The 57,671-nt window shown below is 39.0% G+C and carries 52 protein-coding genes (2 of these 52 cut by a window edge); 51 read left to right on the top strand and 1 reads right to left on the bottom strand.

What is annotated here, in order from left to right; all coding sequences use genetic code 11:
* The 13 genes from AAAT26_RS08340 to ftsH form a co-directional block, all read left to right on the top strand.
* On the top strand, positions 1-1,041 hold the 3' portion of the coding sequence (locus tag AAAT26_RS08340; protein WP_349209089.1) for an ABC-F family ATP-binding cassette domain-containing protein. Its footprint begins 516 nt before the window's first position; the window shows 1,041 of its 1,557 coding nt (coding positions 517-1,557); the start codon falls outside the window, past its left edge; the stop codon is at positions 1,039-1,041.
* Between the two features lie 8 nt (positions 1,042-1,049).
* Complete coding sequence (gene folE, locus AAAT26_RS08335) at positions 1,050-1,619, top strand: GTP cyclohydrolase I (protein ID WP_004695394.1); 570 nt, start codon at positions 1,050-1,052, stop codon at positions 1,617-1,619.
* Positions 1,612-2,445 carry a dihydropteroate synthase gene (folP, locus tag AAAT26_RS08330; protein WP_349209088.1) on the top strand — a complete coding sequence of 278 codons (834 nt, stop codon included), beginning with the start codon at positions 1,612-1,614 and terminating at the stop codon, positions 2,443-2,445. The genes folE and folP overlap by 8 nt, the downstream gene beginning before the upstream one ends.
* Positions 2,445-2,807, top strand: a complete 363-nt coding sequence (gene folB, locus AAAT26_RS08325; RefSeq protein ID WP_004698484.1) for a dihydroneopterin aldolase — start codon at positions 2,445-2,447, stop codon at positions 2,805-2,807. The genes folP and folB overlap by 1 nt, the downstream gene beginning before the upstream one ends.
* Complete coding sequence (folK, locus tag AAAT26_RS08320) at positions 2,807-3,277, top strand: 2-amino-4-hydroxy-6-hydroxymethyldihydropteridine diphosphokinase (protein WP_004698513.1); 471 nt, start codon at positions 2,807-2,809, stop codon at positions 3,275-3,277. Before folB ends, folK begins: the two co-directional genes overlap by 1 nt.
* Positions 3,278-3,378: 101 nt before the next feature.
* Complete coding sequence (locus tag AAAT26_RS08315; protein ID WP_278472536.1) at positions 3,379-4,194, top strand: hypothetical protein; 816 nt, start codon at positions 3,379-3,381, stop codon at positions 4,192-4,194.
* Between the two features lie 94 nt (positions 4,195-4,288).
* On the top strand, positions 4,289-5,236 hold the full coding sequence (locus AAAT26_RS08310; protein WP_118091601.1) for an L-lactate dehydrogenase: 948 nt from the start codon (positions 4,289-4,291) through the stop codon (positions 5,234-5,236).
* A gap of 177 nt (positions 5,237-5,413) precedes the next feature.
* Positions 5,414-5,746 carry an FtsB family cell division protein gene (locus AAAT26_RS08305; protein ID WP_278472532.1) on the top strand — a complete coding sequence of 111 codons (333 nt, stop codon included), beginning with the start codon at positions 5,414-5,416 and terminating at the stop codon, positions 5,744-5,746.
* Positions 5,747-5,815: 69 nt separating this feature from the next.
* Positions 5,816-6,217, top strand: a complete 402-nt coding sequence (locus tag AAAT26_RS08300) for a S1 RNA-binding domain-containing protein (RefSeq protein WP_004695410.1) — start codon at positions 5,816-5,818, stop codon at positions 6,215-6,217.
* A gap of 97 nt (positions 6,218-6,314) precedes the next feature.
* Positions 6,315-7,211 (top strand): Ppx/GppA phosphatase family protein, encoded by an 897-nt coding sequence (locus tag AAAT26_RS08295; RefSeq protein WP_123138493.1) that lies wholly within the window; start codon positions 6,315-6,317, stop codon positions 7,209-7,211.
* Positions 7,180-8,178, top strand: coding sequence for a tRNA lysidine(34) synthetase TilS (gene tilS / locus AAAT26_RS08290; protein ID WP_123138494.1), 999 nt, complete (start codon positions 7,180-7,182; stop codon positions 8,176-8,178). The genes AAAT26_RS08295 and tilS overlap by 32 nt, the downstream gene beginning before the upstream one ends.
* Positions 8,179-8,201: 23 nt before the next feature.
* Positions 8,202-8,747, top strand: a complete 546-nt coding sequence (gene hpt / locus AAAT26_RS08285; protein ID WP_004698467.1) for a hypoxanthine phosphoribosyltransferase — start codon at positions 8,202-8,204, stop codon at positions 8,745-8,747.
* Positions 8,748-8,835: 88 nt separating this feature from the next.
* Positions 8,836-10,764 (top strand): ATP-dependent zinc metalloprotease FtsH, encoded by a 1,929-nt coding sequence (gene ftsH / locus AAAT26_RS08280; protein ID WP_349209087.1) that lies wholly within the window; start codon positions 8,836-8,838, stop codon positions 10,762-10,764.
* A gap of 53 nt (positions 10,765-10,817) precedes the next feature.
* Here ftsH and AAAT26_RS08275 read toward each other — a convergent pair whose 3' ends face one another.
* A complete protein-coding gene (locus AAAT26_RS08275; RefSeq protein ID WP_004695419.1) occupies positions 10,818-12,161 on the bottom strand; it encodes a threonine/serine exporter family protein in 1,344 nt (447 codons plus the stop codon).
* 171 nt (positions 12,162-12,332) lie between these two features.
* Between AAAT26_RS08275 and AAAT26_RS08270 the strand changes: the two genes are divergently transcribed.
* From AAAT26_RS08270 to AAAT26_RS08085, 38 genes are all read left to right on the top strand, one after another.
* Positions 12,333-13,307 (top strand): biotin--[acetyl-CoA-carboxylase] ligase, encoded by a 975-nt coding sequence (locus AAAT26_RS08270; protein WP_123138496.1) that lies wholly within the window; start codon positions 12,333-12,335, stop codon positions 13,305-13,307.
* 9 nt (positions 13,308-13,316) lie between these two features.
* Complete coding sequence (locus tag AAAT26_RS08265) at positions 13,317-14,084, top strand: type III pantothenate kinase (protein ID WP_123138497.1); 768 nt, start codon at positions 13,317-13,319, stop codon at positions 14,082-14,084.
* A gap of 94 nt (positions 14,085-14,178) precedes the next feature.
* Complete coding sequence (gene dusB / locus AAAT26_RS08260; RefSeq protein WP_123138498.1) at positions 14,179-15,174, top strand: tRNA dihydrouridine synthase DusB; 996 nt, start codon at positions 14,179-14,181, stop codon at positions 15,172-15,174.
* Positions 15,175-15,288: 114 nt separating this feature from the next.
* Complete coding sequence (gene greA, locus AAAT26_RS08255) at positions 15,289-15,762, top strand: transcription elongation factor GreA (RefSeq protein ID WP_004695428.1); 474 nt, start codon at positions 15,289-15,291, stop codon at positions 15,760-15,762.
* Positions 15,763-15,791: 29 nt separating this feature from the next.
* Positions 15,792-17,309, top strand: coding sequence for a lysine--tRNA ligase (gene lysS, locus AAAT26_RS08250; protein ID WP_123138499.1), 1,518 nt, complete (start codon positions 15,792-15,794; stop codon positions 17,307-17,309).
* 591 nt (positions 17,310-17,900) lie between these two features.
* On the top strand, positions 17,901-19,244 hold the full coding sequence (locus tag AAAT26_RS08245; protein ID WP_004695433.1) for an NCS2 family permease: 1,344 nt from the start codon (positions 17,901-17,903) through the stop codon (positions 19,242-19,244).
* 100 nt (positions 19,245-19,344) lie between these two features.
* Positions 19,345-20,625, top strand: a complete 1,281-nt coding sequence (guaD, locus tag AAAT26_RS08240; RefSeq protein WP_118091606.1) for a guanine deaminase — start codon at positions 19,345-19,347, stop codon at positions 20,623-20,625.
* A gap of 241 nt (positions 20,626-20,866) precedes the next feature.
* The gene (locus AAAT26_RS08235; protein WP_004695437.1) at positions 20,867-21,820 is read left to right on the top strand and encodes a cation diffusion facilitator family transporter; all 954 of its coding nucleotides are present in this window, start codon (positions 20,867-20,869) and stop codon (positions 21,818-21,820) included.
* 125 nt (positions 21,821-21,945) lie between these two features.
* On the top strand, positions 21,946-23,226 hold the full coding sequence (serS, locus tag AAAT26_RS08230; protein WP_004695438.1) for a serine--tRNA ligase: 1,281 nt from the start codon (positions 21,946-21,948) through the stop codon (positions 23,224-23,226).
* 13 nt (positions 23,227-23,239) lie between these two features.
* Complete coding sequence (gene fsa / locus AAAT26_RS08225) at positions 23,240-23,884, top strand: fructose-6-phosphate aldolase (RefSeq protein ID WP_058948504.1); 645 nt, start codon at positions 23,240-23,242, stop codon at positions 23,882-23,884.
* A 59-nt stretch (positions 23,885-23,943) separates the two neighbouring features.
* Positions 23,944-24,906, top strand: coding sequence for a class II fructose-bisphosphatase (gene glpX, locus AAAT26_RS08220; RefSeq protein WP_004695442.1), 963 nt, complete (start codon positions 23,944-23,946; stop codon positions 24,904-24,906).
* A gap of 201 nt (positions 24,907-25,107) precedes the next feature.
* A complete protein-coding gene (murA, locus tag AAAT26_RS08215) occupies positions 25,108-26,373 on the top strand; it encodes a UDP-N-acetylglucosamine 1-carboxyvinyltransferase (protein ID WP_278472520.1) in 1,266 nt (421 codons plus the stop codon).
* Positions 26,354-27,739, top strand: coding sequence for a rod shape-determining protein (locus AAAT26_RS08210; RefSeq protein ID WP_012864056.1), 1,386 nt, complete (start codon positions 26,354-26,356; stop codon positions 27,737-27,739). Before murA ends, AAAT26_RS08210 begins: the two co-directional genes overlap by 20 nt.
* Before the next feature lie 227 nt (positions 27,740-27,966).
* On the top strand, positions 27,967-29,307 hold the full coding sequence (locus tag AAAT26_RS08205; RefSeq protein WP_278472518.1) for a phosphodiester glycosidase family protein: 1,341 nt from the start codon (positions 27,967-27,969) through the stop codon (positions 29,305-29,307).
* Positions 29,308-29,395: 88 nt separating this feature from the next.
* A complete protein-coding gene (locus AAAT26_RS08200; RefSeq protein ID WP_004695449.1) occupies positions 29,396-29,680 on the top strand; it encodes a biotin/lipoyl-containing protein in 285 nt (94 codons plus the stop codon).
* Positions 29,681-29,692: 12 nt separating this feature from the next.
* On the top strand, positions 29,693-31,675 hold the full coding sequence (locus AAAT26_RS08195; RefSeq protein WP_278472516.1) for a SpoIVB peptidase S55 domain-containing protein: 1,983 nt from the start codon (positions 29,693-29,695) through the stop codon (positions 31,673-31,675).
* 30 nt (positions 31,676-31,705) lie between these two features.
* Positions 31,706-32,467 carry an MlaE family ABC transporter permease gene (locus AAAT26_RS08190; protein ID WP_004695453.1) on the top strand — a complete coding sequence of 254 codons (762 nt, stop codon included), beginning with the start codon at positions 31,706-31,708 and terminating at the stop codon, positions 32,465-32,467.
* A 21-nt stretch (positions 32,468-32,488) separates the two neighbouring features.
* Entirely contained in the window at positions 32,489-33,247 is a 759-nt protein-coding gene (locus AAAT26_RS08185; RefSeq protein ID WP_004695454.1) for an ABC transporter ATP-binding protein, read from the top strand.
* The gene (locus tag AAAT26_RS08180) at positions 33,247-34,506 is read left to right on the top strand and encodes an MlaD family protein (protein ID WP_024061015.1); all 1,260 of its coding nucleotides are present in this window, start codon (positions 33,247-33,249) and stop codon (positions 34,504-34,506) included. Before AAAT26_RS08185 ends, AAAT26_RS08180 begins: the two co-directional genes overlap by 1 nt.
* Positions 34,507-34,548: 42 nt before the next feature.
* Positions 34,549-36,009 carry a TolC family protein gene (locus tag AAAT26_RS08175; RefSeq protein ID WP_004695458.1) on the top strand — a complete coding sequence of 487 codons (1,461 nt, stop codon included), beginning with the start codon at positions 34,549-34,551 and terminating at the stop codon, positions 36,007-36,009.
* A 179-nt stretch (positions 36,010-36,188) separates the two neighbouring features.
* A complete protein-coding gene (locus tag AAAT26_RS08170; protein ID WP_349209086.1) occupies positions 36,189-40,478 on the top strand; it encodes a translocation/assembly module TamB domain-containing protein in 4,290 nt (1,429 codons plus the stop codon).
* Between the two features lie 176 nt (positions 40,479-40,654).
* Positions 40,655-42,823 carry a BamA/OMP85 family outer membrane protein gene (locus AAAT26_RS08165; RefSeq protein ID WP_349209085.1) on the top strand — a complete coding sequence of 723 codons (2,169 nt, stop codon included), beginning with the start codon at positions 40,655-40,657 and terminating at the stop codon, positions 42,821-42,823.
* A gap of 106 nt (positions 42,824-42,929) precedes the next feature.
* Complete coding sequence (locus AAAT26_RS08160) at positions 42,930-43,418, top strand: OmpH/Skp family outer membrane protein (RefSeq protein WP_004695463.1); 489 nt, start codon at positions 42,930-42,932, stop codon at positions 43,416-43,418.
* A 29-nt stretch (positions 43,419-43,447) separates the two neighbouring features.
* Entirely contained in the window at positions 43,448-44,419 is a 972-nt protein-coding gene (locus AAAT26_RS08155) for a coiled-coil domain-containing protein (RefSeq protein ID WP_287507767.1), read from the top strand.
* Positions 44,420-44,430: 11 nt separating this feature from the next.
* On the top strand, positions 44,431-44,958 hold the full coding sequence (locus tag AAAT26_RS08150) for an OmpH/Skp family outer membrane protein (RefSeq protein ID WP_287507765.1): 528 nt from the start codon (positions 44,431-44,433) through the stop codon (positions 44,956-44,958).
* Between the two features lie 30 nt (positions 44,959-44,988).
* A complete protein-coding gene (gene lpxD / locus AAAT26_RS08145) occupies positions 44,989-46,020 on the top strand; it encodes a UDP-3-O-(3-hydroxymyristoyl)glucosamine N-acyltransferase (RefSeq protein ID WP_004695469.1) in 1,032 nt (343 codons plus the stop codon).
* 6 nt (positions 46,021-46,026) lie between these two features.
* Positions 46,027-46,929: a lysophospholipid acyltransferase family protein gene (locus AAAT26_RS08140; RefSeq protein ID WP_039965501.1), complete on the top strand. Its 903-nt coding sequence runs from the start codon at positions 46,027-46,029 to the stop codon at positions 46,927-46,929.
* A gap of 263 nt (positions 46,930-47,192) precedes the next feature.
* A complete protein-coding gene (gene lpxC / locus AAAT26_RS08135; protein WP_215675945.1) occupies positions 47,193-48,032 on the top strand; it encodes a UDP-3-O-acyl-N-acetylglucosamine deacetylase in 840 nt (279 codons plus the stop codon).
* On the top strand, positions 48,029-48,454 hold the full coding sequence (gene fabZ, locus AAAT26_RS08130) for a 3-hydroxyacyl-ACP dehydratase FabZ (RefSeq protein ID WP_004695477.1): 426 nt from the start codon (positions 48,029-48,031) through the stop codon (positions 48,452-48,454). The genes lpxC and fabZ overlap by 4 nt, the downstream gene beginning before the upstream one ends.
* Positions 48,455-48,474: 20 nt before the next feature.
* Positions 48,475-49,287, top strand: a complete 813-nt coding sequence (gene lpxA, locus AAAT26_RS08125) for an acyl-ACP--UDP-N-acetylglucosamine O-acyltransferase (RefSeq protein WP_004698481.1) — start codon at positions 48,475-48,477, stop codon at positions 49,285-49,287.
* A gap of 329 nt (positions 49,288-49,616) precedes the next feature.
* Complete coding sequence (locus AAAT26_RS08120; protein WP_287507761.1) at positions 49,617-50,453, top strand: LpxI family protein; 837 nt, start codon at positions 49,617-49,619, stop codon at positions 50,451-50,453.
* Positions 50,453-51,595 carry a lipid-A-disaccharide synthase gene (gene lpxB / locus AAAT26_RS08115; protein WP_008715788.1) on the top strand — a complete coding sequence of 381 codons (1,143 nt, stop codon included), beginning with the start codon at positions 50,453-50,455 and terminating at the stop codon, positions 51,593-51,595. The genes AAAT26_RS08120 and lpxB overlap by 1 nt, the downstream gene beginning before the upstream one ends.
* Positions 51,588-53,318 (top strand): ABC transporter ATP-binding protein, encoded by a 1,731-nt coding sequence (locus tag AAAT26_RS08110; protein WP_012864071.1) that lies wholly within the window; start codon positions 51,588-51,590, stop codon positions 53,316-53,318. The genes lpxB and AAAT26_RS08110 overlap by 8 nt, the downstream gene beginning before the upstream one ends.
* Positions 53,319-53,320: 2 nt before the next feature.
* Entirely contained in the window at positions 53,321-54,625 is a 1,305-nt protein-coding gene (locus AAAT26_RS08105) for a 3-deoxy-D-manno-octulosonic acid transferase (protein ID WP_012864072.1), read from the top strand.
* Between the two features lie 54 nt (positions 54,626-54,679).
* Positions 54,680-55,792, top strand: a complete 1,113-nt coding sequence (gene lpxK / locus AAAT26_RS08100; RefSeq protein WP_004695492.1) for a tetraacyldisaccharide 4'-kinase — start codon at positions 54,680-54,682, stop codon at positions 55,790-55,792.
* Between the two features lie 44 nt (positions 55,793-55,836).
* The gene (kdsB, locus tag AAAT26_RS08095; RefSeq protein WP_004698512.1) at positions 55,837-56,568 is read left to right on the top strand and encodes a 3-deoxy-manno-octulosonate cytidylyltransferase; all 732 of its coding nucleotides are present in this window, start codon (positions 55,837-55,839) and stop codon (positions 56,566-56,568) included.
* Positions 56,569-57,387: a 3-deoxy-8-phosphooctulonate synthase gene (gene kdsA / locus AAAT26_RS08090; RefSeq protein ID WP_004698452.1), complete on the top strand. Its 819-nt coding sequence runs from the start codon at positions 56,569-56,571 to the stop codon at positions 57,385-57,387. It abuts the gene before it with no gap.
* 11 nt (positions 57,388-57,398) lie between these two features.
* Positions 57,399-57,671, top strand: partial view of a KpsF/GutQ family sugar-phosphate isomerase gene (locus AAAT26_RS08085; protein ID WP_058948513.1) — the 5' portion only. It continues 699 nt past the right edge of the window; the window shows 273 of its 972 coding nt (coding positions 1-273); the start codon lies at positions 57,399-57,401; its stop codon lies beyond the right edge, outside the window.

Raw genomic sequence — 57,671 nt, 5'->3', positions numbered from 1 at the left:
CTCACAAAACTATTACTAGAGAAACCGACTATTTTGCTCTTAGACGAACCGACAAACTATCTTGATGTGGAGCATATTCAGTGGTTGCAAAACTATTTGCAAAATTATGAAAATGCCTTTATCTTGATTTCTCATGATATGGAGTTTTTAAACTCCGTAGTCAATGTTATTTACCATATCGAACAAGCGGTGCTTACGCGTTATACTGGTGATTATCATCAGTTCCAAGCTGCTTACGAGGTGAAAAAAGCGCAAGCAGCTAAGGCGTATGAACGTCAACAGCAAGAGATTGAGCGTATGGAAGACTTTATTCAGCGCAATAAAGCGCGCGTTGCAACACGTGGTATGGCAAATTCTCGAGCAAAGCGCTTAGAAAAGATGGAAATTCTAGAAAAGCCAAAAGAGTATATCAAGCCCACTTTTGGCTTTAAAGAAGGCCGTACGCCAAGTCGCTTTATCGTAGAGGCTTTTGGATTGCAATTAGGTTATGATGAACCATTAACAAGACCAGTAGACTTTCAAATTGAAAGAAACAAAAAAATTGCTATTCGCGGTGTCAATGGTTTAGGTAAAACAACGTTGTTGAAGACTATTTTAGGTCTATTAAAGCCTGTTAGTGGTGAGTTGGTAAAAGGTGAATTCTTACAAGTTGGCTATTTTGCCCAAGAGGATACGCCATCTAATTCTGAAACAGCATTAGATTATATTTGGAATGAATATCCGGCGATGACAAATGCAGAGGTGCGTGCAGCATTAGCTCGTTGTGGCCTTACAAATGAACATATTACGTCTCAAATGCGCGTACTTTCAGGTGGTGAGAATGCGAAGGTTCGCCTATGTAAGCTCATGCAGAATAAGTACAATGTGTTGGTCCTAGACGAACCGACTAACCATTTAGACATATATGCAAAAGAAGAACTGAGCCGTGCACTACGTGATTTTAAAGGTACAATTATATTGGTAAGTCACGAGCCTGAATTCTATCAAGATTGGGTTACGGATATTTGGAATATTGAAGATTGGACGACAAAGATTGTTTAGGAGGACCGATGAATCAACGTGCAAATGACGGGATAAAGCAATTCTTAGAGGCTTTATCTGTTGATACAGAGGCACCAGAGTTAGAAAAGACACCAAGTCGTGTAACAGAATTATATGGTGAGTTATTTAGTGGCGTAGGAGTCGAAACAAAATCGGTATGGGGTGAAACGTTTAGCACTGATTACAAGGGACTTATAGCCGTTACAGGTATTCCCTTTTATTCTATGTGTGAGCACCACTTATTGCCATTCTTTGGGACTGTAGACATTGTGTATCAACCCAAGGATGGATGTGTGGCAGGGCTCAGTAAGTTTCAAGATGTTGTTAATATACTCAGTCGCAGACCGCAATTACAAGAGCGGTTAGCATCTGAATTAGCAGATGCGATAATGAATGATTTATCTGCTCATGGTGTTTTTGTTCGTATTACATCGACTCAATTATGTATGCTTATTAAAGGAACTATGCAGCAAGATTCAAAGGTAATTACATTAGAAAGCCGAGGCGTATTAGCTGAAACAGGTACAGTAAGGGATGAAGCGTTGGCAATGTTAGGCGGAGGACAGGTAAATGTTTAAACGTAGAAATTATACATGGAATGATGGCAAAAACTTATCTTTGTGTGATCGTACCCTTATCATGGGTATACTGAATGGTACACCTGACTCCTTCTCTGATGGGGGAAAATTTAATACACCAGAAACAGCTATTGCTCATGTAAAACAAATGATTGAAGATGGTGCAGATATTATCGATTTAGGCGTTGAATCTACACGCCCTGGTTCTACACCTTTGACCGCAGACGAGGAAATAGAACGCTTATCTCTATTAATAGAGCCTGTCTTACAGGCCTCTACAGTTCCTGTGTCTATCGATACATATCATGCTAAAACCGCAGAATATGCCTTCTCAAAAGGGGCACATATTCTAAATGATGTATGGGGCTTACATTATGATCCTGACATGGCCGCAGTAGTGGCTAAATATAAGGTACCTGTTATCATCATGCATAATAGTAATGATACAAATTATGGTGATATTATTGAAGATATGAAAGCATTCTTCTTCTGTGCTATCGATAAAGCGTTGAAAGAGGGGGTAACGCCACAACAAATCTGGCTTGACCCAGGTATTGGCTTTGGTAAAACTGAAGAACAAAATATTGAAGTTATGCAACGCTTGGGTGAGTTAACGGCTTACGAATATCCTGTTTTACTTGCTCCAAGCCGCAAGCGTTTCATCGGATCTATGTTAGGCGGATTGCCTCCAGAAGATCGCGATGAAGGTACGGTAGCTGCTTGTATTACAGGTGTATTCCAAGGCGTTGACATGGTGCGTGTTCACAATGTGAAAATGCACAAACGCGCCTTAGCTGTAGCAGACGGCTTGTTACGAGGTGAATAATGGATAGAATCGTTTTAAAAAATATGGCATTCTACGGATACCACGGAAATTTGGCATCTGAGCAAGAACAAGGGCAACGATTTTTTGTAGATGTAGAAATAATAACTGATCTTACAAAGGCCGGTCAAAGTGATCAATTAGAGGACTCAATCAATTATGTAGAGGTATATGAAATTGTAGAATCAATTATGACTGGTGAAAAGTACAATCTTTTAGAACGATTAGGGGCGCTTATCGCCGATTCCTTGTACCAACATTATCAAGGTATTGTAGGTCTCTCTGTAACGGTGCGTAAACCATCTGTACCGATTTCAGGCATTTTGGATTATGTTGAGGTTATCACTACAAGAGGACAAATTTGATGTATACCTATTACATCAGTGTAGGCTCGAATATAGGGGACAAGAGTGACTACATCAATTCTGCTTTTCAATCCTTACAACAACATGGGGCAATTTCTAAGCTAGTCACTTCTTCTCTTATTGAAACTGAGCCGTGGGGATATACGGAACAAGATACCTTTGTTAATGGCGTATGGTCTTGTGAAAGCACTCTAGAACCACATCAAATGCTCAGCCTTATTCAGCAATTAGAGCAGGCGGCTGGACGAAAACGATTGATTCATTGGGGCCCTCGCACATTAGATTTGGATATTATTTTAGTGTACGATACAGAGGGGAAAATGATTTCTCTGTGTGATGAAAGTCTTGTGATACCGCATCCTCATTTTTGGAATCGTAATTTTGTACTAGAACCGCTATCTCAGCTGTTACCAACTTTCACATATAAAGGGGTTAAGGTTGCCGACCGATTATCTCAATTGGAGGTATAAGCTAGAATCGTATATAAGCTAATGTTAGATACATTGTAAACATGATACAGATTGTACGCATGCTCTTACGTTTTATGATTGGGGAGTCATGGAGAGTGTAGATGAATATAAAACGTATTGGATTATTTGTACTGGCACTTATTATAATGGGCATATCTTACTGGCTTGCTGTAGGGGCAAATTATGATAGCAAAACAGTACGTATTGATCCAGAAGCGCATACACTGGTTAATTCTAGTGATGCCATTATTTCAAAACGAATATTAGCTATGAAGACCAGTGGATCGCAAGTGTATTTCTTAGGTTATGAAGGACTAGGGATTTATAATTTATCTGATAATACACTTCGCTTGATGCCCATTACCTTTAGAGGGCAACATATAGAACCTCCTAAATCGGGTGATTACCAACGAGGTTTACGGAATATAACAAAGGTAAAAGCATTGTCTGACTTCAGTAATGATGAGCAAGACGAATTTAAAAGTTTGTTGGACTCTACCGATGGAGGGGCCCATTATTATGGTGACTTTTACCATTCTGGTTATGAGTCGTCCCTCATTGATTTGAAGGACCAGTATTTTATTACGAATACAGTACGTGCATTAAAACGTGTTAATCATACATTATATGTGTATGATGGATCAGGTTTTATTATTATAGATTTAGATAATCGTCGTATCCAAGGGTTCTTTAATAACCGCATTAGTGGTGAAGGCTCTAAGGGTGTACCTGATAGCTTACGTGGGCACTATGGTTCTGACTTTACTATGATATATGCATTATCAAAATTGGATCCTACAGATTTGGATATTTTATGGTCCATGCGTAAACAATATTTAGAAAAATCTCCTCAAGCGATGGAAGGAAAAGATTTGTTCCCACTCAATCTGGATGAGATGAATTTAAATGAGTTATGATTCTATTAAGATAAATCATATACAGATATACGTGATTTAAATAATTGGCATTTGAGGATATGCTATCGTTTTATGCTAAGGTATGGAGGCTCTTATGAAGTTACGTAAGGTAGGTATTATTGGCACTGGCCATGTAGGCTCTCATGTGGCATTTTCTTTAGCCTTGCAAGGTGAGGTTGATGAATTATATTTGATGGATATTGACGAGAAAAAAGCTCAGGCGCAAGCTATGGATATTAATGATGCCGTTAGCTATATTCCACATCAAGTAACTGCTACCTCAGGCCCTATTGAAGAATGTGGAGATTGTGATATCCTCGTTTTTAGTGCGGGGCCTTTGCCGAATTTGTATCAGGATCGCCTTGAGAGCCTTGGTGAAACAGTGGCTGTACTAAAAGATGTTATTCCACGTATTAAGCAGTCTTCTTTTCAAGGTTTCATCATTTCAATTTCTAATCCTGCTGATGTGGTAGCTACCTATTTATGTAAACATCTTGAGTGGAATCCTAAGCGTATTATTTCAACGGGAACCGCTCTAGATTCAGCTAGATTGCAAAAAGAATTAGCTCATATCTTTACTATTAGTAATCGCTCTATTACGGCCTACTGTTTAGGTGAACATGGAGGTAGTGCCATGGTGCCGTGGTCCCATGTCTGTGTACAAGGTAAACCACTTTTAGAATTATATCGAGAGCTACCTCATAGATTTCCTAAACTTGACCATACAAAAGTACTAGATGATGTTAAAATTGGTGGCTATCATGTACTAGCTGGTAAAGGTTCTACGGAGTTTGGTATTGCGAGTGCTACCACAGAATTGATTCGCGCCGTATTCCATGATGAAAAGAAGGTATTGCCTTGCTCCTGTTATTTAAATGGACAATATGGAGAAGAAGGAATATTTGCATCTACTCCTGCTGTTATTGGTAAAGATGGCATCGAAGATGTTTTTGAACTGCAACTAACCAATGAAGAGCTAGCCTTATTTAAAGCTTCTTGTGCTGTCATTCGTGAACATGTTGCAAAGGCTGAGACTATGTAAGTGGATATTTACTTTTGTATATAGAAAGTTTACATTGCATATGGAGTTTTAAATTTATACGGATTTATGTTATCGTTCTTAATGAGAAATATCTGTAATTTTCTTTAGTCCCAAGCTCTGTTATGTGGTATAATCTAAAAATGACAGTATACAGATGATGAATATTTGGGGGACATTATGACTCAGGACACTATGGATGTACAACGCCCAAAAAGGCCACGCAAACGGGTTCGTCCTAATCGCAAAGCACAGGATCAGCGTATTATCCTCATGTGGATCAAGCGGATTGGCATAGGGATTATGGTGCTGTTACTGTTAGGGCAGGCTTATCGCTTGGTGGCTGTATATCAAGAAAAACAACATATAGAGCAACAATTGCAAGAGTTACAGCAGCGAAATGAAGAGTTAGAACAGGAAAAGGCTAGGTTACAAGATCCAAAGACCATAGAAGGGCTTGCTCGTGAGGAGTTAGGATTGGTAAAGCCTGGTGAAGTACCATATGTAAAATAGAGTGTATTCTATTATTTTTTCTTTGCATCAGTTTGTAGTTTAAGGTTTCCGCATTAATTAGGAGGTTGCATGGCAATCGAAGTTGGTAACATTATTGATGGTACCGTATCAGGTATTACAAAATTCGGCGTATTTGTTGATTTAGGAGAAAAGCAAACAGGGTTAGTTCATATCTCTGAAGTAGCTCATGGATATATCGAAGATATTAATACCCTTTTAAAAGTTGAGGATCCGGTAAAGGTTAAGGTTTTATCTATTGATGGTAATAAAATAGGACTTTCCATTCGTCAAACACAACCTAAAGAGGGGATGGACGAAGAAAAACGTCCTCATCGTGTTCAATCGAAACAAAGCATAGAGTCTTTCGAAGCGAAGATGAAATCATTCTTGCGCGATAGCAATGAACGATTACACGATTTAAAACGCAATACCGAAGGAAAACGCGGAGGCCGAGGTGGTCGTCGAGATTAATAGTGAGAGATGGCATCTAGCCATCTCTTTACTTATGTATAGAGTATTAACGCTATAATAGTATTAGAAAAATGCTATTTATATGTAAGGAGCAATTATGAAGTTAGCAATTATAGATATTGGCTCTAATTCGGTGCGTTTATTATTGGCTACCTATGAGAATAACGAGTGGCGTTATGAGCCTAAGCAGTTGTGGACTACCCGTTTAGGTCAACGAAATACAGATGGTACCTTGCGAGATGAATCCATGGAAGCATCCTATCAAGCCTTTACGGATATACAAAAAATAGCAAATGAATACGGTGCTGACTATTGCTTTGGTTTTGCGACGAGTGCTGTTCGTGAAGCAGCCAATGGACTTGCATTTATGGAACGTATTAATGAATACTGTCCCATGGAGTGGCGAATTTTATCTGGTGCTGAAGAGGCTATTTATGGTTTTAATGGTGCGTTAGGAGATCAATTAAAGGATGGACGTCATTATACGACCATCGATATTGGTGGAGGTAGTACAGAACTTGCATTAGGTAACAAGGACGGAGTGTACTGGAGTCGTTCTTATCCTGTGGGAGCGGTACGCCTTCAATCTATATCTGACGAAGGGCCTCAACGAGTGTGGGAGGAAACTCGTTTTCTTTGGGATCCGATGATGATTGAAGGTGAATTTGGTGAATTTATCGGTATTGGAGGAACCCTAACAACCTTGGCTGCTATTGATTTAGGTTTAGACCATTATGATGGCACAAAGGTACAAGGTCATAAATTGAGCCGTGAAACGGTGGAAGGCATTATTATGAAATTGCGGTATATGAGTCGTGATGAGAGACTACAAGTAAAAGGTTTACCCGCTGGGCGTGCCGACATTATTGTTGCTGGGGCAGAGATTTTAACGTCCTTTATGGATTCCTATGAGGTCCCTCATGTATTTGTGAGCGACCAAGATGGTATGGAGGCGATGGCCCGTGAATGTGAAAGCACTCATTCGAACCGTTAATCACACTTTAAAATTACATGATATATTTCCTGAGAATTGTCGTATCTTGGTAGCTTGTTCTGGTGGTCCTGATTCGATGGCTTTATTGCATTTATTGCAAGATATTGCTACACATCGCCATACAGTATATGAGCTTGGAGTTGCTATCGTAGATCATTGTATTCGTCCTGAAAGTAAGGATGAGGTCCTATGGTTACGAAATCAAGCGGACGTACTAGGACTGCCATTTTATACGGCTGTCTTTGACGTGCCTAAATTGAGTCAAGCTCAAAAGCTATCAGAGGAAACTATAGGCCGCCAAGTTCGGTATCAATGGCTAACCGGTATAGCACAGTCTGAGGGGTATGACTATATTGCAGTAGCTCATCATAAAGATGACCAAGCAGAATCAATTTTAGCACATCTTATTAGAGGGACTGGACTTAATGGTTTGACAGGCATGGCCGTTGTTAGTAATGATTATACTGTTCCAGTAGTAAGACCTCTGTTAGATGTCACAAAAGAAGAATTACTTCTATATTTAAAAGAGAAAGATATTTCTTACTGTATAGATAGTACAAATGAGGATGTACGATATCAAAGAAATAGAATTCGTCATTGCATTATACCTGAGTTAAAAGCCATTAATCCTATCGTTATCGATGCTATAGTAAGGCTAGGGGCTTCTGTACGCGAAGACATTTCTCTTATTTCTAATTTAACGGATATGGCGTTTGATGAGTTAGTAACTATCTCTGATGAGGGCGCGTTTATATCTCGTAGGGGGTTACGTAAGAAGCCGTTGTCTATCCAACGTCGATTGTGGCAAAGACTGGTGAGCATCTTTGATCCTGAAATCAAGCTTACCACTGCTCATCAAGAGCAATTACTCGATATTGTTAACACTGGGGAAGGGAAAACTTTCAATATTAAAAGTATAAAAGTAAGTGCTCAATGTGATACAATAAAGGTATATTGCAAACATTAATATGAATCGCGGAGGTCATATAGATGCATCAAGATGCAAAAGATATTTTATATACAGAGGAACAATTAAAGGCTCGTGTGGCTGAATTAGGTCGTCAAATCAGTGCTGACTATAAAGGGGAATCCGTAGTTCTCGTAGGTGTATTGAAAGGTGCTATCGTTTTCTTTACAGATTTAGCTCGCTCTATCGATGAGAATGTGGATGTAAGCTTCGATTTTATTTCTTGCTCTAGCTATGGCAGTGGTACAACTAGTACAGGGGTAGTTCGAATTTTAAAAGATTTGGATCGCTCTGTAGAAGGAAAGCATGTACTCGTTGTAGAAGATATTGTAGATACGGGTACAACATTACATTACTTGCTAGAAAATTTACATGCTCGTGGAGCTAAAAGTGTACGCCTTGCAGCGTTGTTGAATAAGCCTGAACGCCGTAAAATGGATGTAGAAGTAGACTATGTAGGTTTTGTCATCCCTGACTACTTTGTTATCGGCTATGGTTTAGACTATGCAGAAAAATATCGTCACTTACCTTATATAGGTATTTTAAAGGAAGAAATGTATCAAGATTAAAAATATGATATAATATATGAGTGCATCTCTCAACGAGATGTACTCAATTCGTTTATGCCACTAAACTATTATTGAAAGGGGTAATATTTTGGGTCGATTTACAAAAAATATCGTCCTTTATTTACTTATCATTGCCGCTTTCGTTATCGCCATTGACGCTTTCTCTGGTCAAAGTGCGAATAAATCTGAACTCAGTTATACAGGATTTATTCAACAAGTACAACAGAAAAAGGTTGAGTCCGTAACGATTACCAATGATCATGGTATTAAAGGTAAACTAAAAAATGGAACAGAATTCAATTCTTATGCGCCAACTGATGAAACGTTAATCAAAACTTTACAAGATAATGGTGTAGAAATTACTGCAGCTCCACCTGAGCAACCAGCTTGGTGGATGAGCTTGTTAGGTTCTGCTATTCCGATTATCATTTTGGTAGTATTATTCTTCTTCATCATGCAACAAACGCAAGGTGGCGGTGGCCGAGTGATGAACTTTGGTAAAAGCCGTGCTAAATTGATGGGTGAAGGCAATGTAAAGGTTAGCTTCAAAGATGTAGCTGGTGCTGAAGAAGCAAAACAAGAATTAGAAGAAGTAGTAGAATTCTTAAAGGATCCAGGCAAATTTACAACTATCGGTGCTAAAATTCCGAAAGGTGTATTATTGGCAGGACCTCCAGGTACAGGCAAAACATTACTTGCTAAAGCTGTTGCTGGTGAAGCAGGGGTACCATTCTTTACGATTTCTGGTTCTGACTTTGTAGAGATGTTCGTTGGTGTTGGTGCTTCTCGTGTGCGTGATCTTTTCACACAAGCGAAAAAGAACGCCCCATGTATCATCTTTATAGACGAAATTGATGCGGTTGGTCGCCAACGTGGTGCCGGCCTTGGTGGTGGTCACGATGAACGTGAACAAACATTGAACCAATTGCTCGTTGAAATGGATGGCTTTGGTGCCAACGAAGGTATTATTACTATCGCTGCAACAAACCGCCCAGATATTCTAGATCCTGCACTCTTGCGTCCAGGTCGTTTTGACCGTCAAGTTATTGTAGGTCGTCCAGATCTACGCGGCCGTGAAGCAATTTTGAAAGTTCATGCTCGTAATAAGCCTTTGGCTGACGATGTAGACTTGAAAATAATTGCGAAGAAAACACCAGGCTTTACTGGTGCAGACTTGAGCAATTTGTTAAATGAAGCAGCTCTTTTGGCGGCTCGTCTTAACAAAAAAGTAATTACTATGGCTGAAGTTGAAGAAGCCAGTGAAAAAGTTAGTATGGGACCTGAACGCCGCAGTCATATTGTGAGCGATAAGGATCGTAAATTGACAGCATACCATGAATCTGGTCATGCTATCGTGGCACATCTATTGCCTCATGCAGATCCTGTTCATAAAGTAACAATTATTCCTCGTGGTGCAGCTGGTGGATACACTATGATGCTTCCTACTGAGGAACAAAACTACAAAACAAAATCTCAATTATTAGCAGATATTCGAGTCGCTCTTGGTGGTCGAATTGCAGAAGCCTTGATTTTAGATGAAATCAGTACAGGCGCTTCAGGTGACTTGCAAAGCGTAACTAATACTGCTCGCGCTATGGTAACGCGTTGGGGGATGAGCGATGAGCTTGGTTCTATCGTGTTTGGTGAACAACAAGAACAAATCTTCTTAGGAAAAAACCTGGGCCATGAGCGCAACTATAGTGAAGAAATCGCTGCGAAAATCGACTCTGAAATTCATCGTATCGTAGAAGAAGCTTATAAAGATGTAACAAAACTTCTTAGCGATAATGAAAAATTCTTACATGACATGGCAAATGCTTTGTTAGAAGAGGAAACAATCGATGCGAAAGCGGTAGATAATCTTTACAAATATGGTACAACAAAAGAACCTGAAGCTGAGGAGCCTAAAGTAGCTTCTGAAGTAGAAGGTAGCGTAGTACCAGATAGTGTTGATGCTAAAGAAACAACTAGTACTGTAGCAGATCTTAGTGAAGCATCATCTAATGAAATTAAATAATGGATTTTGTCCAAATGAAAAAGAGCTAGCCTTCTAAAAAGGCTAGCTCTTTTTTACTGTCCATCGTTTATATGACGTGTGGCAAGAAGTTCTGTCATGCGTTGTTCTTTTAGTTTTTGCAAATATTTTTGTGCCAAAACATTTGGTATAGCTACACCGATTGCTATAGCTATAGTTGTAAATGTGCCAGTTACACCATTTTGTATCATAAGGATTAGACTAGCATCATTTAATGCATTGATGTGTAACATGTCGAAGAGAAATCGGTAGTACAATATACCGGGCATTAATGCGATGGCAGACGGTACGATAATGATAGTGCTAGATGTTTTTAACCAAGTAGAAACTTTTACAAAAATAATACTCATAATGGCAGCACCAATAAAGGTAGCACCTGGTGTAGAAAATCCTAATTCTACGGATAGTATATTGCGAATACATACACATAGTACGCCACCAATACCAATGGATACTAATAGTCTGACAGGAGCATTAAAAAGTACCGCAAAAGCGGCCGCAGCTGTAAAAGAACCGATAACTTGCTCTATGGAAATAACATGAGGTTTAATATCAACAAAATTAAATGCTGGTGCAGGGCTAAAGTAGAGTGCCATAGCCATACCTAAAGTCATGCTACCCACGATGAGTAGTGTTCTTATAGCGCGTGTCATGCCCGATAAAATATGATTATTAATGATATCGATGACACAATTGATCAATGGTACCCCAGGAATCATGAACAAGGTACAGCAAACGAGTACATATAGTAAGGATTCATTATTTACATGACTATAAAAAGCGTAAGCCGATATCATGGCACCAAATCCGCCTAATGCGATTCCTACATATTCATTAAGACCTAATCTGCCTGATAGGGTGCGCGTAAAATAACCAATACTAGAACATATGATGGTAACAATGAATGCGATGATATCGCCACTGTAGAGGTATGCAAGACCTGCTGATCCTAGTGCACAAGCTAGTCCTTTTATCCAGTTTGGATACGTTGGTATAGTTGTATCCAGTTTGGCAATTAGTCGTTCATAGGTCGTTAGTGAGTAATGTCGCTCAAATGCGCGCCATGTGAGCTTTGATACGGCATTGATCATAGCCATATTCGGAATATGAACCGGTGTTTTTCTGAAGACCGTTATGGATCGTTCTTTGTGTAATAGATTGACCATAATAGTGGTATATGAAATATGGATATTTAAGTAATCATGAGGAATTCCCATAAATGTTGCAGCTTTTAGCATTTCCTCAATGATTCGATTTGTATTTGCCCCACATTCCATTAGTAACTTCCCTATATTGAGTAGTACATCCAGTTTTCGATGAATATGGATAAAAGGGTTCTCTAAAACTTGATTTTTCTCTTCTAATGTAAACTGTTTCATATATCTCTCCGAAGGATAATAGATAGCATTATTGTTATCTATTTTTTTATGTATACCTTTATACTATATACATTATACCATTAATTATTTTAAATAATCCTTGCATTTTACAAGGTACACTTGTACAATCGAATTGTAAACCTAGGTTGACAAAGAAAGGGGCTCTAAACTATGCGTGATGAAGTGCTAGAATTCTTGAGACAAAACCAAGGTAGTTTCGTATCGGGACAAGATATGTCCGAAGCCTGCCATGTTTCGCGCACAGCTATTTGGAAACATATCAAGGCGTTACGTCAAAAAGGCTACAAAATTGAATCTTATACCAAGAGAGGGTATCGATTATTGGAAGAACCTGATTTGTTGAGCCCCTTGGCAATGAAACAAATCTTAAAAACAGATGTATTTGGTAAACGATATGTTTATATGGATACTACGGAGTCTACGAACTTAGAAGCTCGTCGTTTAGCTCAACAAGGTGCAGAAGAAGGCACGGTTGTGGTTACTGAGGAACAGGCTGCTGGTCGTGGGCGCTTATCTCGTGGTTGGTATTCTCCATTTGGCAAGGGCTTGTGGTTTAGTTTGATTTTACGCCCTGATTTTCCACCTGTAGAGGCTCCAAAGTGTACTTTGATGGCTGCAGTGGCTTTAACAAAGGCCTTTCATAAGATGGGACTCACTGATGCGGGGATAAAGTGGCCTAATGATATTCTTGTGAATGGTCGTAAGCTAGTAGGTATTTTGACTGAAATGTCTGGTTCTATGGAAGAAATTTCTCATATTGTAATGGGCATTGGGGTCAACGTAAAAACAAAACAAGAAGAATTACCAGAAGAGTTAAAATTAATTGCTACATCCCTTGCGATGGAAGATATTGATATTGAGCGCACAGAAGCATTTAGACTTATATTAGAAGAATTAGAACATCAATATTATGAAGTGCTCGATAGTGGCTTTGACGAAACCCTTAATGAATGGCGTCAATTATCTGTTACTCTCGGTGAAGAAATTGAAGTGCGTGCTCCTGGCAATACCTATGAAGGGGCAGCTACAGATATTGATGAAGATGGTAATTTATTAGTAAGAATCCCAGATGGGACAATTAAACGTATTGTGGCAGGGGACGTATCAATTCGTCCGCGTAAATAGGAGGCATTAATGTTATTAGTAATTGATGTGGGAAACACCAATATTGTTCTCGGTGTATACGACAAGACAGAACTTGTGGGTCACTGGCGTATTTCCACAGATCGGGTTCGTACCACCGATGAATATGGCATGCTGATGATGAACTTATTCTTTCACGACCGTAAGGTTGATGTAAAAGATATTAATGCTATCATTATCTCCTCGGTTGTACCACCATTAATGCCTACATTAGAGCGCGTGTGTTTGCGCTACTTTAATGTAAATCCTCTTATTGTAGGACCAGGCACTAAAACTGGCATCGCTATTAAGTATGATAATCCTCGTGAAGTAGGGGCTGACCGTATTGTAAATGCCGTAGCAGCACATGAGCTTTATAAGGGCGATTTAATTATCATCGATTTTGGTACGGCTACTACCTATTGTGCGGTACAAGGTAATGGTGATTATATGGGCGGGGTTATTAGTCCAGGGGTAACCATTTCTGCAGAAGCTCTATTTCAACGGGCAGCCAAATTGCCTCGTATCGATGTGAGAGATCCGGGGCAAGTCATTTGCCGAAATACGGTGTCTTCTATGCAATCTGGTATGTTCTACGGTTATGTAGGGCAAGTAGAAGGACTCGTGTCTCGTATGAAAGCAGAAATGGGAAATCATGTAACTGTAGTGGCTACAGGTGGTTTGGCACAACTTATTAGCAGTGCTACAGACTGTATTGACCATGTAGAACCTATGCTTACATTAGAAGGCTTACGCCTTATTTACGAAAGAAATAAATAATGCTACTATAATATAGTTACGTATATGTAACGAAGTAGTGTACATTCGGGTACAGCTTATGCTGTACCTTTTTTATTAGGGGATATAGAATTATATGAATAATAAACAGTGGCAAATTGGGGCTGTCAAAATTGATGGTCAAGCCATATTAGCGCCTATGGCAGGGGTTAGCGATATTGCGTATCGACTACTGGCTAAAGAACATGGTGCAGCCTTGGTATGTACCGAAATGGTCAGTGCTATGGGCATTAAATATAAGAATGAACGTACTCATGAATTATTGCGCATTGAAGATGCAGAACGTCCTGTATCCATGCAAATTTTTGGCTCTAATCCAGAAGCAATCGCTTTGGGGGCTAAGGTTGTGGCCGATGCGGGTGCCGATATTGTAGATATAAACATGGGCTGTCCTGTAAAAAAGGTAGTTACCTCTGGCGATGGTTCGGCACTTATGAAAAATCCTGATCTAGCGGCGCGTGTTGCAGAAGCTGCTGTTGAGGCTGTTGATGTACCTGTTACTGTAAAAATGCGTATCGGTTGGGATAGTGACTCTATTAATGTCGTGGATTTTGCAAAACGCATTGAGTCTACAGGTGTGGCTGCTATTGCCGTACATGGGCGTACAAAGGAGCAAATGTATAGTGGACATGCGGACTGGTCTTATATTAAAGCTGTGAAAGAAGCGGTATCTGTACCTGTACTTGGCAATGGTGATATTGTGGAGCCTGAAGATGCTAAGCAAATGCTTGATGAAACAGGCTGTGACGCTGTAATGATAGGGCGTGGGGCACAAGGGAACCCTTGGATATTTGATCGCATTCACCACTATCTAGCTACTGGTGAAGTGTTACCTGCACCGACCGATATAGAGCGTCTAGATATGTTATTAAAGCATTTTGACTTGTTATGCCAATACAAGGGTGAAAGTATGGCCGTTAAGGAGATACGCACTCATGCGGGCTGGTATATGAAGGGACTTCCGGAATCTGCATATTGGCGCAATCGAGTGAATACAATTCATACTGTAACGAGCTTTCACAATGAGCTAGAATCATATCGCAAAATACTGTCTGAAGGGGAGTCAGATTGACAAATAAATAGTATTTTTATATAATGATTGAGATAATTTAGAAACAAGAGATAAGGTGTCATCTTATTATGACACTTTTTCTTATTATTTATATGTAGAAAGAGTGGGGTACCCATGGCAGACGTAAAAGAAACATTACTCACCGCCGAAGGTTTAAAGAAGTTAGAAGAAGAATTAGCGTACTATAAATCTGTACGTCGTATTGAAGTATCTGAACGTATTAAAACTGCTATTGAATATGGCGATATAAGTGAAAACTCTGAATATGATGATGCAAAAAATGAACAAGCTTTTATTGAAGGTCATATTGTAGAGTTAGAGAATAAGATTAACACTGCGAAGATTATCGATGAATCTGTAAAAGGTGACGTTGTATCTGTAGGTAGTAAAGTTACTGTACTTGACACTATGTACAACGATGAATTGGAATATGTTATCGTTGGTTCCTCTGAAGCGGATCCATTTAACAATCGTATCTCTAATGAATCTCCTGTAGGTAAAGCTATTTTGGGTAAACGTAAGGGCGATGAAGTAGAGGTTTCCACACCAGATGGTCCTGTAACATTCAAAGTGTTAGCAATCCAATAATTTACAATTACCGACAAAGAGGCGATAACATGAGTGAAGAAATTAAAAATATACAAGAAGAGCTGAATGAGCAAATGCAAATTCGCCGCGATAAATTAGCCGAATATGAAGCTGATGGTATTTACCCATTTGGCCAACGTTTTGTCGTAAAAGATTACGCAAAAGATATTAAAGAAGACTTCTTCTTGAAATATGATGGCCAGCCTGTAGTTATTGCAGGTCGTTTGATGACAATCCGTTCCCATGGTAAAACGGCATTTGCGAATATTCGTGATAAATCAGGTGATATTCAAGTATACTTCCGTAAAGATGTATTGGGCGAAGATGCTTATAAATACGTTAAAATGCTTGATATCGGTGATATCATCGGCATAGAAGGTCACGTATTTAAAACGCATACCGGTGAAGTTACCATTAAAGTTAACAAATTAACATTGTTATCTAAGTCTTTACGTCCACTACCAGAAAAATGGCATGGATTAAAGGATACAGAACTTCGTTACCGTCAACGTTATGTTGATTTGATTGTAAATCCTGAAGTGCGTGATACATTTGTAAAACGCTCTCAAATCGTTGCTAAGATTCGCGAATACATGATGCGTGATGGCTTCATGGAAGTGGAAACACCGATGATGCATGCTATCCCTGGTGGAGCTGCTGCACGTCCATTTATCACTCACCATAATGCGCTTGATATCGATATTTACATGCGTATTGCACCAGAATTGTATCTCAAACGTTTAATCGTTGGTGGTATGGACCGCGTGTTCGAAATGAACCGTTGCTTCCGTAACGAAGGTATCGATAATCGTCATAATCCAGAATTTACTACTATCGAATCATACCAAGCCTATGGAGATGTAGAGGATGCGATTCGCTTAACAGAAAATCTTGTGTCCTACTGTGCTCAAGAAGTACTTGGTACACAAGAAATTACATACCAAGGTACAGAAATTAATTTGACTCCTCCTTGGAATCGTATCACAATGGCTGAAGGTGTAAAAAAATACACTGGTGAAGATTTTGATGCAGTCACAACTATAGAAGAAGCTCGTGCTATTGCTGATCGCTTAAATGTAGAATACACAGAAAATGATGGTATTGGTAAAATCTTAAATCTTTGCTTTGAAGATTATGTAGAAGAAAACTTGATTCAGCCAACTATCGTATATGGTCACCCTAAAGAGATTTCTCCACTTGCTAAAGCAAGTCGTGAAAATCCATTGGCTACAGAACGTTTTGAAGCTTTCATCTATGGTCGTGAATTGGCAAATGGCTTCTCCGAGTTAAATGATCCAATCGACCAAAAACAACGTTTCTTGGATCAATTGAAAGAACGTGAAGCGGGTGACGATGAAGCTCATCGTATGGATGAGGATTTCGTTACTGCTCTTGAGTACGGCTTGCCTCCAACAGCTGGTCTTGGTGTTGGTATCGACCGTCTTGTTATGTTCTTAACAGACTCTGCATCTATTCGAGATGTATTATTGTTCCCGTTGATGAAACCAGAAGCTCCTAAGCATTTTGAAGCTGAAGAAGCAGAATAATAATCGACACTATTAAGGCTCCCTATTCTTTGAGTAGGGAGCTTTTTATATATTTATGAAATAGTTAGTATCATATAAAAATCATTTTAAACCTGTTACTACGATACTGCCTTTAAATATGTATTGAAACATGAATGCTATATGTAATTTTATACGATGGATTAATGGAGTGGTTAATATGTTGAGCTCCTGTACCAGTCTATAAGTATATAACAAAATTAACGATATAAAGTCTATAGAAAATAATTTCTAGGATAAAAAAATAGTTTATGATTATTCATCAATTGTTATTGACAGTGTATAAAAATAATTTTATACTAAGTGTGAGATGTGGTATTTACATAATATATATGATATAAATTCATGCATATAAAGTTTTTCTTATTTATCTTTGCTTTATCGAATCTGAATGTGATGATATAGATTAACTGTATAGAACTACTACATACCTTGTATAACCTTGACGGGATGGGTCAAGTCTCTCTAGCGTGAACCGAGATTTACGGCTACAAGAGCTTATTTATGATGCTCTTGTAGCCGTTTTTTTATTTAACTAAATTTATATTTCTAAAAGTTTAGGAGGTAAGTGCGATGAGTTCAATGGATTATGAAAGAGGTAATCAAGCCAATGGTTGTCTTGATCGGTTTTTCAAGTTAACCAAACATGGAACATCAGTAAAGACTGAGATTTTTGCGGGTATTACAATGTTTATTGCATCAGTATACATTCTGGCAGTAATACCCAATCTATTATCTGTATCAGGAATGCCTCATGGTAGTGCTGTAGCGGCTGTAATTTTAACAACTGCCTTTGCGACAATGCTAATAGGTTTTGTTGCTAATGTTCCGGTTATCGTAGCACCTGGACTTGGCCTAAGTGCATTTTTCTCGTATACCATTTGTGGTGCTATGGGCCTTAGTTGGCAAACTGCATTAGGTGCCGTTTTTATTTCCGGTACAGTTTTTGTTATTTTAACAGTTACTAAAGTTCTTAATAAAATAGTAGATGGTATTCCACAAGTGCTGAAAACCTCTATTGGCGTAGGTATTGGTTTATTCGTTGCCTTCATTGGCTTTAAAAATGCTCATATAATTATTTCTGATAATGCTACATTTGTAACCCTTGGGAACATGAAAGATCCTGCAGTACTATTAACATTGTTAGGCTTGTTTATTACAAGTATTTTATTAGCTAAGCAGGTTAAGGGTGGATTGTTAATTGGTATGGCCTTCACTACGATTTTGGCTATGGTGTTAGGTTTGACTAAGGTTCCTATATCTAGTTCGGATATCTTTAACTTGGTACCACCATTTCCAGTAGACACATTTGGTCAACTTGATGTAATGAGTGCTATTGGGTATGGCTTTTTCTCCATTATCTTCTCCATTACTATTGTGGATATGTTCGATAATATCGGTACATTGATTGGTGTAACGAGAAAAGCAAACTTAGTAAATGAAGAAGGGAAATTTGAAGGTTTGAATCGTGCCTTGCTATGTACGTCTATTGGTGCCGCAGCAGGTGCCGTTGTAGGTACCTCTACAGTTACTTCTTATATTGAAAGTGCGGCAGCCGTTGCTGATGGTGGTCGCACAGGTCTTACGGCAGTAGTAACTGGCCTTTTATACTTGGTATCTTTATTCTTTGCACCATTGTTCTTATTGGTACCGGTACAAGCGACTGCACCTGTACTGATTACTATTGGCGTATTTATGATGAGTGAGGTAACGCATATTGATTTTACTGATTTCACGGAAGCATTGCCTGCGTTCTTAACAATTCTTCTTATGCCATTAACATTTAGTATTGCTCAAGGTTTATCCTTTGGTTTTATTTCTTATACATTAATTAAATTGGCAACAGGTCGTCATCATGAAATTCATCCTATTATGTACATCATGACTGTGGCGTTCATCATTCACTTTGCTATTTAAATAGCATATACTATGAATCATATAGCATAGTCTTTAAACGAAAATCTAGCGTAGTATATGGGCGCAGTACTTTAGGGCTCTAATCACGTGAGGAGGTTATATGAATTCAACGATTATTTTAAAAGGAAATATATTATATACACCGAATCCATCAGCACTTGTATCTATTCAACAGGGTTATGTTATTGCTGTAGATGGGGTGGTTGTTCATTGTGGTGAAAGTATTCCTACAGTTTATACAGAGTATGATGTTGTTGATTACGGTGATAATCTCATTATTCCTGGTTTTGTGGATACCCATGCGCATGCACCACAATATTGTAATCGTGGACTTGGTATGGATAAGGAACTGTTACCATGGCTTGAAACTTATACATTTCCTGAAGAGGCAAAATTTATTGATCCTGACTATGCTCGTCTAGTATATGGTGCCTTTGTTCACGATTTATGGCGCAATGGTACGACGAGAAGTATTTTGTTTGGCACAATCCATAAAGACAGCACATTGGTGTTGATGGAGCTTTTACAAAAAGCAGGATTGTCAGCTTATGTGGGTAAGGTAAACATGGACCGTAATAGTCCGGAATTTTTGATTGAAGAAACGAATCAATCATTAGCTGATACTAAAGTATGGTTAGATACATCAGCTCAATTTGGACCTTTAGTTAAACCTATTATTACACCGCGCTTTGTACCATCTTGTACGAGTGAACTCATGACAGGACTTGCTAAATTAGCGAAAGAATACGATGTTCCTGTTCAATCTCATTTGTCGGAAAATCACGGCGAAATTGATTGGGTCGCATCATTACATCCTGAGTCGTCAAACTATACAGATGTGTACTATGAACATCATTTGATGGGTACCGTGCCAACTGTAATGGCCCATTGCATTCATTTGAGTGACGTAGAAATGGATCGCATGGCTGAAACGCAGACCATGGTATCTCATTGTCCATATTCGAATGTAAATCTTTCTAGCGGAATTGCACCGATTCGTAAGCTGATTGAGCGGAATATACCAATTGGTTTAGGCTCCGATATTTCTGGTGGACATATTGTATCGATGGCAAAGGTCCTTACTGAAGCTATTGGTCTATCGAAAATGAAATGGGCTGAAGTAGACCCAAACTATGCACCTCTTACCTTGAGTGAAGCCTTCTATATGGCTACCAAGGGTGGTGGACAATTTTTTGGCCACGTTGGAAGCTTTGAAAAAGGCTATGAGTTAGATGCCCTTATTATCGATGATACGTCCTTATTTGACCCAAATGAACGTTCTTTGGAAGAGCGTTTAGAGCGCTGGCTATATGTAGGGGATGATCGTCATATTATTGAACGCTATGTAGCTGGTCGCGTAGTTCCGAGTCCAAAAGGGTAAAGTTTATATCTTACAGAAAAAAATACTGATATATTTAAAGCAGCTAGTTTGTATACCCTTCAAACTAGCTGCTTTTCGGTGCTTCTTTTAGAACCTGACCGAGGTGTTAGATAAACTTTGGATTATGATTTATAGTAGGTTTTATAGCTTTTCTGTTTATATTACTGAACAGGGCGATTTTGCTCATCAATTCACTTGGTGTATAATAAAAAAATGTACAAATTAAGAAAGTGGGGGCTTAATGGATATATTAGGAGCAAGACGCTCTATTGAACAAAAGCTATTAATGCAATCTGTTGCTTTGATGGCGCTAGTTGCGGTGAGCGGCACTGTGATGGGGATTGTAACGGGATCTAGTGCAGTGTTGTTAGATGGGGTATTCTCCTTCGTTGATGTTGTTATTAAGATTATGATGCTTATGACAGCTAAGTTAGTTGCTAGAGAAACGAGTAAGCGATTCCAATTCGGTTTTTGGCAATTTGAACCTCTGGTGCTCGCCGTGGAGGGCTTTTTTATTCTTCTCATAGTAATTTATGCCTTATCTAGTGGGATTACAGATCTTTTGTCTGGTGGACGTCACGTAGACTTCGGGCCAGCTATTTTCTATGCTATATTCTTTACTGTTGCGGATACTGCTTACTATCTTTATGTACGTCGTATTAATAAAAGTTTGCAGTCTAACTTAATTAAATTTGATAATGTAAGCTGGTATGTCGATGCTTTGTTAGAAGCGGCTATCTTGATTAGTTTCGTTGTAGCTACTATGCTAGAAAGTACTGAATATGCTAGATGGGCTACTTATATTGACCCTATTGTATTAATTATTTTAGCGGTACAGATGATACCCTCTGCATTTCGTATCATTGTGCCATCCATGAAACAAATATTAGGATGGGCACCAACTTCATTGCATAATGAAGTGCAAGAAATTATGGATCGATTTATGGAAAAGTATAATTTTAAAGATTATGTGACGAGCGTGCAAGTATATGGCAATACTCGAATCATTGAAATTGATATTTTAGTTCCTAAAAGTTTTCCATATCAAACCATTGCTGAAATTGATGCTATTCGCAATGAAATTGACCAAGAAATCGGCGGTAACCCAACGGAAAAATGGGTGACCATTTCTTTTACAGGCACGCGTAAATGGATGGCAAAAGATTATTTGCTAGATGAAGAAGAGGATGAATAATATAAAATATTGGTGAGAAGTCTAGTATATAGCACATAATTTAATGATAAATACACCAATATATGGTATACTTAAACGTATTGAATATATTGTGCGTAACATAGTTGGAAAATGAGGTTTATAGTATGTTAGATTTAAAATTTGTCCGTGAAAATATTGATTTAGTGCAACAAAATTTAGATAATCGTCATACAAAAGGCGATCTGAAAACCTTTGTATCCGCTTATGATGAACGTCGTCAATTGATCGGTCGAGTAGAAGAATTAAAAGCGCTTCGCAATTCTGTAACAGAAGAAATTAGCAAATTAAAACGCAACAAAGAAAATGCTGATGAAAAAATCGCAGAAATGAAAAAAGTAGGCGATGAGATTGCTGAGTTTGATAACCGTATTCGCGAAGTGGAAACAAAATTGCGCGATGCGGCATTGATGTTGCCAAATATGTGTGATGCATCTGTTCCTGTAGGGGCCGATGAAGATGAAAATGTGGAGCAACGCAAATGGGGCGAACCACGTCAATTTAATTTTGATGTACAGGCTCATTGGGATTTAGGTGAAAGCCTCGATATCCTTGATTTCAATCGTGCAGGCAAAATGAGTGGAGCTCGCTTTACTGTGTATAAGGGGTTAGGGGCTCGTTTGGAACGCGCTCTTATCAACTTCATGGTGGATCTTCATGTAGATAAACATGGCTATACTGAAATGATGACTCCATATATGGTAACACGTGAAACTTTGACGGGCACTGGGCAATTGCCTAAATTTGCTGAAGATATGTACCATGTAGAGGGAACGGAATATTTCTTGATTCCAACTGCTGAGGTTACATTGACTAATTATCACGGTGGTGAAATTTTGAGCGAAGAGGAATTGCCTAAATACTATACTGCATTCACCGCATGTTTCCGTGCTGAAGCGGGTTCCGCGGGGCGTGATACTCGTGGCCTTATTCGACAACATCAATTTAACAAAGTTGAAATGGTTAAATTAGCTAAACCAGAAGATTCTTTCAAAGAATTAGAAACATTAACAGATAATGCAGAAGAAGTATTGCGCTTATTAGAATTACCGTTCCGTGTTATCACTCTGTGCACAGGTGATATGGGCTTTGGTTCTGCTAAAACCTATGATGTAGAGGTGTGGATGCCTGCACAAGGCAAGTATAGAGAAATTTCCTCTTGCTCTAATATGACTGATTTCCAAGCTCGTCGTGCTAATATTAAATTCCGTCGTGGACCTAAGGGTAAACCGGAATTTGTTCATACATTAAATGGATCTGGCCTTGCAGTAGGGCGTACAGTAGCTGCTATCTTGGAAAACTATCAACAAGCCGATGGGTCCGTTGTAATTCCAAAAGTTCTCGTGCCATACATGGGTGGCGTTGAAGTGATTTCACCGGCTAAATAAGAGGGGGCATTTTATGAGATTCTTTATTGATACAGCAGAATTTGATGAGATTAAAGAGGCCTATGATTTTGGTTTTATTGATGGCGTAACTACAAACCCATCGCTTATCGTGAAAGCTAAACGCGATTTGAAACAAGTTATTTCTGAAATTGTAAACCTTGTTGATGGACCTGTTAGCGCAGAGGTTATTTCCTCTGATGCTGAAGGCATGGTGGCGGAAGCACATGACCTTGTGAAATTAGGCTCTAATGTGGTTATTAAAGTTCCTATGACTCCAGAAGGTCTTAAAGCCGTTGCTATTTTGAGCAAAGAAGGCATTAAAACGAATGTGACTTTGATTTTTTCTGCAAACCAAGCCTTATTAGCTGCTCGTGCAGGTGCAAGTTATGTGAGTCCATTTGTGGGTCGTATTGATGATATCAGCATGGATGGTCTTACATTGATTCAAGATATTACAGATATTTTCGCTATTCATGAAATTGAAACTGAAATTATTGCTGCAAGTGTGAGAACTCCGCTGCATATTATTCAATGTGCTAAAGCAGGTGCTCATATTGCAACTGTTCCATTTAAAGTACTCATGCAAGCTATGAAACATCCGTTGACTGATGCAGGACTTGCAAAATTTATGGAAGATTGGAAACAAGCTAATCAATAAGTTAGAGACTCTAGGTAAGAGTCATATCAATACATAGAGGACTTATAAGGAGGCCCATTATGGATCGTACATTATCTTTGGAATTTGCTCGTGTCGTTGAAGCCGCAGCTTTGCGTAGCGGTCGTTTGCTTGGCCGTGGGCAAAAGGATGCAGCCGATGGTCTTGCTGTAGATGCTATGCGTCAAGCGTTTGATTCTGTTCGCATTTCTGGTACTGTGGTTATCGGAGAAGGCGAAATTGATGAAGCTCCTATGCTTTATATCGGAGAACACGTAGGTGCTGGCGGACCAGAAGTAGATATCGCTGTTGATCCTATTGAAGGGACAAACTTGATTGCTAAAGGTCAAAATGGTGCTATTGCAGTTATGGCGATTGCAGAAAAAGGTGGCTTGTTACATGCACCGGATATGTACATGGAGAAACTTTGTGTTGGTCCTCGAGGTGCAGGTGCTATCGATATTACGAAATCTTTGACCGAAAATATCAAAAATGTAGCGGCTAAAATGGAACGTAATGTAGATGAAATCACGTTGGTTATGCTTGATCGTGAGCGTCATCAAGGCTTGATGAAAGAGGCTCGTGAAGTAGGGGCTCGTATTATGCTCATTTCTGATGGTGATGTTAATCCAGCTATGGAATGTTGTATCGAAGGTTCTGGGGTGCACATGGTTGTAGGTACTGGTGGTGCACCTGAAGGTGTATTAGCGGCTGCAGCCTTAAAATGTGTAGGCGGCGATATGCAAGCTCGCTTAAAACCAGAAACGGAAGAAGAAATTCGTCGTTGCCATGAAATGGGCATTGCCGATGTAAACCAAGTGCTCACATTAAATGATTTAGTTCGTACTGATGATGTTATTTTTGCGGCTACTGCCATTACACGTGGTAACTTATTAAATCCAATTCAATATTTCCCAGGTGGTGCGCGTACACATACTATTGTGATGCGGTCTAAAACTGGTACGGTTCGTTTCCTTGATACAGTGCATATGGATCATAAACTTAAAACATTAAAAGCTAAATAAGAATAAAGCCCTGAAATATACTCAAAAATTTGGCACAAATTTTTGAGATATATTCAGGGCTTTTTTTTCTTTGTATTTTCTCTCATTCTCTTGATGAGATATATCGAAAAATAGTATAATAACATTTAGTATATGACGTTATAAATACAAGGTCTTGTAGCTTATACAAGATGAACGATATAAAGTGTAGGAGGAATTCTGTTGGAAAAGTTAATCATTCAAGGTGGCAATCGATTGGAAGGACGTGTACGTGTTAGTAGTGCTAAAAATGCAGTACTCCCTATTATTGCCGGTACTTTGCTAGCATCAACGCCTAGTAAATTGCTTGAAATTCCAAATTTAGAAGATGTAGGCACGATTTGCCAAGTTATCGAGTCTTTGGGGGTTAAAATCGCTCGTAATAATGCAGATGGTGAAATTGTTTTTGATGCTTCTACATTGACTGCTACGGAAGCTCCTTATGAACTTGTACGTAAAATGCGTGCATCCTTCCTTGTCATGGGTCCACTTTTGGCTCGTAAAGGGGAGGCTAAAATCTCAATGCCTGGTGGATGTGCTATCGGTGCACGCCCCATTGATCTTCACTTAAAAGCATTTGAAGCATTAGGTGCAAAAATTGAAATTACTGAAGATTACGTATATGCTCATGCACCGGAAGGACTTAAAGGGACTCAAATTTATTTGGATTTTCCAAGTGTGGGGGCTACAGAGAATGTAATTATGGCTGCTTCTATGGCGAAAGGTAAAACCGTTATCGAAAATGCTGCAGAAGAGCCTGAAATTGTTGATTTAGCTACATTCTTAAATGCTATGGGTGCTAATATTCGCGGAGCTGGTACAAATGTGATTCGTATTGAAGGTGTACCTCAATTACACGGTGCTATTCATACAGTTATTCCTGACCGCATTGAAGCTGGTACATATTTAATCGCAGCTGCTATGGCAGGTGGTGATGTATTCGTAGAAAATGCATTGCCAGAACATCTAAAACCAGTAGTGGCTAAATTAAAGGAAGCTGGTGTAACAGTAGAGGAAGAAATCGACGGCATTCGCGTTATCAGTAGTGGTAAAGGTATTAAAGCTGTGGACATTAAAACATTGCCATACCCTGGATTCCCAACAGATATGCAAGCTCAATTTATGGCTCTTACTACGATTGCGGAAGGCACTAGTACAGTAACAGAAACTGTATTTGAAAATCGTTTTATGCATGTTGCTGAACTTCGTAAAATGGGGGCGCATATTGACATCGACAATCGTCAAGCTATTGTCGAAGGTATGCCAAGCTTACATGGGGCTATAGTAAATGCTACTGATTTGCGTGCTGGAGCGGCGCTTGTATGTGCTGCATTGACTGCAGAAGGTAGAACAGAAGTCGGTCGTTTACATCATATTGACCGAGGTTATGATGATTTTGTAGGTAAATTGCAAAGGTTAGGTGCTGATATTGTTCGGGTTGACGAATAAGAGTACACAGCCAAAACAAAATAAAAAGAAAAGAAGCCGGCGCTCTAAAGGGCCGGCTTTATACAACGAGCAACAGAACTTAGGTGCTGCAAAGGTTGAAAATTCGAAAGTGAGTACTACACGCAAACCATTGAGAAGGACAAAACGTAAGTCTACTAAGCTTTCAAATGGCGTGGCAAAGCAAGCTAATCATTTGGCCTCCAATATGCGTGAGACCATGATTAAAGTTACAAAAATGCGCCGTGCTGAACGACGTAGTCGTGAGACTGTAGCGATTGCTAAAACAACACCAGCCATGACATTAAAACGTTTAGTTCGACCTGAGCAAGTTGGGGATTTTATGAGTCGTTTAAATCGATCCTTAAACTTCGATTTGGGAATTGATTTAGGGACTGCAAATATCCTCATTTTTGCGAAGGGTAAAGGCTTGGTATTAGATGAACCTGCGTATATTGCACGGGATGATAAAACTGGTGATATTCTTGCTTTAGGTGAGGCTGCACGTTCTATGGTGGGCCGTACTCCAAAAGGGATTTCCGTCATCCGTCCAGTTCAAGCGGGCGTTATTGCAGATTATGATATGACAGAATTCATGTTGAAGTACTTTATTCGCTCCGTTGTACCTGCTTCTAGATTGATGAAGACGCGTATTATTGTATGTGTTCCGTCGGGCATTACACCAGTTGAAAAACGCGCTATTTTGGAAGCTTTACTCAGAACTGGTGCAAAAAAGACAGTCCTTATTGAAGAACCATTGGCTGCTGCTATGGGGACTGGTCTCAATGATGCTAAGCACGTAGGGGCGATGGTTGTCGATGTTGGCGGTGGCACTACGGATATTGCCGTTCTTTGTGATACGGGTGTAGTTGTAAGTGAATCACTTCGTATCGGTGGAGATTCTTTTAACGAATCTATTATTCGCTATATCCGTCGTAAGAAACGCTTGGTTATTGGTCCGCTAACAGCAGAGAAAATTAAAATTTCTGTAGGGACTGTGGATCGCCGTGCAAAGGAGCGCACGATTGAGGTACGAGGACGAGATTCAAGTTCTGGATTACCAAAGATGGTCGCGGTGAATTCTTTAGAGATTCAACGTGCTCTAGAAGCACAAGTGATGAATGTTTTGGAAGGCGTTAAGTCTATTCTAGAAAAAACTCCACCGGAACTTGTGGCCGCTATCAACGATCATGGTATTATTCTTACTGGTGGTGGCGCGCTCATCGATGGATTAGACCGTGTTATTACACGTTCTATTGGAATCGCGGCATACCTTGTAGAATCTCCAAGATATGCAGTAATTAAAGGTGTTGCAAAGGCTTTAGATGAAATGTCACAGCTTCGTGATACATTAGATGAGTTACAATAATATAGTTACAATAATATACCATGATGATGTAAGCTTAAATTGACGAGGTTATGGTCTACAGTTATTCTATTTTATGTATGGAGTATCTTTAGACTGTAACCTCGTTTTTCGTTTATTTTTTGAATTTTTCATCTTTATGCTGTATACTATAGTAAAAGTATATTGCGTAAAATTGATGTAATGATATAAGGCCATTATTATGGTTTATAGCTATAGAGGAATTAAAGATGAAACGATATCTGTATATGACTTTTGCTGTTTTAGGTCTACTGGGTAGTACCGTTCCTCATGCTGAGGCCGGTAATTTAACAGGGGTGCGCGTATCTAATCATGAAGGTACAAGCCGAATTGTTTTAGATGTATCTGAAATGCCTGTATCTTGGACTCAATCCTATAATGAAGAAACACATGCTCTTACATTGAACTTAGGGGGTACTACAAATGGTTTAACTGGCCCCATATCACAAAATGATAAAAAAACGGGAGTTCTTAAAGGCATTGGCTTACAACCGGTTAATGGGGCCTTACGAGTAACATTAACAGCGAATAAGGATGTACAACATCATGAGTTTGCATTAGAAAAGCCTTCGCGTATAGTAGTGGATTTATTTTCTGGCTATGCGCAACAGACTACAAAAGATGTAAATAAATCTGTAACGTATAGCAAAATTAATAACACCGTAGCTGAAGGGAAAATTCAAGCCTTTGCATTGGCCGTAGATAATGATTCACCTATGGTGGTGGCGCATGTTCCAGAAGGTAAACCATTATCTTCTGTTACTCAAGCTCATACAGCTATCATTGGAGCAAAGGTAAAAGGGGGCAGTTTTGAACGACCTTACTCAGTGGCGAGTGATGGAGCCATTGATTTAGAGCGTATTTCTAATCGTGGTACGTTACGATATACGCCTAATAGAGGATATTTTATAGAAGAGAAAAAACCTTTACTTCAAGCTAAAACAAAGAATGAGAGTTTTGTAATCACCTCCGTTGATACGGTTCGTAAAGAGAATGCCTTGACCCTTTATACGTCAACTTATGGTCCTTCTACAAAGACCAATGAATATGGTTATGAAGTGACTGTAGTTAATGGCAAGGTTATTAGTAAACAAAAGGGAAATTCTAAAATTGGGGAAAACCAATACGTATTGTCTGGTCATGGCGAATCTGGAAGTGCTTTACGTAAATTAAAAGTTGGAACACCTATTACGATTCAAAATAGAGAAGAACTTGCTCAAGTTAGTACTACCGGTGGAGCTAGTTTAGAAGTGGGCACTATGGTGATGAAAGGCGGTCGCTATGTAGGTGCTGATGAATCTAATAACAAAGGTCGTAGCTTCATTGGAACCACAAAGGAACACGATTTAGTTGTGCTAACAGTTGATAAATCCGAACTTCAATCTGTAGGTGTGACTCAAAAAGAAGGAGCTCAGTTATTGTCTAAATTAGGTGTTGTTGATGGCGCTGAATTATCAAATCAAGGTAGCATTGATATAGTTATCAATGATGATTATGTACACAAATCTTCTGCACCTATGAGTTATGAGGATATAGTAATTATAAAATAGATTCGTTGCATACAATTCTGTTTGAAATATTACTAATAATTTAGTATACTATAAATACATAACTAATTTTGTAAAAGGAGGGATCGTTATGAAAAGAGTAGTGTTAGCTTTAGCTGCATTAGGCATTTTAAGTGTTAGCTCTGTAATGGCGGCCCCTGTATCATACCAAAGTGTATTAACAGGTAAAGTTGCTTCTACAGTTTCTGTTGGTACTTCTGTAACAGAAGGCCAAACATTGGTGACTGTAGAGACATTGGCTGGTCCTATGGCTGCTGCTAAATCTACTGTAACTGGTACTGTAACGGCGGTTAATGTTACAGTGGGTTCAGACGTTTCTCGTGATCAAATCGTTGTCACTGTAGAAAGTAAATAAAGGAGAGAAGGAATGAAGTTTTCTCATTCTTGGCGTCGGTATAGAAAAGCGATACTGGCGCTTTTCTTCTGTACTTCACTTACAACTGCACAGGCTATTGATTTTATGCCTGTCAATGATGTAACAACAGGTATGGAAGGTATTGCAAAAACTGTAATCGTAGGGGATACTATTTCCACCTTTGATGTAAAGGTACTGGGTGTCATGAAGGATAAGGGACCATCTGGTCATCTTATTTTAGCCAAGTTTTCCGGACCCGTTATGGATCAAACTGGTGGCATTGCGCATGGTATGAGTGGTAGCCCTGTATATATAAATGGTAAACTTGTTGGGGCTGTTGCTTATGGCTGGGGGTTTGCGGATGGTACGATAGGTATGATTACTCCTATTGAGGATATGGTCAAACTATGGAATATACCATATGAGAAAAACTTATCTAAACCTTGGGATGATACACAATTGATTCCTTTAGGTACTCCACTTATGGCGTATGGCTTCGATGCGGCATCAATGGAATACTTTAAATCGAAGTTACCACAATATAAATATGAAACATATGACACCGCAAGTGCTAGTGGTGATGAAATTGCAAAACCTTTAGAAGCTGGTGGCTCGGTAGCGGCTTTGCTAGTTGATGGTGACCTTAAATTGGGCGCTATTGGTACTGTTACTCATGTAGATGGTGAAAAGGTTGTTGCCTTTGGTCATCCATTCTTAAAACATGGTTCTTCTAACTATTTTATGCACAATGCAAGTATCTTTACCGTTGTAAAAAGCTATAATGCTGCCTTTAAGCTTGGCTCTATGGGTAAAGAGATTGGTTCTGTTACTGAAGATAGAGGTGCCGGTATTGCAGGTGTATCAGGCGTGATTTCGCCAGGTATTCCATTGCGATTCCATTTAAAGGATATTGATATGGGCCGTGATAGAACTAGTTCCGTCAAGGTTATTGAAGATGGTGAAATGACACCAACTTTAGCAGCTACAGCCTTATACAATATGTTGAATAAAACATTGGATCGCAGTGGCTCTGGTACGGCTACAATTTCTTATACTATTACGCCAAAAGGGAAAGAACATAAGCCATTAACGCGGACAAATATGTTCTACAGCTCTGATTCCATTAGTGAAAAAGCAGTTGATGAATTTTATAATGTCATTGATGTTCTTATGAACAATCGATTCATCAACTATGAAATTTCGGATATTTCGGTTGAAACCAACGTAACGCAAGATAAGAAAACAGCAAAGCTTATCGATGCTTCTGCTTCGTCTACTGTAGTTTCTCCTGGGGATACTATCGTAGTAGATGTAACATTAGAGCCGTTCCGCGGTGAAAAGGTTATTAAACAAATTTTCTTTAAGGTACCTGAAGATCAAGCTATTGGTAAATATACCTTAGAGGTGCGTGGCGGTGGCGAGATTCCATTGCCATACGTATTGGAAAAACAGAAATATAATTTAACAGATGAAATTTTACGCCGTTTGAAAGTTCATAAAGATTTTGATGAGCTTTATGATGAAATTCAAAAGACAGATACAAATAATCAAATCGTTGTAGAATTTTTGGAAGATGGTATCAGCTTAGTTGATGAAGATGGCTCTCAATCTGTTAAAAAGGCTAAGCTTAAAGATGTGGAATTAAAACCTATGCCAGGGGATGTAAAGAAAAAAACAGGTCAAGAAGATTTGAGTTCTAGTAAGGATGATGAAAAGAAACCTGAAAAGACTGCTGTTGATACTGAGTACATTGTGCAAGGTGATGGTCAATTTACGATTCATGTAATGAAGCCTGCTGATCGGGATAAAGAATTAGCAAAACGTGTCAAAGAAGCGAAACATCAGATTAAGATGGAACGCAAGTTAGAATTGGAAGATCAATCTAAAAAAGATAAAACGGATAAAGCTGAGTCTAAAAAGGATTCTAAAAAAGAGTCGAAAGAAACCAATAAAAAAGATGAGGCTAATGCTGGTGGAACAAATACAGCTGAATAAGTTGAAACTGTAAGGGAAAGGGATAGACTGTTGAGTTGGCTAGAATCGATAGGTCGAGTCGTCATAAACGGCTTATCGCAGATGGGTAGTGCTACATTATTAGTGTGGCAAACAATAAAACAATTAAAAATGATTAATCTGTGGCATGTATTTCAACAGATGGCTCACTTAGGGGTAGACTCCTTGCCTATTATTAGCTTAACTCTACTCTTTGCTGGTGCCGTTATGACCTTACAGATTACAGATGTACTCATTACCTATGGTGCTCAAAGTACAGTAGGTGGCCTTATGGCTGTAGCTATGGGCCGTGAATTGGGTCCTATCTTAGTTGGTGTAGTATTAGCCGGCCGTGTTGGCGCAGCTATCACGGCTGAAATTGGTACAATGAAGGTAACAGAACAAATTGATGCCCTACGTGTTATGGCTGTTGATCCTGTTGGTTACCTCGTGGTACCACGTGTAGTAGCGTGTATGATTATGGTGCCAATTTTGGCATTTTATGGTGTTGTTATCGGTATTGCCGGTGGTTACTTTGTAGCCACTGTTATCAAGGGTTTGGCGCCTAGTACATATTTAGATTCTATTCAAATGTTTTCTACCATTTCAGATTTCACCTTAGGACTTATAAAGTCTAGTGTGTTTGGTGCTGTCATTGCATTGGTAGGTGCTTATAAGGGCATGGAAACTAAAATGGGCGCAGAAGCTGTTGGTTTTTCCACTACTAGTTCTGTAGTAACTAGTATTATTCTAGTATTTGTATTAAATTACTTTTTATCTACATTGTTATTTTAGTGGATATTTTTAGAGGGATTTATGATTGAACTACGCAATGTTGTAGTTGCCTACGAGTCACGTGTGATTTTAGACTCTGTTAATCTCACTATTAATGATGGGGAGACGTTAGTTATATTAGGCGGCAGTGGTAGTGGTAAAAGTACATTACTTCGCTTATTAATAGGTTTACAACGTCCTACATCAGGGCAGATTATCGTAGATGGCACAGATATAACTACATTATCTGAAGATGAATTTAATACGGTACGAAGAAAAATGGGGATGGTATTCCAATATTCAGCTTTGTTTGATTCTATGTCGGTAGGTGAGAACGTAGCTTTTGGTTTGCGTCAACATACGAAGTTAAAGGATGACGAAATCAAACGCATTGTGGCAGAAAGACTTGATTGGGTTGGTTTAAAGGGATATGAGTCCTATATGCCTAATGAGTTATCTGGTGGTATGAAAAAGCGGGTTAGCTTAGCTCGTGCTATAGCACTAGATCCGAGTTTAATTCTTTATGATGAACCTTCATCAGGGTTAGATCCTATTACATCAGGTACGATTAGTATGCTAATTAAGGGGATGCAGAATCGGCTTGGTTGTACTTCTATCGTGGTAACACATGATATGCAGTCAGCATTTTATGTTGCTGACCGCATAGCTTTACTCGATCAGGGGCATTTTGTAGAAATTTCTGATACAATAGAATTTAAGAATTCTACAAATAAGAAGGTACAACAATTTATTCATGGTGAAGCAGAGCCGATTAACGAATCTGCGATGGGAGATATATAATGAAGTGGACGACGGAGGCCAAGGTAGGGGCTTTTACAATAATAGGTATAGTTCTATTTATTGCAGGCATACTATTTGTAGGCCGTATCGATATTTGGGCTAAACCGCAAATGACAATTACAGGTGATTTCACTCAAGTAAATGGCCTAAAAAATGGGAATCAGGTTAAATTTTCCGGCGTGGCCATCGGGACTGTTTCTGATATTGAAATTACACCGCGTGGCGTTGTGGTTAAGATGAAACTTGATGAAAAAACGCAGATTCCAAGTGACTCAATCTTTTCCTTGGGGTCAGATGGTTTTTTAGGTGATAAATTTATTCAAATTTCACCAGGACAGTCTAAAGTATATTTACAAGATGGTGACTCCGTTAAAGGTGAAGGCGTTGATGCTGTGGATAAGGCCATGCAGAGTGCACAAAAATTAATGGATGGTACTGAGAAGATGCTACAGTCTATTAATAGTATTATTGGTGATCCTGCAACTCAAAGTGCACTTAAATATTCTTTGCAATCTACAGCTGTGATGGCTGATAATGCGGTAGCTATTACACAAAATATGGCGGATGTAACGGCTCAGCTAAATCAAGCAGCACAACAGTTTAATGCTGATGGTAATGCAGGCAATGATATGCGTGCTATTTTAACTAATTTAAAACAAACTACTGATCGTGTAGATAATATGGCTCGTACCATGGAATCAACTGTAACAGATCCTAAAGCACAAGAAAATATTAAGGAGACTTTACATAATACGGCACAGATTTCAGCTCGCATCAATAAACTGATGGGCGGAAAGGCGTACCAAACGGATGTAAATGGAAATAGTGTAGAGGTTGGTATGACTGAAAAAAAGTCATCTACCAAGATTGAACCATCTGTAGATTTGTTGTATAACACAACGGATAATGAATTCCGTGTCAATGGTAGAGTACGTGCCTTTAACAATAAAGGAATGGCTGAAATTGGCCTTTCTAATATGGGTGATGATACTACTTTTGATCTGAATGCAGGTCGATTTATTAGTTCTAAATGGTTAGTGCGTGGTGGTATTTTTGAAAGTGAATTGGGTCTTGGGGTGGATTATAACCTCCGTGGTCCTGTGTCCTTATCAGCCGCGCTATATGACCTTAATCATCGTAAATATCGTATTCGTAGTGATATACGTTTGCATAAAGATACCTATGGCGTTATTCAAATGACCAGACCGTTCAGTTCTACGAATGGAGGTACCTATTTCGGTATTAAACAAGTATTCTAATGACTAACACATTTACTCTATATGAGTATGGAGGTACATATTATGAATAAAAAGGTTCTTTCCTTAGGTGTAATGCTTTCTTTAGTTACTACTGGTGCATTCGCCGCTGATGTAGTAACTACATCCGTTAACAACGGAGACCAATTAAGCAAATATCAAAAAGAAGCTATTCAATTAACACAAAAGCAATTAGCAGAAAAATCTGTTTTAGACAGTAAAACCTATGAACGTACATTAGCTTTAAACGAAGCCCGTACGGTTGATTTAGCATTAGCTAATAATCGTACAGCTAAGCAAACTAAATGGGGTTATGAAGCTGCTAAATCTGCAGTAAGCCAAGTAGCAGCTGGTAAGAATCCAAGTGTTAGTTATGGTTGGAGTGCTCAAAAAACGGGCGGTGACACAGGTAGTGGCAAATCTGGTAGTCATAACTTCTCCATTAGTGCGCCTGTATTCAATCCACAACTCGATGCAAGCATTGATTCTGCACGTTATACTCGTGAAGGTACTGGTGCTAGCTATGAAGAGGCTTTACAACAAGCAAAATATGATGCTCTTAACGGTTATTATACATTGATTATGAGCCGTAATATGGTAGATGTAGCACAACAAGCTGTTAAAGATTATCAAGGTCATGTAACTAATGTAGAGGCACAGTATAATGTTGGTTTAGTGGCGAGCTCCGATGTATTGGCAGCTAAAACAAATCTTGATGATTCTCAAACATCTCTTGTAAAAGCGCAAAATGCTGCAAATTTAGCAGAGGCGAACTTAAATCAAGTTATTGCATACCCTGCACAAACAGCTATTACTACAGCAGAGCATGATTTACAATATAAACCATATAATGTAACCTTGGAGCAAGCGAAAGCATATGCTATGCTTCATCGTTCCGCTCTTGTTAAATCAGCTCTTGATGTAAAATCTGCGGAAGAAGCTGTAAAATCTGCTAAGGCGGGTTATTTGCCTACGGTTGCTGTAAAAGCTGGTCGTGGCTATGGTGATCCAGATGGTTACTTTGGTACAAGTACAAAGTCCTGGAGTGTTGGTGCTAGTGCTACTTGGAACTTATGGGATGGTGGTGCAACACAAAATGCTATTAAAAAAGCAAATGCACAACTTGAACAAGCAAAAGAAGCTAACTTGGCAACTGTTGATGCTGTATTGTTAGCCGTACAAAAAGCATACTTGAATTTACGAGCTGCTGAACAAACAATCCAAAGTACACAAACTGCAGTCGCACAAGGTCAAGAAAGTTTCCGTATTGCTACGCTTCGTTACCGTGCAGGTGTTGGTACGAACCTTGATGTACTTGATGCAGAAACTAAGTTGACAACAGCTCGTAATAACTATGTAGAAGCTCTTTACAATTACAATATTAGCATTGCGGCTCTTGAACAATTAACAGGCGTTCCATTGTCTACACCTGTAGGTCAAGGTGCTGAAGTTATCGCTAATAGTGGTGCTGTTGAACAATTGTCAAAACTAGGCGGCAATCAATAATATGATCTTTAAAAAGACGACTTCGGTCGTCTTTTTTTCTTGTAATGGACATTATAGACAATGAGTGTTCTTGATAGGTTTTATAAAATTCACTCTGAAAATACTATAGTTATTACTGTGTCTGTGGTAAGATTAGTATATATATTTATATTATTCATAATGTGTATGGGAGTATCATTATGACCCGTAAAAAGTGGCTCCTTATCGGTGCAGCGATTTTAGGTTTGTCTGGTATTGTTGGTGCCAGCATCAATCCTATGGCTCAAACTTACATTGCACCTATGGTTAAAGAACAAGTAAATAATGTCATAAACGGATCTATAGACTATGATTCTCTCCGAATTAATTGGAATGGTGATGTTGTTCTAACAGATGTGACTATCAAAGATAGAGATGGTCATTTAGTTGGAACTGCTCAAGAGGTAGCTGTAGGAGTTAAACTATCTTCTTTGCCGAAGATTGTCGGTGGCAACACATCAGGGGCTACGGCTATTTCTAGTGTAATCGTTGAGGCGCCAGATTTTCATATATGGCAACTAGCTGATGGGTCGTGGAGTATAACTAAGTTAGTAAAACCATCCGATCCAAATAAGTCGGGTACTTTTGATGGCTCTGTGACTGTTAATGATGGTCGCGTAGCGCTACGTACTAAAGATGGAATAAAGAGGAATGTAGAAAATCTTGATGGGACTATGGCGCTTGATATGAGTGGCATGTCTAAAGGTGCCTTTACTGCTGATGTAGATGGTTCCGCAATTACCTTGAATGGCAAAATTGATATGAACAATGTATCTAATTTTGATCTCTTTGTACAAGCTGATGAAATTGATACTGCTGGTATTATGAGTTTTGTTCCACTTCGTAAGGATCTATCTGTAACGAGTGGTAAGTTACAAGATTTACATTTAAATCTTAAAAGTGAAGATGGCAAATACATTATGAGTGGTAATGTAGGCTTTAAAGGTTTAACAGGCACTTATAAACGGGGTAATACAATTTATAATATTACCGATGGCACGGGTCGCATTATGCTTAATAATGATCAAATCATTATTAGTCGTAGTTCTTGGAGGGTAAATGATCAAGTAACAAAGATCAATGGCTTAGTTACACTAGGCAAAGATGAAGAGTATTTAAATCTTAATGTTGTGGCCGATAAAGTAGATTTAGAGGCGATAACAGACGTCGGTGTTTCTGGTATTGTAGGTGGGCGTGCACATATTGGTGGCACGACAGTAGCCCCTCGTGTAGATGCAACGATTGCTAGTGATGGTATTTCTTATAATGGTTACTATATTGATCGTTTACAAGGTGATATTGTATATGATAACGGTTTAGTTCGTACGGATGATGTGCGCCTATCAGTAGGCGAAGGTAGTGCAAAGGTTAAGGGCCAATATGTGGTTGATACAGGGGATTTTGATACTACTATAAAGATTCAAAATTTACCTTTAGGCACTTTCACAAAAGATATGATCTCACCGGTTACAGGTAATATCGATGGTGAGATGCGTATCTTAGGAAAAAATAATCAAGTTACAGATGTTGTAGGCTCTGTTGAAGGTCGCCAAATAGGCATTCGCGGTGTTGTAGTTGATACTGCAAAAGCTAACTTTACGCATGCTGATAATAGTACAAATATGACCGTTGTAGGCACTATAGGAGATGGGGCGCTAAGCGGATATGGCTATATCCAAAATGGTAATATAGATGCCACTATTTCCGGTAATGCATTGCCATTGACCGCACTAAGTCCTATTATTGGTCAAGATGTTGATGGCACCTTGAATACCTCTTTTGCGATACAAGGTACATTGGATAATCCAAATGTAATGGGCACTGTATGGGGGCAAGAGGTACATTATAAAGGGGCTCGATTCAATAATATCCATGGAGATATTAAGCTAGATAACCATATTCTCACTATCACCAATGGACATATTGGTGATGGCGATGGGGGCTATGATGTTAATGGTTGGTATAATCTTAATACAGATGTGTTAGATCTAAATGCCAAGGCTCGGGCTGCTCGTATTGAAAATGTGATTCGTACTGTTACAGATGTTCCTATTACAGGTTGGTTTGAAACAGACAATCATATTACAGGGACGGCTGCAAATCCGATTATAGAAGGTCGTGCTCATTTGTGGGATGGTTCTGCTTATGGCAAACTCGTGACCAATGCGTTTGCAAAATATAACTATCAGAATGATACATTAGAGCTTTATAGATTTGATATTGAAGGTTATGGTGCAACTATCACAGGTGGCGGTACAGTATCTAAAGAAGCAATTAATATTGATTTTGAAGGCAAAAAAATTGATATGGGCAGATTGCTCATTAATACGGATTACAAAGTTGATGGTTTGCTATCTGGTCGAGGACAAATTACTGGATCTGTGGATAACCCTCAATTCAATGGCTATATTTCATCCGATGCCTTATCAGTTAATGGGGAATTATTGAACGATATTCATGGTCGTGTTTATGCAGATAAATCGGTTGTAAATGTGCAAGATTTCACCTTTGCTGAAGCCGATGGTGGTCGCTACACTGCTAAAGGTGGTATGAAGTTTGATGATAGTAGACAACTATTTGGTGTATTAGATGTTACTAATGGTAGCGTAAAGAATTTGCTAACCTTGCTAGACCGGTCCAATGAACACATTGATGGCAAATTAAATGGTTCTGTTGAAATCGGAGGTACACGCGACAATCCAAGCGTTAATGTAACAGGCAAGATTAATGATGTAAGTATTGATGAAAAGATTGTTGGTGATGCAACTATCGATGCAAGTCTTGCTAATCGTAAATTCAAAGTTACAACTTTGAAACTGCCTGTTGATGAAGGTCTCATTGCAATAGGCGGTACGATGGATCTTGATGGTCAAGCGGACTTACAGGTTGCATTAAAGGATGTTGATATAGTACCGTTCTTGCCACTTATGGGTAAGGATATTCAAGCTACTGGTTGGGTGACTGGCGTTGTAAATATCACTGGGGAAACTAAGAATCCTAAAGTAGAATTATCCGGTGCTGTAGAGTCGGGGTCCTTTAATGGTGTTGGTATTGATGAAGGTTTTGTATTGGCTACAATGCAAGATCAAGTTATTCAGATTCAACGAATTCAAGGTGCCAAAAGTGGGTATAAGCTAAGTGTCTATGGTAAGATTCCATTAGCGGCAATCTTTACATCTGGGTATATTCCAGCAAATGATAGCAAATCTATGGATGTAACTATTGATTTTAACGAAGCCAATATGGCTGTTATCCCTCTTCTTACAACTAGTGTTAAGGAGGCAACAGGTCCGTTAAAAGGCACGGTTCACATTACAGGCACTATTGATCAGCCTGAAGCATATGGTACTGTATCGGTACGTAATGGTACGATGAAATTGGCAAGTGTAGAAAATCAAATTACTGGTATTGATGGTGACTTAATTTTCTCTGGTCAACAAGGTGATTTCCAATCCCGTATTAATATGGGCAAAGGCTCAGCTGGTTTGGCTGCTAAAGTAAATTGGTCTGGACATACTCTTACTAATTACAAGGCGGCAGTTCAGCTAGAAGACTTAGAGGTTCGCAGTGAATATGTAAGAGGACCGTTGAATGGTGAACTTTATATTGCTGACCGAGATGGATTGCCGACCCTTATTGGTACTTTAAATCTTGAAAAGATTCAATTCAAAATTCCTCTTTCCTTACAATCTAGTGAAAGTACCAAAGATATGGGGGTGGATGTTACTGTTCATGCGGGTAAAGGTGTACGTTTATATGATCGCACCTTATACAACATGTTTATCAGTGGCGATGTTCATTTTGGTGGATCCTTACAAAATCCAACTGCTAGTGGTCAATTCGATGTTAGAAATGGCACGTTTAAGTATTTGAGCCATGTATTTAATATTACAAAAGGGAATGCCCATTTCGTAGGTGGCTCTTATTTACCAAACTTACAATTAGAGGCTGAAACAAATGTAAGTAATTACACTATTATGCTTGGCGTAAAAGGGACAGTGGATCATATGGACTTATCATTGTCCTCTAATCCTACATTGTCTAGAAAGCAAATTATTTCCATGTTGACCTTCGGCCGCGGTGCAGATTCAAATAGTAGTACTTTGACAAATGAAGATGTGAATGCTGTGGCTACAGCAGGGCTTCAAATGTTTGCTTTTGGCTATGTACAAGATGCATTACAAAATACACTTGGGTTAGACCGCATCAATATTACAACAGGGTCAATTGATCCCGATGAGCCAACCAATAGGGATACGGCAAGTAATTATAATATTGAAATCGGTAAATATGTATTACCGAGAGTCATGTTGACTTATTCTCAAGGTATTAATAACAAACAAAATAAATATGGTATAGAATATTCTGTTAAACGAAATCTTAAGTTCACGGGATGGCATACATCAAAAGGGAACAATTATATAGGTGGTCGTTGGACACGTAGCTTTTAAGAGTATGGCTAGAATGTGTAAACCCCTTAGGTATGCACATTCTAGTCATATTAATTTCATAAAATTTGTTTAATATAGTACTCATTCCAAGCAATTTATGCTATAATGATAAAGATTTATTAGTCTTTATAAATAAGATGTAAACTCTTTATGGGGATGAGTTCTAGGAGGAATTTATGTTTAAACCAAAAGCTTATAAAAGTATGCTTGCAGCGTCCGTGTTGACCGCTGTCATGGGGACAGGCAGTGTATTTGCTGCTGAGGTACAAGCTGGCTATACTCCAGATTTAAATAGCACAACGACGACTAATGCTGCTACAGTAAATGATGCAGCTACTACACAAGCTGTTTATAATGCTGATGCAACTACTACAACTATACAAGATGAAACTGATGCAGCTATCTTAGCTGCTCGTGGTGATACGACTATATCTAGTGACGGCACTGTAGTAAAAGGTTCTGATGGAACTGTTACAGTCAATAATGCTGCTTTAAAAACTGATGATAAACAAGTAAAAATGGTATCTAAAACTACTGGTGGTACTGATCTTGATAAGGCTGCTGAAAATGGCCAAACTCAAGCTGTTACAACAGTAGAAGCACAATATGTCACATCTGCTAGTGCAGAATCTGTTAATCCTTACGTAGGTAAATTGATTACCGGTTTATCTATATCTGGCGTTACAGCTGAACAGCAAGCAAATTTGTTGCCAATTTTAACTGAAAAAGTTGGAGATGCCGTATCTGTTGATGGCGTATTTAAAGATGTAACTAATCTTGGTAATACTGGGTACTTCTCTGAAGTAAATCCTGTATTTACTTCCGTGCCTGAAGGCGTAAAATTGGACTTTGCCGTAACCGTAAATCCAGTTACTACTGGCGTTTCCTTTGAAGGTAATACTGTATATTCCTCCGAAGTATTGACTAAGTTCATGGATATTCAACCAGGTCAAGTTCTTAACTCTGTATCTGTAGGGCAAAAAGTCCAAGGTATTAATGCTGCATATGCTCGTGATGGCTATATGTTAGCACACGTTGATGGTGTCCGTGTAGATGACCAAGGCGTACTTCATATACACATTGTTGAAGGTATCGTAGAAGATATCATTCCAGCAGGTAACAAGAAAACTCGCAATAAAGTTATTACTCGTGAATTTGTTCAAAAGAAAGGAAAACCTTTTAATAAATTCTTGGTACGTCGTTCTGTAGAACGCGTATATAACTTAGGTTTCTTTGATGACGTAAACGTTCGTATGTTGCCAGGTGAACAAGATCCAAATAATGTAATTATTGAAATCGATGTATTGGAACATAAGACTGGTACAATCACATTAGGTGCTGGTTACTCTAAATCTGATGGGTTGATGGGTATTGTTGAATTTGGTGAAGATAACTTCCGTGGTACTGGCGATAAATTTAAAGTTCACTGGGAAATCGGTGGTAAGAAAAAATATAAGAACTACCAAATCTCCTACTTGAAACCTTGGATCGATAGCAAAGGTACATCCCTTGGCTTCTCCTTCTTCAACCGCGAAGATGAATACACAGATTACAATGAAGATGGTAATGAAGTAGCAGAATACAATAAGAAATCTCGTGGTTTCAATATTTCCTTCGGTCGTCAAACTGGGGAATATACTCGTGATTACTTGACATTAGAATCCCGTAAAGATTCTTATAAATGGGATGATGATGATAGTTCTGGCTTCCGTTATGATAAAAATGCGGGTAAAGGTACAAACTGGGATAATGGTTCCTATAACTTCGCATCTGACAACTATGTAAAAAATAACTTCGGTCGCATTAACTCCGTAACATGGCAAAAAGTATACGATTCTCGTGATAATATCTATGAACCAACTCGTGGTCGTCGTATTTCTTATACTACACAATGGGCTGGTCATGGCTTGGGCGGTGACTTCGACTTCTACAAATTCACAGCTGAAACTCGTATGTACAAGAAATTGGGCGCTAAGAATGTATTGGCATTCCGTGCACGTGCTGGTTTCATCCAAGGTGATGCTCCTTATAGCCAATTGTTCACATTGGGCGGTGCTGATTCCTTACGTGGTTATGAAGATGATCAATTCCGTGGTAAGAAGATGTACAATGCTACATTGGAATTCCGTTTCCCAATTGTTAAGAAAGTTAGCGGTGTGTTATTCGGTGATATTGGTGATGCATGGGATGCACCAAATGTTACATGGTATAACAGCAAAAAATCCTTTAACTATGGCGTTGGTGCTGGTGTTCGTATTACAACCCCAATTGGTCCTGTTAAACTTGACTATGGTGTGGGTAAACACAAAAATAAATTCCACTTCAGCTTCGGTACACAATTCTAATATAGTAAATGTATATGGTGAAGGCCTCTTTTTAAAGAGGCTTTCACCAATATCTCTATATGGCATCCTTTGATGCAGTGATTTAAAGAAATGAGGGCACTCTATTATGATGCGAATGATGAACAACAAGGCGAATGTAAAGATTTTTTCCATCGTCATTGCTGCTATTTTTATTGTTGGTATTGGTGCGTTAGCTTATACGCAAATGGCTTCGCCTAGTAGTAATAGTGGGACTAGTACTATTGGGGTTATCGATACATCTCGTATGTTGTCTCAAGATAATCCAATTTATATCTCTGCAGCTCAAGAATATATGAGCTATCAAAGCCAATTACAACAAGAAACGCAAGCTAAAATTGATGCAGCACAAGATGATGCTACTAAACAAAAAATTGCTGAAGAAGCTCGTCAAAACCTAGCTAAAAAAGATCAAGAAATTGCTAAATCCGTTCAAGATAAAGCTATGGAGGCTGCAAAAGCGGTTGGTGATGCTAAAGGTCTTAGCGTTGTTATGACTAAAGACACTGTACTATACGGTGGTGTTGATATTACAGATCAAGTATTGAAAAAACTAGCTACTGATGCAAAAAAATAAACTGTAGTTCTATGTAAGGGAGAACGACAATGAACGGGAAACAACGATATATAGGACTAGTCATATTTCTCGTTGCTGCAATAAGTGCTATGGTTTGGGCCTATGGTTTTGTAACAAATCGCCAACAGGGTCCTGATGGTATGTCAATAGGTGTTGTACGCATTGATGATGTACTAGAGTTTAATCCATCCTATGAGGATTATAAACAAGCCAAAAATGAACTGGAACTTTTACAACGTCAATATGAACTTGAACAACAAGCCTTAAATGCCAAGTCAGAGACACAAGATAAACAGTTGAAAACGCTTGCACTGGATTCAACCTTGTCAGATGCTCTTACGGTCGAATTGCAAACTCGTATTGCAACAAAAGAGAATGAACTAAATCAGCAATTAAATGCAAAACGCAATGAATTGACTCAAAAGTATTTAGCTGAGTTAAAGGTTAGTACTAATGAATATGATCTGGAAATCGTAAACCTTCAACTAGACTTATATGCCTATGATGCACGTGTATATATAGATGATGCACAAAGAGCAGCGGCTATGGCTGAAAAAGCTAAAAAAGAAGAAAGATTAAAGGACTTATTAGCTAAGAGAAAACCATCGGATTTCGATGTAGATTCAATTAAAGCAAAGGTACAGGCTGAGCTTGCTCCAATGCAACAAAAAGGGCAGGAAGAGCTCAATCAATACGCTGCATCCCTACAGAAGGAATTAGCTGAGAAACGAGACTCCATGGTACAACAACAAGCACAATCCATCATTGCTAATAATAACCTGCCTGTGGCGCAAGAGTGGAATGATACATGGGCAAAAAAGCTTTCAGATAAAGAAGCTGAGGTGAGTGCACTTCATGAGGCTATTTTAGAAGATGTTCGTATGCGCGTAGCAATTATTGCTGAGGAACAACATTTGGATTTAGTCATCATCGATGATGGTGGTAATATTAAAGGGCTTGATATTACTGATGCAGTGAAGGCGTCCTATCGAGTTCAATAAGGAGTTATATTATGAATAAACGTATTAAATCTTTAGTATTAGGTGCATCTTTAGTAGCTTCTATGGCTATCTTAGGTGGTTGTGGTTCTAATAATGTTGGTTATGTTGATAGCGTGAAAGTGGCAAACAGTACTGAAAAAGGTATTGAAATTACTAAAGAAATCAATGCTAAAAAAGCGGAATTAGATGCTAAAATTGCTGCTGCCGATGAAGCATCTAAACAAAATGTATTTAATCAAGCGAATCAAGAATTAAATGCCTTTGCGAATGCAAAAGCGCAAGAATATCGTCAATATCAAGAACAAAAAATCAATGAACTTGTGAAAGAGAAAAAACTTGATGTTATTATTGAGAAAGGCGCTGTTGTTGGCGGTGGCTCTGATGTAACTGAGGATTTGATTACAAAAATGGGTAAAGCTTCTGACGACCAAATCAAAGAAGTTGAAAATGCAGCTAAAGCCCAAGAGCAACAAGATGCTCAGCAAAATGCACAACAAGCAGATCAAGCTGCAACAAGTACAACTGAAGCTGCACAATAATTGAAGATTACCACGGGGGAGGAGTTTGCCTTGGAAAAAACTTTACAGGAACTCGCAAATTTAGTAGGCGGTCAACTTATAGGGGATGAGTCTATTGTCATTACTGAGACACGTAGCTTTGAACAAGCGGTAAAACAATCCATAACTTTTGCAATTGGTGAATATGTTGAACATATTGCGTTATGCCAAGCGGGTGCTGTTATCGTTGAATCAGAAGTAAAAAATGCACCGATGGCGCAAATCGTAGTTGATAATGCAAAATCTGCATTTGCCCAAGTGCTAGAAGTATTCCATCCACCTGTTGTAGTTCCCCGTGAAGTGCATAGTACTGCTATTATTGGCAAGAATGTTACACTTGGTAAAAATGTAGCTATTGGTGCCTATTGTGTTATTAATGATAATGCTGTTATCGGTGATAATGTAACGATTCGACCTTATGTATATATTGGTCATAATGTACGAATTGGGGAAGATTCTGACATCTATGCGGGTGCTATCGTACATGAGAACTGTATTTTGGGTAAACGCGTTGTATTGCGTGCTAAAGCAGTTATCGGTGGTGAAGGTTTTGGTTTTGCCACAGAAAATGGTATTCATACGCATATTCCTCAAGTAGGCAATGTTATTCTTGAAGATGATGTAGAAATTGGCTCTTGCACTACTATCGACAATGCTACAATGGGATCTACCTTGGTACGCCGCGGTACCAAAATTGACAATCTTGTTCACCTTGGCCACAATGTTGAGATTGGAGAAGATTGTTTCTTAATCGCACAGGTTGGGATTGCAGGTAGTACAAAATGTGGTAACCATGTAATCTTTGCAGGACAAACAGGCTGTACAGGTCATATTACAATTGGAGATAATGTACAATTTGCAGGTAAAACAGGAATTACTGGCAATGTGCCTTCTAATTCTGTTATGGCTGGGTATCCAATGAGACCTCATAAAGAGTGGTTGAAATTGGCTGCTTACGAGAATCGTTTGCCAGAAATGGTGAAAACTGTAAAACAATTACAAAAAGAAATTGACGCTTTGAAAGCACAGCTTAAGGAGAGCTAATAATCCATGTATAGGTTTATGAAAATCTTTAGTGCCTTTATTTGCTTATTACCTAAAGGTTTGCAATATGCTATTGGTACATTGCTTGGTGAAATTGTGTGGTTAGTGGTGCCACCTAAACGCAAGCGCCTGGCGATAGGCCAAATTTTATTCTGTAATATTACAGATGATCCTAAAGAAGCTCGACGTATTGCGAAAGCTAGTACTACACGCTTTGGCCGTATGATTATTGATGTATTGCGCTATCCTGAAATTAAAGATGGCGCATACAAAGATATGGTGGAGTTTATTAATCGAGAGTACTTAGATGATGCCTTAGAAAATGGTCGAGGTGCAATTTTAGCTGCTGTTCATAGTGGTAACTGGGAACTTTTAGGTGGCGTTCTTGCTTCTGAAGGATATCCGCTGATTTCTGTGGCTATGAAACAGAATGGTGATGCCGATAAGTTTATCAATGAATATCGTCGGATTATGCATCAACATGTGACCTATAAAACAGGTGTTCGTGAAATGATTAATGAACTAAAAAAAGGTGCATTTTTAGGCCTTATTATGGATCAGGACCCTGGTGATGATGGCGTTCTTGCACCCTTCTTTGGCTATGAAACATTGACGGCTGCTGGGCCAGCTGTACTGGCTCGTATGCAAGATGTGCCTATTATTTTTGTAACCATACATTATAGTCCGTTTTCTGAGAAACATGAGATTGAAGCACATCCACCAATTTATGTGGAACGTACAGATGATAAAAAGCGTGATATAGCGGTAACAACAACTCGTCTAAATGAGTTTATTGAAGATTATATTCGGCGATATCCTGAAGATTGGTTCTGGCTTCATAACCGTTGGAAATGGACTCGTCGTTTTTATGGTGAACAAATAGATACACCACCTGATGTTTTTCAATAGTTAATAATTTTAAAGAGATTTTGTTTATGCGATTGTGGAATCTTCAAGATGAAACTGATTCCTACTAGCATGGATGAAATCTCTTTTTATTTTATAACTTATAACTTAGTGTTTAAAAATAGTCTATTAAAATTTTAAAGACTAAGAATAGTCTTTCCAATTAGCGTAATATATGGTAAATTTCTTGTAACGCCTATGCAAATAGGGTATAATACATATTGGTGTATAGTAAACGTGAATTCGGATTATGAAAGGACATTCTTATGAGTAAGCCACAACAAACAATAAAAAAGGCTGTTTCATATCAAGGGATTGGCCTTCATAGCGGTGAACCAGTATATATGGTTTTTAAGCCTGCACCTGAAGATACAGGAATTGTGTTTGTCCGCACGGACATTGAAGGGCATCCTTCTGTGCGAGCACACATTGATAATGTGACGAACACTATGCGCGCTACCACGCTGGAAAATGGTGAAGCAAAGGTATTTACTGTTGAACATGTGATGGCAGCGTTCAGTGCTATGAATATTGATAACTGTTATATTGAAATGGATTCTCCAGAACCTCCTGTAGGTGATGGTAGTAGTGCTATTTTTGTCAATCTTATTGAAGAGGCTGGCATTGAAGAACAAATAGCATCGCGTCATATATACAAAGTGACTCGATCTCATGCTGTTTATGATGGGGATCGTTTTATTGTGATTTTGCCATATGATGGCTATCGCATGACTTTTACATCAATTAACAGCCATCCGTTACTTGGTACGCAACAATGTGATTTTGAAGTATCGCCTGAGTATTTCAAAGCACACATTGGACCGGCTAGGACTATCGGATTTATGAAGGAATTGGAACAATTACAGGCCATGGGGCTTGCAAAAGGCGGTAGCCTAGATAATGCATTAGTCTATGATGATGAGAAATGTCTATCTATACCACGCTTTGAGGATGAATTAGTTCGCCATAAAGCATTAGATGTTATAGGGGATTTATTCTTGTTAGGACCGATTGAAGGCCATGTAATTGCTTTGAAATCGAGTCATGAATTAAATTCAAGATTGGCTCGCAGTATAATGGAAGAAATAAGGGAGACACAGCCATGATTCTTAATCACGAAGATATTTTAGAAATTTTACCTCATCGTTACCCAATGCTTTTGGTTGATCGCATTGTTGAGTTAGAACCTATGAAACGTGCTGTGGGTATTAAAAATGCTACATTCAACGAATTGTTCTTCCAAGGTCACTTTCCAGGGAACCCAGTTATGCCAGGTGTATTATTGACTGAAGCTATTGCTCAAGTCGGTGGTATTGCATTATTATACCCTGAGGAAAATCGTGGTCTTACTCCTATGTTTACAGGTATTGATAAAGTGCGTTTCCGCCATCCTGTAAAACCTGGCGATCAAGTTCGCATGGAGGTAGATATTGTTAAAATTAAAGGTAAAATGGGCAAGGTTGAAGGCCGTGCCTATGTTGGCGACAAATTGTGCGCTAGCGGTGAATACATGTTTGCCCTTGTATAATAGAATGAGGAGTAATTGTAGTGATAGTTGTAGGCATGGAAAATGCGAAATCCAACATCCATAGTACAGCCATAGTCCATCCAAATGCTAAATTGGGCAAAGATGTAATCGTAGGTCCTGGCGCTGTTATCGGCGAACATGTCGAGATTGGCGATGGCACACAAATCGGTGCACATGTTGTAATTGGTGGTTGGACAACCATTGGTAAGCGTTGTGAAATTTATCCTAACGCATCTATTGGGTTGGAACCGCAAGATTTAAAATTTAAAGGCGAAAAAAGCTATTGTAATATTGGCGATGAAACGGTTATTCGTGAATTCGTAACTATTAGCCGCGCTACTGGTGAAGGTGAAGAAACACGTGTAGGCAATAATTGTTTACTTCAAGCCTGTACACATGTGGCTCATAACTGTATCGTTGGTAATAATGTAATAATGAGTAATTGTGCTGGTCTTGCAGGGCACGCTATCGTTGAAGATCGCGTTGTTATTGGTGGCCTTGCAGGTATTCATCAATTTGTTAAAATCGGTCGTAATGCAATGGTTGGCGGGATGGCTAAGGTGGTACAAGATATCCCACCTTACGTAATTGCTGATGGTCAACCGGCACGTGTTATCGGTCTAAACTCTGTAGGCCTATCTCGTGCAGGGATTTCCGAAGATGTACGACGTGATTTGAAACAGGCATTCCGTATTATTTATCGTTCTGGATTCAGCTTATCTAAGGCGATTGAAGAAATGGAATTACAATTGGATTCTTCCGTAGAAATTGAAAATTTATTACGCTTCCTACGCAATGCGGATAGGGGAATTATGCGTACTCGTCGCGACTAATTATGAGGACCTCGTACAATGTACGAGGTCTTTTTGTGTGCATTATTACTAGTTGAGTTTTATATCAATGATAATTTACATTATATTTTTATATTTATAGAAAAGTTTTGATAGATATAATCGTAGATTTTTTAGTGCTTAAAAGGAATAAGGGAATTATAATAAAATGATGAAGAAAAGGGCATAAACCATGGCTTTTTAATGGTAAAAAGTAGCTATTTATAGTACAATATATTGTATATGATTATGTCTATTTTTAGGCCTTTTCATAGGGAACTTGAAATTACTAATTGATATATAGGCCGTGAGGCCATCTAGGAGGTATAGTCTTGGCAAAGGTAGGATTAATTGCGGGCATAGGTGTTTTGCCTGTAGAATTCATGCGTGCCGCTCATGTATTGGGCCACGAGGTGGTTGTTATCGGTGTGGTACCTGATATAGACCCGGCTCTAAAGGCTGAGGCTGATGCTTTCTACGATATTGGTGTTGCTAAACTAGGTAAAATCTTCAAAACCTTGAAAAAAGAAGAGGTTGAAGAGTTAACCATGCTTGGGAAAGTTACTAAAGAGATTCTTTTTAAAGGTCTTACGTTTCCTGATTTAAAAACATTAGGTGTTTTAAAGCGTCTTAAAAATCGTAAAGATGATACGATTATGCTTGCCATCGTTGATGAAATCGAACGAGAAGGCTTTAAAGTATTAGATCAAACAGCATACTTGAAACCATTTATGCCAAAGGTAGGAGTGCTTTCAAAAGCACAACCTACAGATGAGCAATGGGCTGACATTTGTTTTGGTTTTGAACTAGCTAAACAAATGGGGGCCCTTGATATTGGTCAAACCGTTGTTGTTAAACATAAGGCGGTCATGGCAATTGAAGCCATTGAAGGGACTGACAAGTGTATCTTGAGAGGTGGAGAACTGGGGCGCGGAGATGCGATTGTTGTTAAAACAGAAAAACCAAATCAAGATGTACGCTTTGATGTGCCGGCAGTAGGTATAAAAACGCTCATGTCTATGATTGATAGTGGTTGTAAGGTACTAGCTGTAGAAGCGGAAAAGACTATTTTCGTACAACAACAAGATGTGCTTGATATGGCAGATCGTCATGGTATTGTTATCTGTGCTGTTGACCAAGAATTTGTAAATTCCAGAAAGGATGCATAATGAAAGTCATGTTTTCCGCCGGTGAAGCTTCCGGCGATACTCATGCGGCAAGTGTAGCCAATGCATTGAGAGAAATAGATCCTTCTGTAGAAATGTTTGGTATGGGTGGCACCTTGATGGAGCGTGCTGGTGTTCGTATCGTGTATGATATTAAGAATCTTGGTGTCATTGGTATTGTAGAGATTGTGAAATCATTGCCAAAATTCTTTAAGTTGCGCACGTATTTGAAACGCGTCATGATGAAGGAGAAACCAGATATTCTCGTTTGTGTAGATTACCCAGGTTTTAATATGAAATTAGCTGCGGTGGCTCATGAACTGGGGATTCCTGTTTTGTATTATATTGCTCCAACGATTTGGGCATGGCATAGTAGTCGAGGTAATACAATCCGTAAGTATGTAACTAAGGTAGCATCTATCTTTCCATTTGAAGCTGAAGCATATCGCAAGTATAAATGTAATGTAGATTTTGTAGGGCATCCTTTACTCGACATCGTACATCCTACGATGACTAAGGATGTGGCCGAAGCATACTTTGGGGCTCGCAAAGAGGCTAAAAAGATATTGCTCATGCCTGGCAGTCGTAAACAAGAGGTTTTATCCTTACTTGATACGATGTTAAAAAGTGGTGAGCAATTGATGGCGAAGCATGAAGATATTCAATTCTTCTTGCCTCGAGCACATACAATTGATCGAAGTGAGCTAGAAGAGTTTATCGATGTTCATAAGGTGCCTGTTACGATTACGGAAGACCATACATATGACTTGATGCAGATTTGTGATGTGTGCCTTGCTGCATCAGGAACGGCTACATTAGAAACGGCGATGATGGAATTGCCAACGGTATTATTGTATCGTGTATCTCCAATTACGTATGGTATTGGTAAGATGGTTGTGAATGTAACACATGTGGGCTTGCCTAATATTGTAGCGGGTAAAGAAGTCATTCCCGAATTATTACAAGATGCTGTCACTCCAGACGCAATTGTGTCTTTGGTAGAACCATTGCTCAGCGATGTAGACAAAAATGAAGCTATGCGCAGTGAATTGCGCGAAGTACGTCATAAATTAGGTGAGCCGGGTGCAGTAAAACGGGTAGCACATCTTGTATATAATCTCGGTAAGGAGAAATGTAATGAATAGTTATTCTAGGCTCTTATACTTTGTAAAGCCTTATTATAAGCGAATGCTTTTTGCAGTATTCTGCATGATTGTCGCTGCTGCTGCCTATTTGGTAGTACCTTGGCTAATTAAGAATGTAGTAGACCAAGTATTAGATGAAAAGAATATGTTTATGTTGAACCTTATTGTAGGTGCTATTATACTCATTTTCCTAATTCGTGGCTTTGCTACCTATGGTCAAACTTATAACATGTCCTACATCGGACAGCGCGTGATTATCGATGTACGTGAGGCTATTTTTAATCATCTACAAAAATTAAGCTTATCCTATTTCGATCGTCGTAAGACGGGCGTTATCATGAGTAATCTTACAAATGACGTAGCTGCATTGCAAACGGCGGTGGTAGATAATTTGATTTCTTTTATCACTGAATCTGTAACACTTATCGGTTCCTTGGTGTCCATGCTTCTCATTGACTGGAAATTGACGTTAGTTACTTTTATTACGGTTCCCGTAGTTTTAGTGATTATCAATGTTTTTGGTAAGAAGCTTCGCGTGGCAGGGCATGATGTCCAAGGGCGTGTAGCTGATATTACGGCACTTTTACAAGAGGTAATTAGTGCAGTTCGCGTTGTAAAATCCTTTGCTCGTGAAGATTTTGAGCGTAAGCGCTTTGAAGATGAAAATGATCGCAATTTTAAAGCAGTTATCAAAGCTACTAAATTGACTAGCTTGTTAAGCCCAATGGTTGAGTTTTCTGCGGCAATCGCTGTAGCGGTCATCCTTTGGTACGGCGGTTACTCCGTAGTAACAGGTGCTATTACTGCAGGTTCTTTGATTGCTTTCTTGATTTATGCTATTAACTTGTCAAATCCCGTAAAACGTTTGAGTCAAGTATATGGTAATATTCAAAAGGCGTTGGCTGCTGCTGATCGTGTATTTGAAATTTTAGATACTAAAACAGATGTTGTGGAGAAACCTGATGCTATTACATTGCCTGCTATTACCGGCAATGTGGAGTTTAATGATGTTTCTTTCTCCTATGATGGAGAAAAGGCTGCCTTAGAAAATTTTACCTTGTCAGTTAAGGCTGGCGAAAGTGTAGCCCTTGTTGGTCCATCTGGTGCAGGTAAGACAACTCTCGCTAACCTACTACCTCGTTTCTATGATGTAACAGGTGGCTCTATTACAATAGATGGTTATAACGTGAAAGATGTTACTTTTAAATCTTTGCGTGAACAAATTGGTCTTGTACCACAGGAAACCGTATTGTTCAATGCTACAATTAAAGAGAATATCTTGTATGGTCGTTTAGATGCTACTGATGAAGACGTGTATGAAGCGGCTAAAGCGGCTAATGTACTTGAGTTCGTTGAGAAAATGCCTGATGGTCTCGATACGATTGTAGGTGAACGAGGCAGTTCGCTATCTGGTGGACAACGTCAACGCGTTGCTATCGCACGTGCTATTTTAAAAGATCCTCGAATTCTAATTTTAGATGAAGCCACATCTGCTTTAGATACTGAGAGCGAAAAGCTTGTACAAGAGGCGTTAGATCGTCTCATGAAAGGGCGTACGGCATTTGTCATTGCCCATCGATTGAGCACCGTTCAAAATGCTCATCAAATTGTTGTACTTAATCAAGGTCGCTTGGTAGAGCAGGGGACTCACCAAGAGCTATTAGCTGTTGACGGCGGATTGTACAATCATCTTTATTCCGTTCAATTCTCCAATAAAGGATAACCATGTACTGGATATATAACGTATTGCTCATATTTTATTGGATAGGCTTGATTCCGGTTATTTTATACCGACTTGCCTTTGAAGATGGCTTTTATGAGCGTATCAAACAAAGTGCAGGCTATATGCCCGCTTCGCTATTAAAGAAAATTGAAGGGCGTCGTGCTATTTGGATTCACGCCGCTTCCGTAGGGGAAATTGTGGCTACCAGTCCATTGGTAAAAGAGGTTAAAAAGGAATTTCCTGAAGCTGTTGTGGTTGTGTCAGTAGTTACTGCTACTGGTCATGCTATGGCTCATCGTATCATTCCTGAAGCAGAAGGAATTATATTCTTTCCCCTTGATTTGCCGTATTTAACTCGTAAAATTTTACATATTATTAAGCCGATTACTATTTTACTCGTAGAAACTGAAATTTGGCCAAACTTCTTGCGTATCGCCGAATCGGAAAACATTCCAGTTATGATGGTTAATGGACGCATTTCAGATCGCAGTATGAAACGTTATAAGTATATCAGTGCTTTTACGCGTGAAATGTTACGCTCTATTGAGCGTTTCTGCATGCAGTCCAAATTTGATGCGGCGTATATTGAAAGTTTAGGTGCTCATACACCTGATATTACCGTAACAGGTAATATGAAATACGATCAAACATATGCCACCGTATCATATGAAGAAAAACAAGCTCTTCTCGATGAATTTGGCTTTGGAAATAATCATCCTATCATTATTGCAGGTAGTACTCACAAAGGTGAAGAAGAGGCTATTTTTGAAACCTTCAAGCAAGTATTGAAAGAGTATCCACAAGCTCGTTTATTGATTGCGCCTCGTGAAATTTATCGCGGTCATGATGTGCAAAATATTGCAAAGCGTTATGAATTGAGTGCTATTTGTCGTAGCGATATGAAGGAGCCTGTTCATGAAGGTATTCCCGTTGTCGTTTTAGATACCATTGGTGAACTTGGCCGACTGTATAGCTTAGGCGATATTATCTTTGTTGGTGGTTCCCTTGTTAAAACTGGAGGCCATAATATTTTGGAACCAGCTGCACATGGTAAGCCAATTTTGGTTGGGCCTCATATGTTTAACTTTAAAGAAATTTTCGCCTTATTAAACTCTCGAAATGCTTGTGAGCAAGTGAAGAATGGAAAAGAGTTAACCGCTATGGTCTTGCGTTTATGTAAGGATAGAGACTTGGCTAAAAAGATGGGGCAAAACTGCCTGGATATCATTAAAGAAAATCGTGGTGCTACGCGGCGTAATACACAAGAGTTACGTTTGCTATTTGAGAAACATCAAATTATTCCGTAGTAAGACTAAATTTGTAGATTAGTTTACTGTATTACATAATAGGAGGCGTCACCTATGAGTGGGGAAGCATTATTCAAATCCATCGTTAGTGGTGAAGATCAATCCGTATTAGGTGATATAGCTCGCTCCAGTTTAGGCCTTTTGAGTAAAGGTTATGAGAAAGCTGTATCAATACGCAATGCTCGATTTGATGAGGGTAAAGGCGTTACGAAAGTTACAGTGCCTGTAATCAGCGTTGGCAACATTACGGCTGGTGGTACTGGAAAAACACCGATGGTGCGATTTATTTGTGATGTGCTTACTCAGAAGGGCCTTCATCCTACTGTTCTTAGTCGTGGATACCGTGCAGAAGATAATAACAAAAATATTATTATTTCTAAAGATGGAACAATGCTTGTAGAGCCATCTATCAGTGGTGATGAGGCTTGGTTACTGGCTAAGGTTTTACAAAAATCTAATGTAATCATTGGACGTGAACGTTCCAAATCTGCAGAAATCGCTATTAATGAGCTAGGTGCCGATTGTCTTATTATGGATGATGGCTTTCAACATCGTGCACTAGCAAGAGATATTGATATTGTACTAATCGATGCATCCAATCCGTTTGGCTATGAACATGTATTGCCACGGGGACTATTACGTGAACCCCTTAGTGGTTTACAGCGTGCGGATATTATCGTTCTTACTAAGGTTGATCAAGTAGCACCAGGTATTGTATCCGGCATTCGAAAGCGATTAACTCAGATGATTCCCAATATACCTGTCTATGAAACAACACATAAGCCGCAATTTATGTACACCTTAGATGAGTGGGCTAATGGTTCTGTTGGGGCTTCTGTAGATGCTTACAAGGAACAACGCATTATGGCTGTGAGTGGAATTGGAAACCCTCAATCCTTTACACAAACGTTAACTGATGTAGGGTATAACGTTGTTCATACCTTGCCATTTGGAGATCATCATGACTTTTCAAATGATGATGTAGTTGAGATTTGGAAACAAGCATTTGCTCATCAAGCTGATGCTATTTGCATTACAGAAAAGGATGCAGTTAAGTTAAGTCAGTTGCATGCAATTGAAGACTTGAAAATACCGATTCTGGTGCTATCTATAGGGATTGAATTTGTTTCTGGAAAACAAGAATTCATAGAAAATTTAGAGATTTAGTGTATAATAATAAGATACACGAATAACAGAAATGGGGTTTTATCGTGAAGTTTGGATGTGTTATTCCTGCGCGTTATGGTTCTACAAGATTACCGGGCAAACCATTAGCTGATATTGCAGGTAAACCTATGATTGAACGGGTTTATGCAAGGGTATCACAAGCTACAAAGACAGTATGTACAATTGTAGCCACTGATGATAACCGCGTATATTCTGCAGTACAACAGTTTGGGGGAACTGTTATGATGACAGATCCTAATCACCCTACAGGGACGGATCGATTAGCAGAGGTTGCGAGTCATTATACAGACTTGGATGTTGTTATCAATGTCCAAGGTGATGAACCGATGATTGATCCAAATCTTATTGATGACTTGGCACGTCTATTTGAGGAAGATCCAAACTTGCAGATGGCCACAGTAGCTACTCCTTTATTAGAGGAAGAGTACGAGGAGCCATCAGCGGTAAAGGTCATTTTAAATAATCGTAATGATGCGATGTATTTTTCTAGATCTTTAATCCCATATCCTCGCCATGATTTTGTGCGTCCGCCACTAAAACATATTGGCATCTATGCATATCGTAGAGAGTTTTTATTAAACTACGCTAAGATGGAGCCAACTCCGGCGGAGCGAACAGAATCTCTAGAACAATTACGTGCTCTAGAGAACGGTTATACAATTCGTGTTATTTTGACAAATAAACGATTTATCGGTGTTGATACACCTGAAGACTTAGCTCGTGTTAATGCAATTTACGAGCAAGAGGAGAAATAAATGAAAACAGTTCAAATTAAAGATATTACTGTGGGTGGCGGCAAGGGTTTATTTGTCCTTGCAGGTCCATGTGTTATTGAGGACTATGACCGCACATTAGCTATCGGTAAACGAGCAAAAGAGATATGCGAACGTTTAGGTGTTCCCTATATCTTTAAAGCTTCCTTTGATAAAGCTAATCGCTCTAGCTTTAGTTCCTTCCGTGGACCAGGTCTTGAGGAAGGGTTAAAAATGCTTGCTTCTATTAAGAAGGAACTCAATGTGCCCGTTGTCAGTGACATTCACTCTATCGAGCAAATTGAACCTGCAGCTGAAGTATTAGATATTCTACAAATTCCAGCTTTTTTATGCCGTCAAACTGATCTTGTTTACGGCGCTGCTAAAACTGGTAAATGCGTAAATGTTAAAAAAGGTCAATTCATGGCTCCTAAGGACATGGAAAATGTTCTTAATAAAATGAAAGAAACAGGTAATGAAAATCTTATGCTTACCGAACGTGGTTTTAGCTTTGGTTATAATAATCTCGTAGTTGACATGAGATCCTTCCCAATTATGCGTTCTTTCGACTATCCAGTAATCTTTGATGCTACTCATAGCGTTCAATTACCAGGTGGTGCAGGGACTAAATCTAGTGGTAACCGTGAATTTGTACCAAATTTGGCACGTGCGGCTGTGGCTAGTGGCGTAGATGGGTTATTCTTTGAAGTACACGATAATCCTGAGGAAGCATTGTCTGATGGTCCTAATATGTTGTATTTAGATCAATTTGAAGCTGTGCTTCGTGATTTAGTAGCTATTGATAAAATCGTAAAAGGTTAGGGGCGGTATTTGTGACTATTTTAGAACAAGCGGCACAGGTGCTTCATGAGGAAGCTCGTGCTATTGAAGAATTAAGTTCTCGTTTGGATCACAATTTTGTAAATGCTGTAAATATGATTTTGGCTTGTAAGGGCCGTGTAGTATGTACAGGAATGGGGAAATCTGGTCATATTGGTCGTAAAATTGCGGCTACCTTGGCTAGTACAGGGACACCGGCACTTTTTATGCATCCTGGTGAAGGCGTGCATGGTGATCTTGGTATGATTACTGAAGATGATGTAGTG

This window comes from Veillonella parvula, from assembly GCF_040094895.1.
In the GTDB taxonomy this organism is placed as follows: domain Bacteria; phylum Bacillota; class Negativicutes; order Veillonellales; family Veillonellaceae; genus Veillonella; species Veillonella parvula_L.
The sequence above is the reverse complement of the archived record's forward strand: the minus strand, read 5'-3'. Positions and strand labels throughout refer to the sequence as shown.

Bases quoted from the DNA above. Each gene is read 5' to 3' on its own strand.
- AAAT26_RS08140 (WP_039965501.1), top strand. From the start codon at position 46,027: ATGTATAGGTTTATGAAAATCTTTAGTGCCTTTATTTGCTTATTACCT.
- AAAT26_RS08275 (WP_004695419.1), bottom strand. From the start codon at position 12,161: ATGAAACAGTTTACATTAGAAGAGAAAAATCAAGTTTTAGAGAACCCT.
- AAAT26_RS08105 (WP_012864072.1), top strand. From the start codon at position 53,321: ATGTACTGGATATATAACGTATTGCTCATATTTTATTGGATAGGCTTG.
- AAAT26_RS08205 (WP_278472518.1), top strand. From the start codon at position 27,967: ATGAAACGATATCTGTATATGACTTTTGCTGTTTTAGGTCTACTGGGT.
- folP (WP_349209088.1), top strand. From the start codon at position 1,612: ATGTTTAAACGTAGAAATTATACATGGAATGATGGCAAAAACTTATCT.
- AAAT26_RS08110 (WP_012864071.1), top strand. From the start codon at position 51,588: ATGAATAGTTATTCTAGGCTCTTATACTTTGTAAAGCCTTATTATAAG.
- AAAT26_RS08150 (WP_287507765.1), top strand. From the start codon at position 44,431: ATGAATAAACGTATTAAATCTTTAGTATTAGGTGCATCTTTAGTAGCT.
- glpX (WP_004695442.1), top strand. From the start codon at position 23,944: ATGGATCGTACATTATCTTTGGAATTTGCTCGTGTCGTTGAAGCCGCA.
- AAAT26_RS08180 (WP_024061015.1), top strand. From the start codon at position 33,247: ATGAAGTGGACGACGGAGGCCAAGGTAGGGGCTTTTACAATAATAGGT.
- dusB (WP_123138498.1), top strand. From the start codon at position 14,179: ATGAATAATAAACAGTGGCAAATTGGGGCTGTCAAAATTGATGGTCAA.
- AAAT26_RS08200 (WP_004695449.1), top strand. From the start codon at position 29,396: ATGAAAAGAGTAGTGTTAGCTTTAGCTGCATTAGGCATTTTAAGTGTT.
- guaD (WP_118091606.1), top strand. From the start codon at position 19,345: ATGAATTCAACGATTATTTTAAAAGGAAATATATTATATACACCGAAT.
- AAAT26_RS08165 (WP_349209085.1), top strand. From the start codon at position 40,655: ATGTTTAAACCAAAAGCTTATAAAAGTATGCTTGCAGCGTCCGTGTTG.
- hpt (WP_004698467.1), top strand. From the start codon at position 8,202: ATGCATCAAGATGCAAAAGATATTTTATATACAGAGGAACAATTAAAG.
- folK (WP_004698513.1), top strand. From the start codon at position 2,807: ATGTATACCTATTACATCAGTGTAGGCTCGAATATAGGGGACAAGAGT.
- AAAT26_RS08175 (WP_004695458.1), top strand. From the start codon at position 34,549: ATGAATAAAAAGGTTCTTTCCTTAGGTGTAATGCTTTCTTTAGTTACT.
- folE (WP_004695394.1), top strand. From the start codon at position 1,050: ATGAATCAACGTGCAAATGACGGGATAAAGCAATTCTTAGAGGCTTTA.
- fsa (WP_058948504.1), top strand. From the start codon at position 23,240: ATGAGATTCTTTATTGATACAGCAGAATTTGATGAGATTAAAGAGGCC.
- AAAT26_RS08265 (WP_123138497.1), top strand. From the start codon at position 13,317: ATGTTATTAGTAATTGATGTGGGAAACACCAATATTGTTCTCGGTGTA.
- kdsA (WP_004698452.1), top strand. From the start codon at position 56,569: ATGAAAACAGTTCAAATTAAAGATATTACTGTGGGTGGCGGCAAGGGT.
- AAAT26_RS08170 (WP_349209086.1), top strand. From the start codon at position 36,189: ATGACCCGTAAAAAGTGGCTCCTTATCGGTGCAGCGATTTTAGGTTTG.
- folB (WP_004698484.1), top strand. From the start codon at position 2,445: ATGGATAGAATCGTTTTAAAAAATATGGCATTCTACGGATACCACGGA.
- AAAT26_RS08195 (WP_278472516.1), top strand. From the start codon at position 29,693: ATGAAGTTTTCTCATTCTTGGCGTCGGTATAGAAAAGCGATACTGGCG.
- AAAT26_RS08295 (WP_123138493.1), top strand. From the start codon at position 6,315: ATGAAGTTAGCAATTATAGATATTGGCTCTAATTCGGTGCGTTTATTA.
- lysS (WP_123138499.1), top strand. From the start codon at position 15,792: ATGAGTGAAGAAATTAAAAATATACAAGAAGAGCTGAATGAGCAAATG.
- AAAT26_RS08155 (WP_287507767.1), top strand. From the start codon at position 43,448: ATGAACGGGAAACAACGATATATAGGACTAGTCATATTTCTCGTTGCT.
- lpxC (WP_215675945.1), top strand. From the start codon at position 47,193: ATGAGTAAGCCACAACAAACAATAAAAAAGGCTGTTTCATATCAAGGG.
- fabZ (WP_004695477.1), top strand. From the start codon at position 48,029: ATGATTCTTAATCACGAAGATATTTTAGAAATTTTACCTCATCGTTAC.
- AAAT26_RS08235 (WP_004695437.1), top strand. From the start codon at position 20,867: ATGGATATATTAGGAGCAAGACGCTCTATTGAACAAAAGCTATTAATG.
- AAAT26_RS08270 (WP_123138496.1), top strand. From the start codon at position 12,333: ATGCGTGATGAAGTGCTAGAATTCTTGAGACAAAACCAAGGTAGTTTC.
- lpxB (WP_008715788.1), top strand. From the start codon at position 50,453: ATGAAAGTCATGTTTTCCGCCGGTGAAGCTTCCGGCGATACTCATGCG.
- AAAT26_RS08310 (WP_118091601.1), top strand. From the start codon at position 4,289: ATGAAGTTACGTAAGGTAGGTATTATTGGCACTGGCCATGTAGGCTCT.
- AAAT26_RS08305 (WP_278472532.1), top strand. From the start codon at position 5,414: ATGACTCAGGACACTATGGATGTACAACGCCCAAAAAGGCCACGCAAA.
- lpxK (WP_004695492.1), top strand. From the start codon at position 54,680: ATGAGTGGGGAAGCATTATTCAAATCCATCGTTAGTGGTGAAGATCAA.
- AAAT26_RS08185 (WP_004695454.1), top strand. From the start codon at position 32,489: ATGATTGAACTACGCAATGTTGTAGTTGCCTACGAGTCACGTGTGATT.
- AAAT26_RS08245 (WP_004695433.1), top strand. From the start codon at position 17,901: ATGAGTTCAATGGATTATGAAAGAGGTAATCAAGCCAATGGTTGTCTT.
- serS (WP_004695438.1), top strand. From the start codon at position 21,946: ATGTTAGATTTAAAATTTGTCCGTGAAAATATTGATTTAGTGCAACAA.
- greA (WP_004695428.1), top strand. From the start codon at position 15,289: ATGGCAGACGTAAAAGAAACATTACTCACCGCCGAAGGTTTAAAGAAG.
- AAAT26_RS08300 (WP_004695410.1), top strand. From the start codon at position 5,816: ATGGCAATCGAAGTTGGTAACATTATTGATGGTACCGTATCAGGTATT.
- AAAT26_RS08315 (WP_278472536.1), top strand. From the start codon at position 3,379: ATGAATATAAAACGTATTGGATTATTTGTACTGGCACTTATTATAATG.
- AAAT26_RS08160 (WP_004695463.1), top strand. From the start codon at position 42,930: ATGATGCGAATGATGAACAACAAGGCGAATGTAAAGATTTTTTCCATC.